The sequence below is a fragment of the Bacteroidota bacterium genome (assembly GCA_016699695.1).
Classification (GTDB): domain Bacteria; phylum Bacteroidota; class Bacteroidia; order Bacteroidales; family UBA10428; genus UBA10428.
The window spans coordinates 2,998,913-3,056,583 of the sequence record CP065006.1 but is presented as its reverse complement, the minus strand read 5'-3'; the positions used below and the strand labels follow the sequence as shown (position 1 = coordinate 3,056,583).

The following is a 57,671-nucleotide window of genomic DNA, read 5'->3' as shown; positions in this document are numbered from 1 at the left end:
TTTGGAGTAAGGTACCCAGTGAAAATGCAGCTGCACCCAAAAAGATTAACGACACAAGAATAATAAGTAAATAAACAGCAGAAAGGGCTAAACCCACAATAGCCATCACACGACCGGCTTTTAAGTTACTATATCCCTCGTATTCGTTGGGAGCCTGATTATAAATTTCGGTAGATTTTTTCGATACTACAAGCGCTATAATGGCGAGGGCAATACCAATTAATCCCCATACCCAGCAGGTTACAATCGATAAAATGCCTAATACCAGAACAAGAGTTGAATTAGGAAGAGTTTTCTTAAAAGTTTCCATAATTAATAGTTTATTGAATGAATTTAAGGATATAATTCGCGATAATAATACCCAGGTTGATGAAGAACATTACTAATAAAACACGAGCCCCTTTCGGAAAACGAAAAATCAGATGAAGCCCTAAAAAACATAACATCAGAATGGTTGGAATCAAAGCTGGATAGGCATGAAAGGAGTCGGACCATTCGCCCCTTAAAAGGTGCGCCAACGATCGCTGAAAACCACATCCAGGACACTCTATGCCACAATATTTCTTGTAAAAACAAGCCATCGAATGTTTCTCAAGAAAAAGTGCCAGCTTTTCCACTTTACTAAAAATGCTTATGAATTCAAGTTAACAATATTATTCGAATATCGTCTAGCATCATAAAGAATACGCCTTTAACAACGGGTTAAAAAACTTTAAAGAACTTTAATTTCTACAGACTTTTCTGTAGTTAAATCACTTATTTCAAGGATGTTATTTTGCCAATTAAAACTAACAACCTGTCCATTAACCAGTACCTCTAAAGGTGATTTTTTCAAGCCTACCAACTTCAATGCAATGAAACGGGTTTTGGGTGCCTCGGCATAACTACCTTCGAGTTGATATGAAACAACCAGTCCTTCATCCTGATTCTTGCATTGCAATTGTAACAATTGGTATTGACCCTTCTTGTATGCGTCTTTTAAATAGCCATTGTCAAAATAAACTTCGCCGGTGAAATCGTTCTTTTCTGCATTCAGGTAACAGTAAACGGTAAGCTGGTCTCCATTATATTGGTCGGTATTCAGCATGGCATCGGACAAAGTAATAAAACTACCTCCACGGGCAAATACCGGTATCGATTCCTCTTCGGCTTTTACTTTGATAAACTGACCTCCCTGCAGCCACTCCTGGGTATAAAAATTATACCAATCGCCATTTGGTAAAAATACCTCTCTTTCTGTGGCATCTTTGTACCAAATAGGTGCGACTAATAAGTCATCGCCCCACATGTGCTGATTGCTAAGGGTGTCGGAAATTTGTTGCTCTTCAAAAGCTAAAAACATTGGTTTCGCCATAAGTGCCCCTGTCTGTTCTGCTTTCCAGGCAAGGGTGTAGTTATAGGGCAACATGGCATAGCGCAGCTGAATTGATTTTTTTACAATATCCTGCACCTTTTGGTGATAAAATATTGGTTCGGGTGGTGCACCAGGATCGCCATGAGGCCTGAAAATAGGTGTGAATACAGCATATTGCAACCAGCGCATATAAAGTATAGAATCGCGTGGGTGCATGGCAAATCCACCTGCATCGGAATGCATATAAGGCAAACCAGACAAACTCATCCCAAGCATGACATTGTTCTGAGCCCTGAAACCAGACCAGTCGCGGGCTACATCGCCAGACCAGGGCATGAGTCCATAACGTTGCGATCCGGCATACCCAGCACGCCCCAATTTAAATAGCCTTTCGTCTGGATAATCTTTGGCATAATTTTCATAAAGCATGGCCACCCATTCGTGTCCGTAAACTCCATGCACTTCCCTGCCCAGTCCATTTACATGCACCATATCGTCCGGATGCACTTCGGGTTCGCCCAGGTCGCCCCACCAGCCGGCAATGCCACGTTCTTTTTCTTGTTTGTATTGTTGCCAGAACCATTGCCGGGCTTCGGGTTTGAAAATATCAATCAATCCGGCATCGCCAAAATAAAAATAAGGCATGGTCATGGTTTGCCCGGTGCTGTCGAGGCCTAAGAACTTATTTTCCGAGAGGAAATTAAAATGCTTCGATTTACGGGTAAAAAAGGGCTCGGAGACGGTAATGGTTTTTACTCCCTGTTCAGCAAAGTTCTTTATCATTCCATTCGGATCCGGCCAGTAGACGCTATCCCATGCAAGGTTTCCCATGTAACCATTTTGCAATTCCTGCCCAAACCAATAAATATCGATAATGATGGCATCCATCGGATAGCCAGCTTCGAGCATAGCTCTTACCACTTCTTCTGTTTCTGCCTGCGAACGGTACCCAAATCGCGACTGAAGGTTACCCAATGCCCAAATTGGTGGCATGGGTTGTGTGCCTGTAAGTTTGAAATAATTGGCAAGTACTTCTTCCTTATCTTTTCCGTTTATAAAATAATAGGTTTGATTGCCACCAGTGCTTGCAAAATCAAGCACATCGCTTTTTTCTTTTCCTATATCAAACCACGCCCTTGCCGGGTTGTCGATTAAAACCATGTATTCACCCGAAGAGAGAAAAGAAGGAACTGAATAGTTTAAAAACTCTGCCCCTACTCCGTAGCCATAATTAGCCTGGTTGAAGCACTGAAATTTGTAACCTCGCCTGTTCTGAGGTATGGCACGCGATCCGGTTCCATAAATGGCTTCTCCTGGGCTTAACTTAAAGCTAAAGGCAGTTAGATTATCTCGATAATGAAAGCCTTTGTCTTCTTCCAGTTTGATGCCGGTTTCCAAATCGTAAAATGTGAAATGCACCGGAGAAAAAGAAATTTCGACCTTTACCTTTCCCGTTGTGAAAACTAACAAGCTATCTGTGCGTTTCACCTTGGCTTTTATGGGCTCATGAAGTATCGGACCATATACCCGATTACCAGACATAAGGCTGTCGGAAAAGCTTATTCTTACAATCTGCTCATCCACGGCAAACACTTTGTAGTTTCCGGATTTAGTTGCAATCTCCAGTTGGTTGTTTTGGAAAATATAGGAAGTATCTTGATCAATCTGATGATTCGAGCTGCAGGCAGTCGATATCAAAATAAAAAAGATGGCAATCGAAAAAAAACGGCGCATTTCTATTCTGTTTAGATTATTTTGAAACTTAACTATTGGTTAATAAAGGCACTATATTACACAATTAAAAATAAATTGCTTATCACAAAAGAAATTACCCGATGGCCTCCAGGGTGGCTTTGAGAAAATCGTAAAACTTATCGACTGAGGCAATATGCACCTTCTCATCGGGCGAGTGAGGAGAGCGAATGGTAGGTCCGAATGAAATCATATCCAAACCATGGTACTTTCCGCCAATAATACCGCACTCCAAACCTGCATGAATGGCAAGTAAACCCGGAGTTTTGTTAAAAAGCTTCTGGTAAGTATCGGAACAAACTTTAAGCACATACGACTCGCGGTTTGGACTCCAGCCAGGGTAGTCGCCGGAAAAATTCAATTCGAAACCGGTAATACTGTGCAGCGCCGAAAGCTTTTCGCCCACAGCATATTTAGCTGTATCGATGGAACTGCGAACAAGGTAAGTAAACTCTGCCTCTTCATTTTCAATCCGAACAATAGAAAGGTTCAGAGAGGTTTCAACCAATCCGGGCATCACATCGCTCATGCGCATCGCTCCACTTGGCGCGGCATTTAGCACACCAATTAATCGCATAGCATCGGCGGGCGAAATAACTTTCGAAGGAACATCAACTGCCACCAATTCGATGCTTAAACCTGGTTCGGTGTGTTTGAGTTCTTCTTTCAGATTTTCGGTAAACCGGCTAATGAAAGATTTCAGGTCGTTCACAAAAATTTCAGGTATGATAACTATGGCATGGGCTTCGCGAGGAATGGCATTACGCAAATCGCCACCCTTTAAACTGGCTACCTGAACCGAAAGGTTGTTCAGCGCCGACCATAGCAAACGGCCCATTATTTTGTTGGAGTTACCACGCCCCAGGTTGATATCGAGCCCGGAATGACCCCCCTTCAGTCCTTTGATGATTATCTCAAAAGCCTTTCCTGACTCAGGTGCCACTGACTGATAGGAAGAATTAGCCTGTACATTTAACCCACCTGCACATCCTATAAACAATTCACCTTCGTCTTCCGAATCGAGGTTAATTAATACCTGGCCTTTTAAAACGCCTCCTTTTAAACCAAAAGCACCGTCCATACCGGCCTCTTCGTTGATGGTAAATAAAGCCTCCAAAGGACCATGTTTTGTTGAAGTTGATTCAAGAATGGCAAGCATGGCTGCACAGCCAATGCCATTGTCGGCACCAAGAGTAGTCTGGTTGGCTTTGAGCCACTCGCCATCGATAAGGGTTTCAATCGGATCGGTCTCGAAATTATGCACCTTATCGCTGTTCTTTTGTGGCACCATGTCCACATGCGATTGAAGAATAACCCCACGGTGATTTTCTTTGCCTTTGGTAGCAGGTTTCGACACTACTATATTTCCAACCTCATCGATATGGTATCCTAATCCCAATTGGATGGCAAAATCCTGAATATATTTTATCACTTTGCCTTCGTGCCTCGAAGGACGTGGAAGTTGAGTGAGTGCATAAAAATGTTTCCAGACATCCGTAGGCTTATAGTTTAATATTTCTTTCCCCATGGCAGCAGAAGTTAAATAATTAATACATTGTTTGGTTCATTCGGCACCCGGCATGGTAAAGATGATCGTGTTCACACCGGGTGGCTAAAGATACTATTTCCTGAGAAAAAAACAGATGTTTGATCAGGCAGGGTGTATAGAATGTTTTGGGTGCTGCTCAATATAGCTGCGGGAAAATGAAAGAGCTGCATCGAAAGTCTTAAAAATATTCGATTCTTCGACAAGCCGTGTTAGTTGATATTGGTTAAACTCCTTCATGACAGATTCGTGAACACCCGATAGAACAACCAATACACCCATATCTTTTAAGGATTTGATGGTAGTTTTTAAATTCTGTATACCCGTTTGATCCACAAAAGAAACATGGCGCATACGAATAATGATAACCCGCGCACTCAGCCCAAGGTTTTCGATAACCTCGGAATACTTGCGGGCAGAGCCAAAAAACAAGGGGCCGCTGATTTCATAGATAGCAATCTGCCTGGGAATTTTTGAGTAGTCCTCCAGCACATCCGAATCAATTACCTGATCAATGCGTTTTTCAGCCAGATCCGACATCCGCTTCATAAATAAAAGAGCCGATAGCACTACTCCAATCTGGATAGCCACTACCAAATCTACAAGCACAGTTAAGGTAAACGTTGTGAGTAAGATTAACACATCAAACAGGTTTCCTTTCAGAATGGAACGAAACGATCTCCATTCGCTCATGTTATAGGAGACTACAATTAAAATTCCCGCTAGACAAGACATAGGGATTAGTTTAGCCCACTTGCCCACGAACAGCATAATAAGCAACAGAGTTAAGGCATGGGCTATGCCAGCTATAGGGGTTCTTCCTCCGTTTTTCACATTGGTGGCGGTTCTTGCGATTGCTCCGGTAGCTGGTATTCCTCCAAAAATAGGAGTTACTATGTTGGCTATACCTTGGGCAACAAGTTCGGTATTGGAACGATGCTTTCCTCCAATCATCCCATCGGCCACCACAGCCGAGAGCAATGACTCGATACCACCAAGCAGGGCAATGGTAAGGGCTGGTGCCAGAAAATAAGGAATCTGTTGCAAGTCGATATGAGGAAGGTTAATGGTAAATTTTGAGGGAATATCGCCAAAGAATGATTCGATGGTCGAGACAGGAAGGTCAAATAGTTGAACAATCAAAGTAGTAAGCACAATGGCCACAAATGAACCAGGAATGCGGGTAATAAAATGTCGGGAGAGTATAGTCATACCAATAGTGGCTATCGTTATTAGCACAGCCCAAAAATTAACACTGCCAAGATTCTGTGCATAAACCAGCCATTTTTCAATAAACTCCGACGGAACTTTTTCGATGCTAAGCCCAAGGGCATCACGTACCTGAGTAGAAAATATCACCAGCGCTATGCCGCTGGTAAACCCCACAATCAGAGGATGAGGAAAATACTTCAGCAATACTCCCAATTTCAACACACCAAAAAGAACCAGCATAATACCGGCCAGAATAGTTGAAATAATAAGTCCGTCGATACCATATTGTTCAACAATACCAAAAACAATCACAATAAATGCACCTGTTGGACCTCCAATCTGCACCCGGCTTCCGCCTAACAAACTAATTATGAAGCCGGCAACAATAGCTGTAATAATACCTTTCTCAGGAGAAACACCTGAAGCCACGGCAAATGCAATGGCAAGAGGCAGAGCTACAATACCTACCACGAGGCCTGCCATCAAATCGTTCGAAAATTGTTTCCGGGTAATTCCCGCCTTTAAAAGGGTAAATAACTTGGGTCGGAACACATCGGACGCAATTTTATTCTTAGTCTTTGTCATACCAACATATTATGAGTAATCAAACTTTGTCAATAGGCGCTGATCTTTCAGAAAATGAAATCCGAAGTTAAGGGCTTTTAAACAACTGCCAAATAAAACTAATAAACAGGAAGCGGTTGAAAAAAAGTTCTTTTCGGCTTCGGAAATACCAGGAGATGTTTTAACCGGCCTTTAACATGAAGCGTTGCAACTTTTTAATTAGATTTGCGTTTTTTAAGTCATATTGATATTGTAGCATCATGAAAATCTTACTGATAACCATTGCCTTCGTGGCGTTTAATTTAACTTCCAATGCTCAGGGCGTAAAATGGGTTGGAATGGAAGAAGCCATTGCACTCAACCAAACTAGTCCGAAGAAGATTATGGTAGATGTATATACCGATTGGTGCGGATGGTGCAAGGTAATGGACAAGAACACGTTTATGCAGCCTTTAGTGTCTGAGCACCTCAACAATAATTTTTATCCGGTTAAATTCAATGCCGAACAAAAAGAAGATATTGTCATTCAGGGATCAACCTTTAAGTATGTAAGCAATGGTTCTCGTGGCTCTCACCAGCTAGCTGCTGCCCTGGGTGCTACAGGCTATCCTTATGTGGTTTTTCTGGACGAAAAGCTGAATATCATTACCTCCCTGCCTGGTTATACAAAAGCACAGCAATTCGACAAAGTCATTCATTTTATCTCTGGGGAACATTATAAAACCCAAACGTTTGAAGATTGGTCTGCCAACTATGTGTCTCCTGTACCAGCAGAATAATTCTATTTTTTAGGCGCCACATAATACGGTATTAAAGCACCTAGCTGAAATACCGGCAATTGGGCGTCGGCAATTTCATGACTGCCAAAAAAAATCTTAACCTGCGCCATTTCCGGAATACGATAAAAAAAGAGGTTAGTATTCACTGTACCTTCTGGAAGCTGCAACTGTGTGAGTGTTTGAATGGTTTCCATACCCGTAAGTTGAACAACCAGGTCATCGCCCATGTTGCCGGAAACCGGATGAAAACCCGATTCCGGGGAAAACTTAGTCAGCACAAAACGCTGAAAATTCTCTTCATCTGAAGGTATCAGGCGATAAGTCCTTGTTAAGCTTGTTGTTTCTTCCTTGCCTATAAATAAAGTCAGGTATTCTTTTTCCAGCTTGTCCAGTTCGGCTGCGCTTACTGCAAGCGATGCTCCTTCGGGAAATACCTCGTATTGACCGGAGATAAGTTTAAAACGACGCTTCCTTAGTTTGATAATAAATTGAGCGGCCTCAACGGCCTTTTCTTCAAGTGACTTGACAGTGCCCTGCCCTGACTTTGAGTTTGTAGTTGCAGCTTCTGTTAAAGCCAGCCTCGATTTGTCTTTCATATCCGATTCGGTAAGGTAAAAAGGTCTCACACTTAAATCGGTAAAATCAATACTCTCTTTTTCGAAAGGTGTTCCAAAAAAATTCCTTTGCTCAGCCGGTAGGGAATCCTGAAGAATAAGTCCTTTTTGCACGAAAGGAGAAAGTAACTCGGACAGGGAACCATAATTTACATTGCGCACCGAATACTGATGATCTGAATCCGGCAAAGAGCTACTGAAAAACTGAATGTCCTCAATTAGATAATGACTGGCAGAAATCGCCCTTGCACCTTCTATGCCAAGGTACTTCTTTGCATACATGTGATAAGGGCCAGGGGTAAAATCGGTTTTGGTAAAATTAATTTGTATGGCCAGTTGCGTTTTAGGGAGCATATATACCTGGCCATTATTTTCAAAGGCAGCCCTGTTCTTTAGGTTAGTAGTAACAATGTATCCGGGTGCGCACGAAAAAGTAATTGCAACGATAAGGATAATGAAAATCTTACTCATTTTATTCAATGGTTTTAAACGCTTTACCAAGCTTATTAATAATATCGCTGGCTGTAAGGGCATGGAAGCCCTTATCCATTAATGCCAGATCTCCAGCCATTCCATGGATATATACCCCTAATAAAGTGGCTTCCTTATTGGTATATCCCTGGGCTAATAACGCACAAATTACCCCCGTTAGTACATCACCACTTCCTCCTGTGGCCATTCCGGCATTTCCGGTGGTATTGAACCACAGACTCCTATCGCTAAACGATACAGAAGTATGCGCCCCTTTGAGCACTATCACTACCTGATACTTTTCTGAAAATTGCTGTTGACTTAGGATCCGATCATAATGACTTTTATGCTTTTGGGTTAGTCGATCGAACTCACCCGGATGGGGTGTAAGAATTGTGCCGGCAGGCAACTCCTCCAGCCAAGGTCTATTGTCTGCGAGTATATTCAGCCCATCGGCATCAATCACAAGAGGCACTTTCGTTTGCCCCAGCAGAACTTTCAAAGCTTTAGTGGTATTGTGCTTGGTATTGATGCCGGGTCCTATTGCAATGGCAGTATATCGGTCGAGACTTCCTGTGGAGGTAAATATCAGGTCCGACTCATCAATTTCGGTAAGGGCTTCAGGCACAGTAGTCTGAATGATTTCATAACCTAACCGGGGAATATGCGCTGTAACAAGCCCTGCCCCTGCCGACACGGCAGCGCGAGTAGACAAAACAGCAGCCCCCATCATTCCATAACTGCCTGCAACAATGAGTGCATGACCATAACTTCCCTTGTGTGAGAATTTACTTCGCTTTTTCAACATGGGAGCCATATCAGGCTGGGCAATAAAACGGTATAGGGTTGGAGTTTCTTCAATTGCTCTTGCATGCAGCCCAATATCAAGCACCTCCCAATGACCAACAATTGATTGATGGTCGCTCAGGAAGAAACTGAATTTCGGGAATTGAAAGCTCAGGGTATAATCGGCATGCACTATACATTCAGATATATTCGCATGGTTGCTGTCGCAAAACAAACCACTGGGTATGTCGATAGCAATGGTGCCAGCTTTTAAAGTTCGGTTAAGGTATTTTACAAGTTGGCATTCCACACCCTCAAGTGGTCGCTTTAATCCCGAACCAAAAAGTGCATCAATTATCCATTCCGTCGGGGCAATTTCAGGAAATTCAGCCTCTGAACCTATGCTATGAGGTTTCAGGTTTGTTTCGGCATCGAGTCGTCTGCGGTTAATTTCCGAATCAGGCGAAAGCTCTCCGGAGGTTTGTAACAAAAAAAACCGCAGCCTATGAAAATGCCTTTTGTGCAGAATTCTTGCAAGTGCCCAGGCATCGCCCCCATTGTTGCCCGGCCCTGCAAAAAAAACAAAGGCTGTGTGGGGTTCGAAGTGCTGGCAAATCCAATCGGCCAGAGCAGTTGCAGCTCTTTCCATAAGATCAACTGATTGAATGGGCTCGTGTTCGATGGTATAAGCATCGATGGCGCGTATCTGTTCAGCCGTAAAGACTTTGCCCATTTTTCAAATTGAATTGAGGTTTCTAAACTCAAATTTAGTAAGAGCAAAGCATTCTTTCTGCATTTTTCAATAAGAAATGGAGTTTTACTTACTTTATCTCATGTTTTGCTTATGGTTCCCATCTCATGGATGAGAAACACCTGGAAGAAGTAAAAATCATTTTCACGAATAAAAAATCCTCTATATTTGTCGACAAGGACTTTGATTTCGAAACAATTTAATTCTTACACCTATGTTAAAAGGTCACCCGAAGGGGCTACTAGTTGCGTTTTTCACCAACATGGGAGAGCGCTTTGGATTTTACACGATGATGGCTATTCTGGTTATGTTTCTGCAAGCCAGGTATGGCCTTGATGCCGATTCGGCTGGCAGCATCTATTCGTGGTTCTATTTTGCCATTTATGCCCTGGCTTTAATTGGGGGTATGCTTGCCGACTGGACAAAACGGTATAAGACGGTGATTCTCATCGGTCAGGTAATTATGTTCTCTGGTTACCTCATCATTGCAATACCAGGCCTGGAACTATGGGTTTCTGTGGCTGCCCTGCTCATTATTGCACTGGGCAACGGATTGTTCAAAGGAAACCTGCAGGCAGTTGTCGGACAGATGTACGACGACGAAAAGTACAAGAAATCCCGCGATGGTGCCTTCATGATTTTTTATATGGGTATCAACATTGGGGCCTTCTTTGCTCCCTTTGTGGCAAAAGGAATAAAAGAATTCTGGCTTAAACACAATGGCTATTTCGAAAATGCCAACCTGCCTTTGCTGAGCCACCAGTTTTTAAATGGCACTTTAAAAGATACCGAGCAATTCCAAACCCTTGCCAATGCAGCCATCATTCCCGATGGAGGAAAATCGGCTGCAGACCTTACCGCTTTTGCGAATGACTACATCAGTGTATTTTCGGCAGGTTTTAACTATGCCTTTGCCATAGCTGCCGGTGCCATGATTGTATCCTTGTTGGTGTATGTTATCTTCAACAAACTTCTTCCTTCGAAACATAAAATAATGAAAGAAGAGAAAAAGAATAATGTCGCTACCGAAACCAAGCCTGCACTCAACCTGGCCAATAACCTCAAATACATTCTGATTTCTCTGGGTTTGGTAATAGTGGTGGCAATTTTATTTCATATTGCCGATGGCTATACCACCATCAAAGACATTGATTATAAAATGGGTCTGGCAGTAGGTTTATTTGTTGGATTTATTACCCTGATTTTCCAGATATCGACGAAAGAAGAAAAGCCAAGAGTAAAGGCTCTCTTCCTGGTGTTTATTGTTGTTATTTTCTTTTGGATGTCTTTCCACCAGAATGGACTAACCCTTACCTTCTTTGCAAGAGACTATACAGCACAATACGTTGGTCCGTTTACCAACCTCTTTTTTAACATTTGGTCTATTCTGGCCGTAATTGGTGCAATTGCATCCAGCGCCATGATTTTCTTTGGAAAAAAAGGATCAAACAAGTTAATTGGAGCTGTGGGTTTTGTGGCATTTGGAGTACTATGTTATTATTTCGCACGTAATAACGACACCCTCAACCTGATTTCACCTGAAGTATTTCAGTCATTTAATCCCTTGTTCATTGTAGCCTTAACTCCCGTAGTGATGGGTATTTTTGCCTGGTTGGGCAAGCGTGGCCAGGAGCCTTCGTCTCCGCGTAAAATTGGTATCGGAATGATTATAGCTGCCCTTGGGTTTGTATTGGTATTAATCTCTTCGCTTGGCTTGGTTTCTCCCAAAGAAATGGCGGGCGTGGCAGTAGAAGAGATAAACAGAGTTTCGCCCTACTGGCTTATGAGTTCTTACCTCATTTTAACCATTGCCGAACTCTTTCTAAGTCCTATCGGTTTATCGTTTGTGGCCAAAGTTGCCCCAGCACGCTTCCAGGGTCTTATGCAAGGTGGCTGGTTGCTGGCAACTGCCATAGGTAACAAATTCCTTTTTGTAGGAAGCCTTTTGTGGGGTATGGTAGACCTTTATATACTTTGGGGAATATTTATTATCTGCTGCATTCTCGCTGCCATATTCATCTTCTCGATTATGAAAAGGCTCGAAAATGCTACCAAATAGTGTAGCTAAGCCTAAAAAGAGATAAAACTTCTTTAAAGCCGGTAAGCGTAAAGCCTGCCGGCTTTTTTATATAACCTAAGTGAATTTATCTTCTGGAAAATTGGATACAAAACATTTATTATCTGCTAATGCTTGAAATTGGTTTTAAAAATGAGTAATTTATATTACCCATTTAAAAACTAGTGTCATGTCAGAAAAAAACAGACAACTTGGCTATCAGATTACAATTGCAATACTGGTAGTAATTATATTGATATTAGTTATTTCTAACCAGATTAGGCATCAGAAGCAGATTCTGCATCAGGTGGCCGACACAGCAATGAGTACTATTTCCGACACGGTTTTTACAGAGCGTATCATCAACGATACTGTATATCTTACCCAAGTGCGTACCCGCACAAAAATTAGTTATGTCGATACCACACCGCTTGTATTAAGTAGCCGTCGGTCTTTTATTTATATCCGCGACACATTTAACATCGACGACCGTACCTATTACATCACTGAAACCGACGATACTGTCAAGGTTTTCTATTTCGATTACACTTATTACATTTTTAAGTACCATCTGAAAGACAGTCTGGTTGCAATCGATTCGGTACTGGGATGCGATTTATACACTCACTGTTTATGCAACGAGCGTGAGCGGATTGTAATCTTTCATACCTGCGAAGGCGAAAGCCGGATGATTATCAATATGCTCAACAAACAAAAAGACAAAAAGAATTAATTCGAATGTTCAGGTAAAATGCCTTTACACGAATCTAATGAGAACGTTTAAGGGCCAGATTAGCTATTGTTTCGCCAATAGCCAATGAGGCCGTAGCTGCAGGCGAAGGTGCATTCAGCACGTTGATGGCCCATTTGTTTTCGCGAATTAAAAAATCGTCTATTAAGCCTCCGCTTTTGTGGCAGGCCTGGGCTCGAACTCCTGCCCCCCCCTCCCTAAAATCTCCTGCCTGTATTGAAGGAACAAGTTTTTGCATTGACCTTACAAGTGCTTTGTGCGAAAATGATCTGTAATACTCACCCAAACCAGTTTTCCAATATTGTTTCATCACCCTGCGAAATCCAGGCCAGACAAGATCCCCAACAATATTCTTAATGTTAAAATCGGGGAAAGAATAACCTTCGCGCGCAAAAGCCCAAACTGCATTTGGCCCTGCTTCAATACCGCCTTCTATTAGCCTGGTAAAGTGTACACCTAAAAACGGAAAATCAGGATTTGGAACAGGATAAATGAGGTTGCGAACCAGGTATTGTTTTTCCTTGTTCAACTCCACATATTCTCCCCTGAAGGGAATGATACGCACATCGAGGTCATCCTCAGTCATGAGTGCAATCTGGTCGCTATAAAGTCCTGCGGTGTTAATAATAAAGCGTGCCTCGAAAGCCCCTTGATTAGTAATCACTTCAACTCCTGCATGTTTTTTTTCTATCTGTGTTACTTCATGGCTGTAATGAATAGAAACAGCATACTTTTCCTGCAGAATGGCAGCATATTTTCTGGCTAATTCGCCATAGTTTATAATGCCTGTGTAGGGTACGTGCAAGGCTGCCAAGCCTGAAGCATGAGGCTCGTATTGTTTAATTTCAGAGGCAGAAAGCTTTTTTACACGAACAAGCCCGTTCTGTTGAGCGCGCTCAAAAAGGCTTTCAAGCCTTGGAACCTCCTGGGCTTCTGTGGCCACAATTAGTTTTCCGCATAATTCGAATGGTACATTCGCTCGTGTACAGAAATCGATGAGCTTACGGTATCCTTCGAGGCAGTTGGTTGCTTTTAAGCTACCTGGTTTGTAATATACTCCTGCATGAATAACCCCGCTGTTATGGCCCGTCTGGTGCATAGCAGGCCCGGGTTCTTTTTCGAGAAATTTCACACGCAGATGTGGAGACTTTTCCAGAAGTTGCAAGCCAGTTGCCAGACCCACAATTCCGGTTCCGATGATTATCACATCAGTCATTTATTGTCCGGTTTGCTGGGCAAGTGGTGGTTGAAAATAGACGTGAATATATTGCTTCCAGATTTCGTTCGATATGGAGTCGGCAAATTCTGTTTTAAAATGAAATACATCTTTATAATTTTCGTCGATTTGGGTAAAATTGAAAAGAGAAGTAGGGTTGATTAAAGGACTGAGGCTTTTTAAGTCCTCGAAATAGGCCTGATACTCTTTTTCCTTATCGTATTCACGAATCTTGTCGATAAAACTACGATGATTGGGTATGTGAATAAAGTAGATCTCAATTCCATTTTCCTTGCAATAATTTACAATCTTTCTGTATTCGTTCAGGTAATTCGAAGGATAGACAAAATCGTTCATGCGCAAGTCAATGAGGTCGTATCCGCGCTGCCATAAATCAATAGATCGTTCGCGGAAATCGATATTCACAAAATCTTCGTTGTCTGTTGCCAGGTAGTAGAGTACTGAATAGGTATCGATGCACACATTCTGATTAGTGAAATAGGTAAGCAAATTACTGGAAAACTTCCAATAGGGTGCCACTATATCGTAATAAACTTTATCGTTGAAATTGATGAACCCAACCTGGAAGAACACCCTTTTAAGTGATGTTTTGGTGGTACAGAACCAGAAAAAATCGATAGAGGTTCGCAAATTACCCCCGGCAATGGCAAAATTAAAAAGTTCCTCGCCGGTATTTTGGGTAAAATAATCGCCATTCAGGTGTGTCATGCGTGAATCGCCAAACACTACATTAGGTATGGGATTTCGGTCGTACATAGCCATTTTCCAGGGAACCTGTCCACGTGGTATGGTGGCTGCAGTGCGGCGAATGCATTTATTTTTAGCCTCATCAGATATATATTTACCTTCATGAATAAGGTTATAGGGATCAACAATATAAACTATTGCGATATTCAGCAAGAAGGGTAATAAAAACAACAGAAGATGTACAAATACACGTTTCATTCAGTAAAAGCTTTTCTATGATCGTATGTGATTTCTTAATTTCATTTTTATCTAAAACTGCATGTATACAAACGACGATTCGGGGCCAGAATAAAACATGATCAGAAAAGTGAGCAGGTAATAGACTCCCCAACGAATAAGCTTAGGTGTTCGGGAAATTATATCGTAAGGCGACTCGTTCCAATATTCCTGACGAAACTCTAGTAAGAAAAAGAAAAGAATGCCAAAGGCAACAAACAAATAATTTTTCAAACCAAAAACACCAATGCCATCGGGCGACAAGCTGGCAAACAAATGTGAGATGAAGTATAAGGCATCTCTTATGGTACCGGAATTGAAGAATATCAGGGTAAAACAGAAGAACAAATAGGTTAACGATATGCTTATCAACCTATTAAGCCGAAGAGGGAGTTTACCTATTGTTCGGAGCCTCCATTTCTTGGTAAAAAACTCGTAATTAATGGCAATACCCTGGAGCAAACCTACTGCAATATAAGTCCAGTTGGGTCCATGCCAGATTCCAACCACAAAAAAAGTTATCATAAGGGCATACACCGAAGCCCATTTGCGCCATTTAAGACGTTTTATAATGATGTGATTGAAAATATAATCGTTGCACCAGGTGGACAATGAAATATGCCAACGTTTCCAGAATTCACCCACACTTCTGGCAAAGAATGGCCGATTGAAGTTGTCTGTGAGTGAAATTCCAAAGAGTTTTCCAATGCCCAAGGCAATACGCGTATAGCCCGAGAAATCGAAATAAAGATGCATAGGTTGCAACAGGAAAATGAGCATATACATACCTCCATGGATATGTGGCATATCGGAATGCAGGTAATTCACCATCATTGCCAGCCTGTCGCCTATCACCATTTTCATAAACGCGCCGAGAATAATCAGCTGAAAACCGTTAATCAGGTTGTACTCGCTAAACTCAATTTTTTGCTTTAGTTGCCTCAGAAACACTTTCGATCGCTCGATGGGGCCGGCAATAAATTTAGGAAAAAAGAGCATAAAAATGCTGAAATGAATGATATTCGTCTCAACCTTTTCTACTCCCCGCGAAACATTGAGCAGGTATCCGATACCCTGAAAAGTGTAGTACGAAATTCCAATTGGAATAATAAATTCTATCGAGGGTACAGACAAATCGGCTAACCCGAGCAATTGATTAAGGTTATCGATAAGAAAACCGAGGTACTTAAAAAATACCAATACGCCAATATTGATAAAAACGCCAAATCTGACAAGCCAGGTCTTTCGCAGGGGAGCCGCCAGGTTTTTATTTATAAGTATTCCTGCCAAATAATTGATTCCTACCAGCACCATAGAAATCACCAATACTTTAACTGAAATGATGCCTACAAAAAGCAAACTGGCTGAAAACAATAGCAGGTTTTGAATTTTCCGGTTTACATAGTAATAAGGGAGTAAAAAACTAAGAATGTAAATCAGAAATTTTACACTGTAAATATTCATTATTGAGACTATTTATTCTGAGCGATTAGAGGATATATTAGTATTTGCCACCTCAATAAGATATTTGGTGAATTCATGTGCAGCCAGTTCTCCAAAATCCGGGTCAAGGTGAGAGTCCCAGGCATTCTTTGCCTTTTCATCAGGCAGGTAAAGGCCCTCTCCTACCTGAAGTTTTCTGAAATCCCAAACAAAAATATTATCGCCGGGCTCATCCCATTCGTTTACTACCCAGTCGAAGAACTCACGCGCACGCAATGCAATTTCCTCTGTGGTAGATGCTTTGGTAAGTGCAGCTCCGGTCCAGATTATAAACTTTGTGTTGCCAAAAGAATGTAGCTTTTCTTTTAAAGCTTGGTATTGTAAAGTATAGTTTCCAATTGTTTTTTTGTCGGAGTTGATATCCGATACACTGTCGTTGGGTAGAATATTGCTTACAGGAAAACAGTGCTTAAAAACAATCACATCGTAATCGGCGGTAAGCATTTCGAGGGTAGGTTCTTCCATAAAGGGTTCTGTACCGCCATTTTTAACCCAGATGTTGTAGTAGTCGTAAGGGTAGTTACTCCATGGATAAGGTGACCCTTTGGGGAAAGCCTGCTCACGGATAGCTATTTTTGCTCCGTTTTGAATATTGTATTCTTCAATCAATGAAGGAACTGTGTATTTTTCGAAACGAGATAGTATTCCTGATAGAAAATCGCGCTTTCCTTTATACACATTCATTCCGGTACTGTGATGCAGGAACAGAATATTCACATCGGGATTTTCAACTTTCACTTCGGTACTTTGGTCGCATCCCATTAATAAAAAAATAAAAATGATCGAGTAGGCTATTGTTTTCATGGAAGTTGGTTTTAAAGTTTAGCCTTAACTTTTTTACCAGAACTGCTCAGTTCCATACGCTCTTTTAGTTCAATCAGTTTGGGTACTTTATACAAAGCTAATTTTTTACCGCAATGTTCCTTAATTTTGTCGGCATTTATTTGGGTTGTGCCAAGGTTATTTACTACCACCACAGCTTTAATGGCTTCGCCCTGAATATCGTCTTCGATAGCTTCGATGCTGCAATCGACCACTTCATGCAGACTGAGTATAACCTCTTCAATTTCTTTCGGGCTTACGCGCTTGCCGTTTATTTTCATAATTTCTTTCTTGCGCGCTGAATGATAAATATATCCATCCTCATCGATGGTAGCAAGGTCTCCGGTATGCAACCAGCCATCGCGAATAACCTGGGTAGTCGATTCTTCATCATGAAGGTATCCGATCATTACATTTCCGCCGCGTGCAATAATTTCTCCAGTATCACCAGTTTTCACCTGGTTTCCTTGTTCGTCAACTACTTTAAGTTCTACTCCGGGAATGCCTTTGCCAAGAGATCCTTTTCGTCTGGGGTATTCTTCGGGTGGAAGATAGGACAACCTGGCGGTTGCCTCGGTCTGGCCATACATGACATAAAACTTCACTTGCGGAAATGCATCCCTAAATTCGTCGATAAATACGGTTGAAAGTTTTCCGCCTGCCTGGGTTACATACTTTAATTCGGGTAAAGAAGTGGTTTTAAAAGATTCCGATTTTCGTAATAAAATTTGAAAATGACTGGGCACACCTGCAAACCCGGTGCAGGCATTGTTCTTTAAATCGTTTATCACTGCTCCCAGGAAGATAAAACTATTGTTGAGCACTAGGGAGCCTCCTACCCTGAGATGGGTGTGCAACAAGGACAATCCATAGCAATAGAAGAAGGGCATCACCACCAGAATGCGGTCGTGGCTGGTAAGATGAAGGTATTCGACAATAGAGTTGGTATTGGCGATAATGTTATTGTGCGAAAGCATAACTCCTTTGGGAGTGCCTGTAGAACCTGAAGTAAATATCACTTCTGCTACCGAGTGGCCATCGAATTCCATTTCAAACAGAACCTCTGATTTTTTCTCATATACTTCGGCAAGCCCGGCAGGAGAAATAACAGGAATGCCAGAAAGGTTAAGTCGCTTTTCCACATCGGGTGTTAAAAATGCCATCGCCGGGCTGGTTTGCTCTTGAATATAAAGCAGATTCTCTGTCTCAATACGCGGATCAAGCGGTACACAGGCATTTCCCGATTTCAGAATTGCCAGATAGGCCGTTACAAAAAAGGTGTTATTTGCTGAAAGCAGCAGAATATGCTTGCCACTGCCAACCCTGGTACGGACATAGTCTGCCAATTGCAGGGTACGGTCGTAGAGAGTAACATAATCGATTGGCTCTCTGCCTACCACAAATTCTTTTTGCAGGTGCTTCGATTGTTCAAAGAAAAAATCAACACAATTCATAAAACCTAAGGAATAATTTCCTGATAATTACTAAACGAAAGATAAACCAACCTACCGATTAAAGATCAATTTTCTGAGCCATTGAAATAGTCGCGGATAGGTGACATGCGCAAATATTCGGTGGTTTTGTATTTACGCTCAAAGTTTACAAACATGCTCTTCACATGCTCTTCTGTTTCGCCCATTACCTTACCCACCTCAGCAGGAGAATACCCATTTTCGTATCCATACCAGTAACGATCCATCAGATTATAGGGTAACTGATAGAAAAACTCCTCTTGTGTTTGTTCAGCAGTGTAAGTATCTGTAGTGGGTGTTCTTTCGATGATAGCCTTGGGTACTCCCAGGTATTCAGCAATCTGGTATACTTGAGTTTTATAAAGGTTGCCAATGGGCATGATATCAGCACCACCATCGCCATATTTAACAAAAAAACCTTGTTCTTTCTCATGCTTGTTAGGTGTACCTACCACCGCATAATGCAGTGCTTCGGCATGATAGTAGAGCATACTCATGCGTGCACGTTGTTTGAAGTTCGATGCTGCAACGATTTGAAGATAGTCTTTGGCCGGAAGGCGTTCTTCCTTCTCTGCTCCATTTTTGTCGATGATAGTGACTGAAAACAAGGGAGGAAGGTTGGAGAACAAACCACTCTGCTTGATCCCAATTTTCATTTTATGGGTAGCGGCACTGTATTCAGGAAAAACCCTTTTTACAGCCTCATCGCGACGCTCGTAACACTTAAAACCGGCCAGGGCACCTGTTAGGTCCTCTTTAATAGCTTTTACACCAAATTTGGCAGCAAGTTCCCTCGCAAGGTTTTCGCTTTCGGGACTCGAATCCTGCTCGGGCATCATTATACCCAGGCACTTTTCAGGCCCAAAGGCCTTTGCTGCCAAGGCCATGCACACCGATGAGTCGATACCTCCGCTGATACCAATCACACCACCCATGCGGTGCAATCGTTTAAAGACATCATTGCGCATTTGTTCGATCAATTGATCCACTATCTCTCCGACGTTTCCGAGAAGGATAATTTCTTTGGTAAAGGGCTTTTTAGGCTGGTTATTCATGGTAACTATTTTATTCGGTTATTATATTCGACTTTAGAATATTTTCAGGTGTAAGAGGTGCTGGTTTTTGACCTATAAACTGTTGGTATAGCAAATGAGTAGAAACCAGTGAGGTTAAAAGCATGTTTTCTACCTCTGAGGTGCGGGGTGTTTGGCGCATTTTTTCCAGCATAGGCAGCACACTGGAAGAATTAAAAATACCGACATGTTCGATGGATTCTGCATTTAAAAGCTCCTTGATGTAAGAAGGAGCTTGTTCGCCGAGGAAGGTGCTGGCAATGGGTGCACGATAGGCTTGTTTAGACCTGTTTAGAATGCTATCTGGAATTTTACCTTTTATCAATTTTTTCAGCAGGTACTTCTCGTTTAAACCATTCAGCTTGTATTTCGGAGGAAGGGAGGCACAAAATTCTATCACACGGTAATCCAGAAAAGGATAGCGACCTTCTACTGAATTACCCATAGCCATGCGGTCGCCTTGCGAAGAGAGCAGATAGCCCGACATAAACACACTGGTTTCGAGCCATTGGGCCTTAGCCAGTGAATGCCAGGTATTAAACCCATCGGGCAAATTCTTTTGCAAAGCTGCAAAAGGATCAAAACTATTCAAAGATGATTTAACGTTTGGATGAAAATGCTTTTTTATGTGCTCGGCATTGTTCCATCGCAACAGGTGTGAATAAAACGGATTGTCTGTATCTTCCAGTTTAAACCCAAAAAAGAGCTTCAGCATGGTTGGCGAAGCTGTTTTCATTTGAGGAAGATAAGGATATAATTTCCTCAGAAGCAATGGTCTGTATGCTGAATTTGGCTGTTTTGCCCAAAAACGCCGGATCTCAGATTCTTTAAATATATTATAACCAGCCAGCATCTCATCGGCTCCCTCGCCGGTAATCACTACCTTGATGTTGTTCGAGCGTACCAGCCTAGAAAGCAAATACATAGGAGTTGGAGCGGTCCTGATAACAGGGGTTTCGCAAAGATTGACCACACGCGGAAAGGCCTCGGCTATTTCCTTCGAACTGCATTTTATTGAATGATGATTGGTATTCAAATAGCGCGCTGCTTCGAGCTGATAGTTTGTTTCGTCAAATTCATCTTCCTGAAATCCAATGGAAAAAGTATTGAGCACATGTGGTTCTAACTTTTTAATATAAGCAGTTGTGATACTCGAATCGATCCCTCCACTCAAATAAGCAGCCACTTCAACATCAGCACGCAAACGGAGTTTTACTGCATCCTCGAACAATTCGCCAAATGCCTCTGCAGCCTCATCGATAGATTTTATGGATTGATTTGGCTGATCAAAGCGGAGCTCCCAGTATTTCTGCACACGAACTCCTGATGAATTCACTTTCATCCAATGTCCGGGCGAAAGTTCCAGAATATCGTTAAAGACAGTATGTGGAGTAATGGCGGTCCAGAAGGTATATACCTGACTAAGCGCTTCGTTGTTTAAGCTAGGTTTTATGCGAGGATTCTCGAAAAGGGTTTTAATTTCGGAACCAAAACTAAATTCGCCCTGGTTATAATGGTAAAAAAGCGGGCGTATCCCAACTCGGTCGCGGGCAATAAACATTTCCTTTTTATGGGTGTCCCAAATGGCAAAAACGTACTGTCCGTTCATCTTTGGCAAAGCTTGTTCGCCATAGCAGGCATAAAGCTGCATCACCACTTCGGTATCGCTATGGGTATGAAAACCATAACCTTTTGCCTCTAATTCGCGACGTAGTTCTATGTGGTTAAATAATTCGCCATTGTACACAATCCAATATCTTTTGTTTACATCGGTCATGGGTTGCTGGCCTGTCGATAAATCGATGATACTAAGGCGCACATTGCCGATTGCAGCCTGAGCCGAAGAATAAACTCCGCTCTCGTCTGGCCCCCGGTAGCTGATGCGCGATAGCATCCTGTTTACCATTTCGGCATCAGGACGTACCGAATAATTGACTATTCCTGCAATACCGCACATAATCAGGCTGCTTGTTTGCGAATTACAAACTCGGTAATGGCATTAATCGATTCAAAATTTTCTTCTACCAGATCGGCATCCACAGGTTTAACACTGAAAGTCTCTTCCAGAAAACCCAGAAGCATTACAAAACCCATTGAATCAAAGAAACCCTCTTTAAAAATCAGGGTTGAATCCTGAATCTTTTCTTTCTCGGCAAAAGTGGTATCTAAAATGTATCCGGTAATTCTTGATTTAATTTCTTGAGATTGCATATTGTTGATTGCTTAAAATTTTGCTACGAAAGTATATTATTCGTTTGGGAGTTCTTGACCCATTTTTACAGGTAAGCAATTTAATTTGATTAACGCAATGTTCAAATGATTCAATTAACTTTTTTCAGGTATGTAATTTTTTTCAATACTTAAATTTCAGGGTTTGATCGATAAGCAAATAAAATCAAAAGCCTCGATTTGTTTTAGAGTTTTATGCTATGAAGCTTTAGTGAGTTACTGAAAAAACGGATATAAATTTACCATTTAGGCATGCTTTTTTATACTTATGTCAAATGCTAAAAAAATTAGCAAAAAATTAGGATAACTTTGCAGCCATTAAGAATTAGCCTCAATTCGCGAGGTTGTTTTAACATAATGCTGTAGTGATAACTTATAAAAATCAGTAACCAACCCCTAAAATTCGAACGGTGAGTTTCAAAAAAACCTTTTTTAAAAATCTGATCACTTTCGGTGGATATAATTATGCAACCCAGGCATTAAGGTTTGTAGCCACAATAATTCTTTCACGATTACTGCTGCCCGATGAATATGGTTTTGTAGCATTAATTACCGTATTTACTGAATACATCAAGCTTTTTACCGACTCGGGTGTTTCCTATGCCATTATAAGAAGTGATTATAAGCACTCGTATTACAGGGCGGTGCATTCCATTGCTATTTTAATTGGCGTGGTTTTGTTTCTGCTGATGCTGGGTCTGGCCTTTCCGATTGCCTATTTTTATAACGATAAAGAGCTTATAGTTCCCACTATGGTGTTTGCCACTGTTTTTATTTTTCAGTCGTTGCAAGTGGTGCCCTATGCCATACATGCCAAAGAGCTTAATTTTAACCGCATTGGCCAGGTTAACCTTATTGGCCATGGATTTATGATGGGTGGCATGATATTGATGGCTTTTCTGGGTTTTTCATACTGGTCGCTCATTGTGCCGCAAATTCTGATGGTAGTAATCTACTACATACTTTTCAACCGAAAACTTAAAATACGCCCCTCTTACGATTGGCGACAAATAAAGGTAGCCTTTCGCAAAACAAGAAGCCTGATTGGGAACCTTTCGTTTTTCAATTCAATCAACTATTGGGCCCGAAATGCCGACAACCTGATTGTTGGGAAATTGTATGGCAAGAACGACCTGGGGATTTATAACCGCGGATACCAGTTTCTCACCCTTGCGCTTACTTTAATTACAGGCATCTTTGGTACGGTATTGTTTCCAAGCCTGCAGAAACTGAAAGAAGCCGGTGGAAATGTAAACAAGGAATATGCAAGTATTTTAGGGGTAATTAGTATGATAAGCCTTCCCGTAGCATTGCCACTGATACTGATACCAAACTGGTTTGTACTGGTGCTGTGGGGCAAAAACTGGATGCAGGTTGCCGAACTGTTGCCTTATTTTGGTGTATTGATCCTTGGCCAGACACTAATTTCGACCGGTGGACATATTTTTGTACTCTATAAAAAAGAGAAAAACCTTTCGTTGTTAGGCATTATCCAATCGGTAGCACTGGTGGGTGGTATTGTGATCGGAGCTTTTATTTCGCTAAAAATGGTGATCATCTGCTATTCCATTGCTTACCTGGCCATTGTGGTACCCTCTACCCTTTATCTCGGATTTTATAAATCTTTCGGATTTAAAACTAAGGAAATAATCATTTTCTGGACACCTAAATTATTTGCATACAGCGGGTTACTTATAAGCGTTTACCTTAATATCCCTTTGTTGACCTATGCCCTGTTGATATTTCTTACCCTCCACATTCTTTATTATCAACGTAACGATCTGGGGCAGCTGCTAAAAGTGGTAAAATCGAAACTAATTAAAAAATGATGACAAATCCTGTAATAGTTGTTGTAGCCTTTAACCGTATCGAATCACTGAAGCGAATTTGTAGATCGCTCGATCGCATGATCGAGCCACAGGGCGATGTTTCCCTGATTATCTCTATCGACAACAATGGAGGCAAAAATCAGGATGTGATTGACTATGCCCACCAATATAATTGGAAATTCGGCCCTAAGGAAGTTCGCGTAAAGGAGAAAAACACAGGCCTTAAGGCGCATATTATCAGTTGCGGCGACCTTACCGAAGAATTTGGCGATGTAATTATCCTCGAAGACGATTTGTTTGTTTCGCCTTACTTCCTCGATTATGTAAAGGAGGCACAACAGTTTTACCGCAACGAAGAAAAAATTGCCGGTATTTCGCTCTATAACTACCGGCTTACCGATATCATCTGGAACAATAAACTCCCCTTTATTCCTGTAACCAACCATTCGGATGTGTATTTTATGCAGATTGCCTCTTCCTGGGGCCAGTCTTGGAGCCGCGAACAATGGAAAGGCTTCAGGGAATGGTTTAATACCGATCCGGATTTGTCGAAAATTACTGGCATGCCTTACGAAGTAATTAACTGGCCAAAAAGTTCGTGGAAAAAGTTTTTTATCGGCTACCTGGTATACACTAACAAGTTTTTTGTCTATCCCAACAAATCGCTCTCGACCAATTTTAACGACCCCGGAACCCATTATTTCGACCGCGACCACGACGCCCAAAGTCCGCTTGCAACGGTTGATCCAAAGATTCGTTTTATTCCATTCTCAGAGGCCGAAAATGTCTACGATTCCTATTTCGAAATTACTCCTGCGACCATTAAAAAGCATAATAAAAAAATGAAGGACTTTGACTTCGAAGTAGACCTATACGGAACCAAAAGGCCTCAAACCATTGCTAAACCCTATGCGCTCACCACAAAGAAATGCGCAAATCCGCTGATGACTTTTGAGCGTTCACTTAAGCCGCACGAACTCAATGTGTTTTACAACATACCAGGAGAAGATATCTTTTTGTGCAAAACAGCAGACCTGCTGCAGGATACTTACCTCAACACCGACTTGCTCCGCGATTATTCCTACTTCTACCGGCAAACCTTTAATCGTCGAGAGCTGACAATGTTTATCAAACAATTGCTTAAAATGAAGTGGATACGGATAACAAGCAGGAAATAATTAACAGTAGAAATTTATTCCCACCCGATATTTTCCTTAAGCACGCGAGCCGGATTTCCACCAATCAGAGCATTTGGCTGGGTGAAAATGCCACGCACAACCGAATCGGCTGCTATCACACATCCATCTGCAATATGGGTTCCCTTATAAATTTTTACGCCACATCCAACCCATACTTTGTTACCCAATACAATTTCGGGGCGACCTTCTTTACGGCCTTCGTAGTGGATGGAATGAAAATCTTCGTCGAGAAACTGACAATTCCAGGAGATGACACAATCGTTGCCAATACTAAGTCCATGCATTATAATCAGGTTTGTATTGGCATTGATGTACCCGCCATGTCCAATGGAGACTTCGCCATCTTTTTCAATGTCAATCCGACAGCCACGGCCAATGGAATAAGGTCCGGCCAGTTTGAGTTTTCCTTTGATATTAAGGTAGGTAATATCCCTTCTATGTGTGAAACCCACATAGTCTGTACCAATTTCGAGTTTACCGCTGGCCGAAATATTTTTTACCCCACTAATACTTACCCGTTGATGCACCAGAATCGTTTTTCTGAACACAAGCTTAAAATGCATAGCACGTAATACCAATAGCAGGAAATTGGTCTTTGAACTGCGGCATTTCCTATAAAAAGCAATAATCTTTTTCATAAGGTTGATTGAGCATTATGGCGAGCAATTTAGCAACATTTTACCTATCCCTTATTTTTTGCATTGCCGAATTAAACAAACAGGCAAGAGTATTCAATGCACTTGTATTTTGAACCACAATGTTTTATGGGTATTTAATTTCTGAGCTTAAATCGAATCACCGTGGTTGACCACAAAATTCTTTTGAGTACAAAAAATAAATGTTCGTCAAAGTGTTGCGAACTAAGAAAAATAAATATAAAAAATATTCACCTAATAATCTATTGCATATCAATATGTTTAGCGTATTTTTTTACTTATTAACAAAGTCAGCACAGAAACCTTTCGTCAAAATAATCGTAACATTGGTCAAAATGATGTCGAGAAAAGAAGACCAGAATAATTTGAACGACCAGAAAAAAATAGCAATAACTTTTTGTAAATTATAGATTGCTTTAATTGAATCTTGTTGAAAAAATAACCAAGTTTGCAACAATAAAGAAGGGCAATCGCTGTTAGCAAATAACCACAAAAACCAAGGCGATAACACAAAACTACTAACCATGCGAATTAGATTTACCATTTTACTTGCAAGCCTTCTACCACTAATGGTTTCAGGGCAATCACTTACCAGCCAGATTCGGATTAATCAGCTGGGCTATTTTCCATCAGCCAAAAAAGTAGCCATTGTAAGGGGCACATCTGGCTCAACCTTCTCAGTGGTAGATGCCACTACCCAGACTGTTGTTTTCAACGGCAATTTAAATGCAGCTAAATACTGGTCCTACTCCGACGAGAATGTAAGGATAGCCGACTTTAGCAGCTATACTTCACCGGGCAACTATTATGTGGTAGTTTCGGATTTGGGTAAATCCTACGATTTTGTTATTAGTAGCGATTTGTACACTGACCTTGCCATTGTAAGCACCAAAGCATACTATTACCAACGGGCTTCTACCGATTTGCCCGAAACGTATGCTGGCATTTGGCACCGTGCTGCCGGACATCCCGACGACCAGGTTATTGTGCATGCCTCTGCTGCTACGCCTCAAAGACCTGCCAACACTCTTATTAACACTTCAAAAGGATGGTACGATGCAGCCGATTACAATAAATACATTGTGAATGCTGGCATTTCAACCTTTACCTTTTTGCACCTATACGAAACCATGCCGTATTATTTTACCAATATCGATTTGAATATTCCGGAAAGCGGCAACAGCATCCCTGATATACTCGACGAAGCGCTCTATAATATCGAGTGGATGATGTCCATGCAGGATCCTAACGATGGTGGCGTATACTTTAAAACAACTAACCAGGATATGGATGGTTGGGCCATGCCCGAAGATGCTACTACAGCAAGGTATGTTGTACAAAAATCAACAGCTTCCACCCTCGATTTTGCTGCCATTATGGCCATGTCGGCCCGTATTTTTGCCGATTTCGAAACTGAATTGCCTGGATTTTCAGCTACCTGTCTGGCAGCTGCCCGCAGTGCCTGGACCTGGGCCAATGCCAACCCCAACATCCATTTCGACCAGAATGAGATGAACCAAAACTTTAGCCCTTACATTGAAACCGGCGATTACCCCGACGATACCTTTACCGATGAATTCAAATGGGCGGCTGCAGAATTGTACATTACTACCGGCGAATCGCAGTTCTACGACCGTATTGGAATCAGACAGGGCGACTGGAATGACATTAGTGTACCAAACTGGCAAAAAACAAACACACTCGGTTTGCTATCGCTCATTACCAACAGCAGCCAACTATCGGCCTCTGACAAAACATTTTACGAATCGGAGTTAATCAATCTGTGTAACGATATCACTGCCGAATACAATCGGTCAGCCTACAATACCTCCATGGGGATGTACGATTGGGATTTTACCTGGGGTAGCAATGCCATAGTAGCAAATCAGGCCATGATGTTACTGGATGGACACCGTATCGATAGCACTTCAGGATATTTAGATGCAGCCATAGCGAATATGGATTATCTGTTAGGAAAAAACCCTCTTAATAAATCCTTTGTTTCAGGAATTGGCACAGACTACGCTCGAAACATACACCACCGTCAATCTGGTTCTGACAACATCGACGAACCAGTGCCAGGATTTCTGGTTGGAGGTCCCAATCCCTGGGCAAGTGACGGATTAAGCTATCCTTCGGAGCTTCCGGCTAAGAAATACATCGACGATAAAAGAAGCTGGGCAACCAACGAAATAACCATAAACTGGAATGCTCCACTGATGTATGCAGCCCACACAATTACTTCAATTATGGAAGGTGTAACCCCACCTCCGCCTCCGGCAAACAGTGCTCCAGTTATACTGATTAATTACAATGAAACAACTGAAAGTGGACAAACAGTAAACTTAGATGCATCTGGAACCTTTGACAACGACGGAGATAACCTTACTTATACCTGGTCCTCTGCCGATGGAATTGTGTTCAGCTCCACCTCAGCATCGCAAACAAGTTTTGTAGCACCTACAGTGAGCAGCGCAACAGCACTTAGCATTACCTTATCTGTAAGCGATGGCGAGGCTGTTTCGACAAGAAACATAACAATAACAGTAAATCCTACAACAGTTACACCCAACAATGCACCGGTTATTGTATTAGACTATATGAGCAGTGCACAAAGCGGTCAGACTGTAACACTCAATGCGGCAGGTAGTTTCGATGCCGATAGCGATGCGCTTACTTACAGCTGGCAGACTAACAGCCCATCAGTAAGCCTGAGCAGCACAAATGGAGCCTCCACTTCTTTTGTTGCTCCTGAAGTAACCGCAGCAACAGTTGTGAGTGTAAGCCTGGCATTGTCCGATGGTGAAGCCACTTCAAACAGAACGGTAAGCATCACTATAAATCCTGCTCAAACAAGTGGAGGAAATACTGCTCCGGTAGTAACCATTCAATACGACATCAATGCATACAGCGGTTATGTAACCTCCATAGATGCATCTGACTCTTACGATCCTGATGGCGATGCATTGAGTTTTAACTGGTCAACAGAAGAAAATGTATTTATCTCTTCGAATACAACACCGTCTATTTCTTTCCTGGCACCAGAAGTAACAGAGCCTACGCCATACAAATTCCAGATCGAAACAAATGACGGTAGCATAAGCAGCCTGAGAGAAGTTGAAATTACCATTTTGCCTTATAAACCCGAGTTAAGCGAAATACAAATTGTATCGGTGAATGCGAGTGGTTACGAAGGCAATAACTATCCGGAGAATGTAATAGACAACAACAAATCTACTGCATGGCAAATCAGAGGAAGCGAACAATGGCTCGTTGTAAAGACAGCCACCCCTGTTGAAATCAATCACTTCAAACTAAGTGTAAAAAACGGTATCGAGAACAATGCTTATTTCGAGGTATATGCTTCGCAAGATGGAATAGACTGGGAACTTGTAATGGGCCAGGAAGAATCATGTGGCCTATCGGAAGACTATCAGGTATTCGACCTTCCAAGCACCAAGGCAGAAACCACATTCAACTATTTTAAACTGGTTGGCCAGGGAACTTCAAACGACAATGTAAACTCTTATTCTGAATTGAAACTTTATGCCAACCAAAATACATCGGCTGGCAAAGAGATAAGTAAAGAAGATATCCTGGAAGTATTCCCCAATCCGGCTCAGGTAAGCTTCTTTGTAGACTTAAAAGAAGATTCGAATGTAAGGATAATAGGCATGAATGGCCAAATCGTTTACCAGCAGCAAATGGCTAAAGGAATTCAAACCATAGATGTTAGTTTCCCTGCTGGAAACTACCTGGTTCAGGTACTTTCTGAAAGTCAGATGATATCGCAATCGCTGGTAATAAAATAAGCATTCGAAGAAAAGACATACCTGTTCACCAGTTGAAACAGGTTGTATATAAAATCAATTCTGAAATCCTCTCTCCGAAATTTTCGGGGAGAGGATTTCTTGTATCTTTGCATCTGTACTAAACTCTTTCCTAAGTTTGCCAAGCAATCAAACCTCTACTATATCCTCTATGAAAAGCATTTCCATCATTATCCCATCTTATAATTCTATTGAAACCATTTCTTACACCCTCGAACATATTTTTGCATTAAGCAATTTCGAACGTATCAAAGAAGTCATTGTGGTCGATTCTTCTGATGATCAGCTTACCAAAGAGTACCTTGAAAACTTCAAGGGGAAAGGATACCGATTGATTACTTCCGGAATAAGGGTAATACCTGCCATACAACGTAACATTGGCGCAAAACAAGCTTCAGGCGATGTGTTGGCTTTTATCGATTCAGATGCTTACCCGGATAAGAATTGGATTTCGACTATTCTCGAGGCTTCGGAAAGAGGTATCCTGATTGGTGGCGGAAGTTACAAACTACCCGAATTTCAGCTTAACAATAAAATTGCCATTGCACAATATTACCTTCAGTTTAACGAATACCTTCCTGTTGGCGTATCCAATGAGCGAAGCTTTTTCCCCTCGTGTAACCTATTTTGCGACAAACAACTATTCGACAGTGCAGGAGGGTTTCCGGAGGTAAGAGCGTCGGAAGATACCCTCTTTTGTTTAAAGACAGGTAAATATGCCCGCCTGGAATTTCAGCCGCAAGCCATGGTGTATCATATTTTCCGCACCGACAAAAAGAAATTTTACCGCAACCAGGAACTTTTAGGAAGGTACGTTTTGGTATACAGACGACAATACTATAACAGCACGATGTATAAAGGAATATTTCCCTTACTTACTGCTCCTATGGTGTTTTTAATTAAACTTTTCAGAATAAGCCAACGGGTTTTTAAAGCAGGCCCTGAGCACCGGAAATTGTTCCTGAAAAGTATAGTCAACTTTAAAATTGGACTTATCTATTGGATAAAGGGATACATGTTTGCAGGCAGTAAAAATGTATAATTAAAACAATCCTTGTTCACATAACTTTTTTTAGGTAGATAACATCCATAAAGTAAAGCATGTAATTCGTCAAAAATACCTGTGCCTTCCAGTCAATTTTTCGATCTTTGCGCCAAAATCAAGTCATAGAAAGGCTTAAATAGAATCCTATTTCTACTTTATGCAAAAAACCAGCTTTTACAACCTTAGCCTTAATATACTGGACACGCCAAAATGTCTCGAAATTTGTTCGGATTTTTTGATGGGTAAACAATGCCGCACCCTTTTCTTTATCAATGCGCATTGTTTTAATATGGCTCAAAAAAATGAAGCCTACAAAATTTGTCTTGACAAAGCCGATTTAGTACTAAACGATGGCATTGGTATTGAACTCGCAGCAAGATATAGCGGTATCAGCCTACCTGAAAATATGAATGGCACCGACCTGATTCCGAAAATTATTGAAATGGCTTATAATCAGAATAAAAAGTTCTTTCTGTTAGGGGGACAACCGGGTGTGATTGAAAAAACCAAAGAGGTATTAGAAAAAAAACACCCCGGGATAAAAATTGTCGGTAGTCACAGTGGGTATTTCGATTCAGCTGAAAATGAAAAAATTATAACTGAAATCAATAACTCACAAGCGAACCTGTTAATTGTGGGCATGGGAGTGCCAAGACAGGAGATATGGATCATGGAAAACCTCGAAAGATTCAACCAACTCAAACTGGCTATTGGAGGTGGGGCCATTGTCGATTTTATTGCCGGCAAGGTAAAAAGGGCACCACTTTGGATTCAAAAAATAAAGATGGAATGGTTTTATCGTTTTATACACGAGCCCAAGCGCTTGTTCAAGCGCTATTTTGTAGGAAACTTTGTATTTTTCATGTACATAATACGCTTAAAATATTCTGTAAAAAATCAGTAATTCCCTAAAAAACAGCTACAAGCTATAACTACGAAATTCATATATTTACGGGCAATGATAGAAGAAAACCCTATGAAACATTCAAACCACCTGCTTCGCAATAGCTTTGTGCTTTTGCTCATCTTATGGGTCATGCAATCGTGCATACCTCATCAGAAACTAAAACTGGTGCACGAACCCCAACTTTACAACGATAGTTTACTCTATAATACCCTTTATAACGAGAAAGAAATACTTCCATATGATAACCTGTACATTAAAGTATACAGTACCGACGAGCGGACACAAGCTTTGTTTTCTGAAGGGTACAGTTCCATTGCCAATGTCGACCCTCGTTTAATCAGCTACACAGTCAATGATTCAGGATTTCTTAACCTTCCTTTTACAGGCCCGATTATGGTCAGCAATCTTACGTTAAAGGAGGCCCAAACCGAGATTCAAAGTCAGCTAAGCCGTTTTTTAAAGAATATTTCTGTTACAGTAAGGTTTGTTGGCAATACCATCACCATTTTAGGCGAAGTGAACCGACCCGGAGAATATGTGTATTACGACGATAAAATAAGTTGCTTTCAGGCACTTGGGCTTGCTGGCGGCGTGGCCAGTTATGGCAACCTTACCAATGTTACACTTTTGCGAGAGATGAACGACGAAATTAAATTTTATGTACTTGATTTAACACAAAAGGACATTGTAGAATCTGCAATGTATTACCTTCAGCCTAACGATGTGATAATGATAGAACCTATTAAAGCAAAGTATTCCAGTTTAAGAAGTTACAACAGTCTGTCCATAATCCTATCTTCTCTTACAACACTTGCCCTTATTATTACCACCTTTAACTTAATTCCGAATTAAATGGAAAAACGATCTGAAGATATTCTTAAAACCGGTACAGATTTTCAAAAAATAATTGACACCCTCTTAAATTATAAGAAAGTATACCTTGTTACAGTGGGTATCTTTTTGTTTTTTGCTGTGTTAATGAACATGCTTGCCAAACCGATATACCGCAACAGTACAACCATTTACTTCTCGGAGCAAGACCGAACTAATCTCCTTTCTGGCCCCGATGTATTGCAAGGTTTTAGTTTTATGGGCAACCAAACCGACATGGAAAACCAGCTTGAATTGTTCAATTCGTTTGGTTTAGTGCGCGAAGCCCTTATGCGCCTTAATTATCAGGTCTCGTATTATAGGAAATATTCCAGTTTTCCAAAAAAATACCTGGGTGGTAATACCAAATACCTCGAAGATGTTCACACGAACCTTCCATTTAAAGTAACTCTCGACAAGTCTCACCCTCAGGTAGTATACAGCCTGTTCGAAGTAAAAATTCTTGACGAAAAAAGATATGTCTTAACCAGCAAATCAGAAGCAAAACCATTATTCAATTACATCGATAACAAACAGCTTAATATCATCGAAGGCTATGTGATTCATGACACCCTAAAATTCAATGAACGCTTGCAGCATCCCTATTTTTCGTTCGAAATAAGCTCTACTCAGGCACTTACACCTCAATCCTATGGCAAGGTATTTTATTTTCAAATGAACAACCTTAACCACCTAACAGCGGAATACCAGCAAAAAATGCGGGCAGAATTGGTGAAGCCACAGGCCACTCTGATACGAATATCCCTTACAGGGGGCAATATTGAAAAGATCTCAGATTTTCTGAACGAACTGACCAATTTATACCTCGATGTAAATGTGGAAAAGAAAAATAAGGTAGCCCTGAGCACCATCGATTTTATCGATGGACAAATTGCTGATATATCTGACTCGCTCGTAAAAGCAGAAGCTAACCTTCGCAATTTCAGGTCATCGAACCAAGTGATGGATTTAAGTTTTCAAGGGCAGGAAGTATTGAGAATGCTGAATGAACTTGAATCACAAAAGGCACAAACCGAAGTGCAAATTCGCTATTACGAATACTTGAAAACATATGTGGTGAAGAGCCAGGATATTTCGCGGCTCAAAACCCCATCGACCATGAATATTGTCGACCCCGTTTTAACTGAACTCATCAGTAACTTACTCACCCTTAATGCCGAACGTACCCGTTTACTGGACGATAAAACCAACAACAATATTTTTCTCGAAGACATCGACAGGCAAATAAGGGGAACCCTCGAAAGTATTTCCGACAATGTCGAAAACAGCCTGAATACCCTAAAAATCAGTTTGAATGAAATCGAATACCGGATCAATAAACTTTCGGCACAAATATCGGGTATGCCAAGAACAGAACTCCAACTCAAAGGCATTGAACGCGAATTCGAGATAAACGACGAGATCTATACCTTTTTGCTACAGAAACGAGCCGAATCGCAAATTATCCGTGCTTCGAATTTTCCGGACTACGAAATTGTTGACCCAGCACGCGTATTAAGCTACAACCCTATTGGCCCCAAAAAGAAGATCAATCTGGTAATTGCCATCATCATGGGTATTTTCCTTCCATACACCTTCCTGACCCTGCGCGATATGCTCAATAACCGTATCAGCCGACACGAAGATATAGAATCGATAAGCGATATACCCATTCTTGGCAACATTTACCATAACGATACCGGCCTGCCCAATGTAATGCGCAACGCTGCCGATTCGGCCGTTGCCGAGTCGTTCCGCTCCTTGTACATGAACTTCGATTTTTTCATCAAAGGCCGCGATCAGAATATTATTGTAGTTACCTCCTCGCTAAGTGGCGAGGGAAAAACCTTTACTGCAATTAACCTTGCGGGTACCATTGCCTCTTTTGGTAAAAAAACAATTCTTATTGAATACGACCTTCGTCGCCCGAGCATCAGTAAATCCATGAAATTGAACAGTCAGATTGGCACTACTTCGTATCTAATTAATAAAAGCCTGATTGAAGACCTGATTATCAAAACCGATGATCCGAATCTTGATATCATCACAGCAGGTCCCGTACCGCCAAACCCAAGCGTGTTGATTGCCAGCGAAAAAACGAAGGAATTGATTCAGTTGCTGCTCAATTATTACGACAACGTGGTAATAGATTCGGCACCAGTAGGAATTGTACCCGAAACACTCTTCCTGATGAAAATGGCCAATATCAACATCCTTATAGCGCGTTACAATAAGTCGGTTAAAACAGTATTCCGAAATACCGTTAAAAACCTTAAAAGAAACGAGATAGAAAACCTTACCGCTGTAATAAACGACATTGATATTAATAGCCAATCGTATAAACACTATTACGATAAAAAGTATTATCATCCGGGAGCCAATGCAAAAAAGGCACTATTAAATGTTCGATTCTTAAAGAAAACTTCCAAATCCTAAAATCAAGCAATTTTGCAAACTTCTATGCGTGTAACAATTATTGCCAACGGATTTCAGGAAGATTATACTGTGAACCTGATCAATGCACTGGCCGATGAGGAAGGCTTAAAGGTCGATTTTATTGGTTCGGATATCTATTTAAACTATCCTATAAATAGGCGAATTCATTACCACAACTTAAGAGGATCTCATGACGAAAAAGCTGGGAGAATTGAGAAGGTAAAACGAATTTTCAGGTATTATCTCAGGCTATTGCATTTTATTCGACACACCGATTCGAAGGTATACCATATTCAATGGTTACGGTTCTATTTCATCGATGGAATTTTGCTGCCCACATTGCTAAAACTAATGGGCAAGATTGTGATTTATACTGTGCATGATGTATTGCCACACAGCCAGGAAACACCAAAAATGAGAAGGCTTTTCAAACGTATTTACCGTAAAATGGACCACCTGGTAGTTCATACCGGATACATCAAACTGCGCTTACAAAACGAGTTTAAAATACCTGAAAACAAAATTTCTGTTGTCAGGCATGGTGTGTATTCTTTACAGTTAAGCGAAGACCTCACAAAAGAGTCGTGCCGAAAAGCCATGGAATTGAAGGAGAAAGACATTGTGCTTCTTTTTTTTGGTTACATCACCCAATACAAAGGTCTGCCGCTACTGATTGAGGCTTTTAACACGCTAAAACCCAAACATTCCAACCTAAAGCTGCTGGTGGCCGGGAAAGTTAGCAAAGACTACCAGGATAGCTTTGAACAAATAAGAGCAGGAATCTCCTCCAACGACATTCAGATCACAACAAAATACCTCGAAGACACCGAAGTAGAACAACATTATAAGGCTGCCGACATGGTAGTGCTTCCCTACCTCGAAGCCTCACAAAGTGGGGTTATGTTTATTTCTTATGCCTATGGCAAGCCAGTAATAGCTCCAAATTTTGGAGGTTTTCCTTACGACATCGAACTCGGGAAAACCGGATTGCTTTTCGAAAAACAAAATACTGCCGACCTGGCTGCCCAGATCGAAAAAGCCATTGTGCTATTCTGTCCACCAGCGCCCTCACCACATGAATATATCACGCATTTTGCTAAGGAGAATTACAGCTGGCGTAATAGCGCAATGGCACTTCATAAAATTTATCAATCCTACTTAGCTAAAAACCAGCAACAATTAAATGTTTAAAACCCCCATAGTTTTAGCGGTAGTCCTTTGTTCGTTGGTATTTTTCAGGTTAATTTTCCTGGGAGAAAGCCTTTTTAACCTGATTCAGATTGGCGGTGTTTTGATCATTGTGGGAGTACTCTATGTTCAGTTTTTTTTTGATAAAAGTAAAAGGCTTGTTCAACATTTTCGAACCGAAATTCTCTTGTTGTTTATAGCGGTAATGCTTAGTACCATTACCCCATGGCGCGATTACAATCAATCATTTGCAACTACCCTACTGGCGCAAAGGCATTTATATTTTATTCTGTTTTATTTTATGCTGCATAGCATCAAACCGTCGGCGAAACAGATTGAGCAGGTCTTTCTCGCGGTAGGCTTGTTGTATTCAGTCTTCTCGTTCATTCAATATTTGGTCTTTCCCCAGATGTTATTCGATGTAAGGGCGAGTATCGATCGGGGTACTGTACGAATCTTTCTACCTGGTAATTCGTTTGCAATCATTGCACTTTTTTTATCCATGCACTACTTTTTTAAAACCTATAAAAAACGCTATTTGGTAATTATGCTTCTGATATTTAGTGTCTTTATTCAGCAAGGCACACGCCAGGTGCTTTTTAGCGTAGCATTTGGCACCATCATGTTTATTTTGTTTAACCGTATGATTAAGACTAAACTCTTAATATTTGTATTGGTAAGTCTTTCGCTTATCCCTCTCTACTTTGCCTTCGAAAGCATTTTTAGTGAAATGTTTGCTGTAACGGCTGAGCAAGGAGAGCGATTTGAAGACAACGTCCGCGTAAAAGCAGCATTGTTCTATTTAACCCATTTTAAACACGATATTTGGGGATACTTGCTTGGTAGCGGTATGGATAGTCAGAAGAACATTTATGGAGTTTTAATCTTGCACTACAAGCTCAATTTAGGCTTTTACCTCGAAGATATTGGCATTGTGGGTGAGTTTGTTCGTTTTGGTGTGCTTTTTATTGTAGCCGAGATAGCTATTATCGTAAAAATATTCCGGAGTAAAATCCCGAATAATATGCTATACATTAAAATATATACCCTTATTATGTGTATGACAATATTTACAGGGGCTGGTTTTTTTATTTTCAGCATATCGATGATTTCATTAATGCTATACCAGATCGATTTAGCCTATAACGAAAAACAAAATATGATCAACTATGAATAGAATTGCTATCATTATTCCCGTTCACAATGGCCTGGCGTACACTAAGAAGTGTTTGAAAAGCCTCGAAGAATCGTATGAACATGTAAACAAAGAAAACTTTTTTACCATACTGGTCGACGATGGATCCAGCGATGGTACTTCCGAATGGGTTTCGGACAATTATCCAAACGTGATCATCTGCAAAGGTGACGGCAACTTATGGTGGAGCGGTGCTATAAATGTAGGGTGTAAATATGCCCTGGAAGAGCTTAAGGCCGATTACATGGTATGGTGGAACAACGACATTGTCACCGAACCTTCGTATTTTCAGAACCTTGAAAAACTACTCGAAACAACCGAGAAAGACATCCTAATTGGTTCGAAGGTAATGGTACTCAACCCACCCAACCTTATTTGGACCATGGGATGCAAATTTGATCCTTACACCGGTGAGCGCAGAATGTATGGTTTCTTCGAGCCCGATTCGGAAGAATACAACCACGTGTGGGATGTTGATTGGCTTACAGGAATGGGCACAGTGCTTAGCAAGGAGATTTTGACCCAGGTAGGATGGTTGAATGAAAAAGATTTTCCGCATTATCACGGCGACAGCGACTACAGTTATCGGGTTAAACTGGCAGGTTTCCGGTTAAAAGTTTACCCGGAAATACGTATTTGGAACGATGTGGTCAATACAGGACTCATTCACAAAGGAAGCTTTAAAATGCTTTGGAAATCGTTGGTCGATATTAAATCGAATTTTAACATTAAAAAAGAACTGCTCTTTTATAAGTATTACGCGAAATCGATAAGAGCCTATTGGCCTGTGTTTAAAAGTTATGCCCGGTACATAGGAGGTTTTTTCAAATGGAAAATCCTTAACCTGCTAGGTTTAAAAAAGAAAGACTAGAGGTAACTCATTTCACCGGTGGTGCAGCTTTAGGGCTGTCTCCCGGTGAGATGAGCTATCACTGTCAACCCATGGTCAAAGCAACTTATTTCGACTCACTGAAAAGCTCCGATTTTTGCAAATACAAAGCATTCAAGTCAAAAATCAAGCGAAAAAAAACTCCTCAGAATCTCCTTTCTGAAATTACATTCGTCTAACGAATAAATCCATTCACTGGCAGTCGCTTTCTTTAATCAGGTTTATCGGTGCATTTGTCAAAATATTTTATCCAAATGCCCTATTCCACGTAGATTTACGTAGATTTTAAACCAAACTATGAAACCAATTAAGGCCCTCATCCGCAAATACGCAAAAGTAATACAAAGGAGCCTTGACCTTTTTATTACTGTAGTATCCTACTTCGGCGCACTCTACCTTATTTCAAAAGTAAATGGTGAAAAACTTACAATTAATGCCGATATCATTTACCTTTTGCTGCTTGTACTGCCTACCTGGGCAATTTTAATAAAGACAACCAACCTGGCCCAGATACCACGTTCAAGGACTTACTTATCGATTTTCTTCCGTATTCTCAATTTTAACCTGGTAGGTCTTCTGGTATTGCTGATCTACAAGCACTTGTTTAATCTCGAAATGCTGTCGCACCAGTTTGTACTTGCTTTTTCGTTTATTAACTGGATATCGCTGTTTACACTTCGCATGACCACATTCCGCATTGTGAAATCGTTCCGTGCCAATGGTCATAACATCCATAACATTGTAGTAATTGCCGACAAGGATTCCGAAGAACTCATCGACAGCATACTCGACCACAAAGAATGGGGTTATCGCATTGTAGCTATTTTTAGCGACTCAAGCCACATTCGTAGTACATATTCACCTCTAATCAGGGTTCTCCCGGAACGCTCGAATATTAAAAACATTTTAAAAGTCGATATTATTGACGAGGTGCTTTACTGTAAAAACACCATAGATCTTGAGAAAGTAGACAGACTGATTGAGGCTTGTAAAGAACTTGGAGTTACCTTTAAAGCAAAAAGCAAAGTGATGCCTGTAAATCACGCTAAAGTAAAACTAACGCATCTCGAAAAAACTCCTTTTCTTACTTTTATCAATACTCCGAATAACTCCCTGCGTTGGGCCTGGAAATCGATCAGCGATTTTATGATTTCAGCCATTTTAATGTTTTTCCTTTCTCCGCTTTTTCTAACTATCAGCTTGATTATCCGCGCCACATCGAAAGGGCCGGCTATGTTCAAACAAAAACGTGTAGGACTTCATGGTCGCCAGTTTTATATTTACAAGTTCAGAACCATGGTACAAAATGCGGAAGAGTTAAAAGCTAAATTGATGGCAATGAACGAAAGCGATGGTCCTACCTTTAAAATGAAACATGACCCACGCATAACTGCAATTGGAAGATTTCTTCGCAAAACCAGTATCGATGAGCTACCACAATTAATTAATGTGCTCCGGGGCGAAATGTCGCTTATAGGACCACGTCCGCCACTGCCCAGTGAAGTAGCACAATACGAAGACTGGCAATTGCGTCGCCTTTCTGTAAAACCTGGTATTACCTGTACCTGGCAGATCATTCCGAACCGCAATGAGGTTGTATTCGAAAAATGGATGAAACTCGATATGGAGTACATCGATAAATGGTCGTATAAATCAGATTGGCAACTTTTCTTCCGCACCATCAAATCGGTTCTTGTGAACCGGGGTTACTAAGAAAAATCCTCTAAAAAATACAAAAAGCTGCTCTGCGCAAACAGAACAGCTTTTTTTTGTTTTTACCTAAAACCAAATCCTCAAGCAAGTTTCTTTTTAGCTCAGGCGTGATTTATAGTCTTCATAACCAAAATGCTTTACCAGTCGAATTGTATTTTCTTTTGAATTATAGATATAGATCGAAGGCAGACTAACTCCGTTAAAGGTGGTGGTTTTCACCATCGAATAATGGGCCATATCGCCAAAAATAAGCCTGCTACCTGGCAACAGTGGTGCATCGAAAGAATAATCGCCAATTACGTCGCCAGCCAGGCAACTCTGTCCGCCCAGCCGATAGGTATATTTCTTCTCCCTGGCAGCCCCTGCTCCCACAATCTGAGGACGGTAAGGCATTTCGAGCACATCGGGCATATGACAGGTAGCACTGGTATCGAGCACCGCAATCTCCATCCCATTCGAAAGTAAATCGAGTACCTCCGAAACCAATACTCCGGCATTAAGGGCAACCGCCTCACCTGGTTCAAGGTAAACTTCCAGGTTATGTCGCTGTTTAAAGCCTTTTATTAAGCGAATAAGGTGATCAACATCGTAATCGCTGCGCGAAATGTGATGCCCGCCGCCAAAGTTAATCCAGCTGATTTTATCGAAAAAGAATCCGAAGTTTTTTTCCACAACTTCCATGGTGCGTTCCAGAGAATCGCTGTTGAGTTCACATAAATTGTGAACATGAAGACCAGAGATACCTTCCAGCAAATGAATCTGCGCTTTAAAATTTGTCAGGGTTGTACCCAAACGTGAAAAAGGAGCACAAGGATCATAAATGGCTGTTGACACCTCGGAATGTTCCGGATTTATTCGTAATCCGGCTTTTGTCCGGGTATTAGAGACAAACAAAGCACGATACTTATTCCATTGGGCCGGCGAATTAAATACAATATGGTCGGCAAGCTGCAAGTGGGTATCGATATCGGTTTGGTTGTAAGCAGGAGAATAAACGTGTAATTCACCACCAAATTCATGGTGTCCGAGCAGGGCTTCACTCACCGAGCTGGCTGATGTACCCGGAAGATATTTCCGCACCAGTGGGGCAAGGTTCCACATTGCAAAGCCTTTAAATGCCAGCAATACCTTGCAACCAGCTTCTTGTTGCACGCGGTCTATCACCCGAAGGTTTTCTTCGATGCGGGTCTCATTCACAACAAAGCAGGGCGTTTTTAGCCCTGCCAGTTGTTCTTTAGTGAGGTTTATTTTACCGAATGCTTCCAATCTTCTATTTGCCAGGGGAGTCCATACTTATTTAAATCTTCCATAAATGGATCCGGATTAAATTCTTCCATGTTGTAAACACCAGCCTTCATCCATTTTCCGGTAAGCATCATTTTAGCACCTATCATGGCAGGAACGCCTGTGGTGTATGAAACGGCCTGCGAACCTACTTCTTTATAGGTTTCGGCATGGTCGCAGATATTGTAAATGAATTTACGCACTGGCTTTCCATCCTTCACTCCTTCGATTAAGCAACCTATGGAAGTTTTTCCGCTATAGTTCTCGGCAAGAGAACCAGGGTCTGGTAAAACAGCCTTTAGAAACTGAAGTGGAATAATCTGGTGCCCTTCGTATTCGACCGGATCGATGCGGGTCATGCCCACATTTTGCAGCACGCGCAGGTGAGTCAGATAGGCTTCGCCAAAGGTCATCCAGAAGCGAATGCGCTTAACTCCTTTGATATTTTTGGCCAACGATTCCAATTCTTCGTGGTACATCAGGTACATATTACGTACGCCCACACCAGGAAAATCGAAAGGTTGATTTACAGATAAAGGATCTGTACTTTTCCACTCACCGTTCTCGAAATACCGGCCACGGGCAGTTACTTCGCGAATATTGATTTCGGGGTTAAAATTGGTTGCAAAAGCCTTTCCATGGTCACCACCATTACAGTCGACAATATCGACAGTATGTATTTCATCGAAAAGATGTTTTTGAGCATAGGCACAATACACATTCGTCACACCCGGATCGAATCCGCTACCCAACAAAGCCATGAGGTTAGATTTTTCGAAACGGCTTCGGTAATCCCACTGCCACTTGTATTCGAATTTAGCTTCGGTAGGAGGTTCGTAGTTGGCCGTATCGAGGTAGTTTACACCGGTTTCGAGACAGGCATCCATAATAGCCAGATCCTGGTAAGGCAAGGCTACATTTAAAACCAGATCGGGTTTATGCTTTTTTATCAGAGCAACTGTATTCGCCACAATGTCGGCATCGAGTTGTTCGGTAATAATTTGTTTGTGAAAACGTTTTTTTACCCCTTCGGCAATAGCATCGCATTTACTTTTTGTACGCGAAGCCAACACAATTTCGGTAAAAACTTCAGGCAGGGCGGCGCATTTGTTGACAACAACATTGCTCACTCCTCCTGCACCAATGATGAGTACTTTTCCCATTTTGATTTCAGAATGATTAAAGGTTAATGTGGCTGCTAAATAACAAAAAAACTAAAACAATCTAGGTGATTTTTTCTTAGCTTTTCATTAATATTTTCAGGTGCAGAGGAATGTTGCACAAATTGCACCCAGTATTTAGAATTCCATTTCCACTCCCTGTTCAGAGCCACCATTGGTGCGTCCCTCGCGCTGACGATCGTTGCTGGCATTGAATCGGTAATTCAACGAAAATACGAATACAGCACCTTTGCGCTGCCCTTTGCTATACACAGTAGTGTTTTCGGTATAGGTAAACCCTTCGCGCTTTTGAGTTGAAAAAATATCGTTGATACGAAAAGTAGCATTCAGTTTACGGTCGAAAAACTCCTGACGTACTGCTGCCGATACCTGAGATGAAGCTTCTCTTGTACCGTTTATCTCGGTACTTGGGCCATTGTAATTGGCCATAATCTGAAGCCTTGTTTTGGTAGGCAGAAAAAATGTATTGTTGATCGATGCTCTGGTTTCCATACCAGATACCTGAGTGTTAATATTCTGATAGGTTCCTTCGAGAAAATTTTGAGACAGCGTAACGGAAGGATTGATGGTCCACCATTTCGAAAGCTTAAAATTGGCTGCGATCTCTGCACCGGCATCGGTTTCGCTGCCCAGATTAATCATGGTGCGGATAATGGTATCGCCCGAAATTTCATCAATGCGTTCCATTACGTCCAGAGTTTTCCGGTAAAATGTCTCTATCAGCACAAAATTCTGTTGCCACGATTTCTGGTAGTTCAACTCAAACGAATTAGCCTGCTCCGGCTTCAATTCTGGGTTGGGCTTCCAGATCACATACCCATCGCTCAGACCAGGAAACGGATTGAGCTGAAAATCGGCCGGACGGTTAATACGTTTGCTATAGCTTCCCTGTAAAGTATGCCCTTCTTTCCAGTTTTTGGCCAACGAAAAACTCGGATACCAGCCAATAGCATTGTAGTTGTATCGGTAATTATCCTTCTGTAGAGCCAGGTTCTGGTCGGTATGTTCTACACGTAAACCGGCGCTGTATTGCAAGCCGTATAACTCACCTTTTACAAGTGCCCAACCTGCTTGAATCCAACGGCTAAAATCGGCCGTATCGAACAGGCTATAGTCTGGCTGCATACTCCCGTTTGACATGGTATCGCGTGCATAGTTCTGAACATAGGCATTGTAGCGCAAGGTGTATCCCGATTCGAAGTTGATTTTCTCATTTACAGGCCGAACATAGGTCAATTCTAAGCGTCCAGCCTTTGAATTCTCTGAAGTGGTAGCCAATTGGTCAGCCTGAAGCGGTTCGATGGCTTGCCAGTTTTCGTCGGACACATAACGTGTGAGTGAGTCGGTGCTTTTCTTATCGCCCCACTGATATTGTAAATCTGCTTGCAAATAGTGATTTGTATTGTTATTAAAAACATGCTTATCGCCTAAATTAAGTTGCCAAATCTTAGGGTTTACCCTAAAAAATGAAGAGGAGAGCTGGTAGTTTTCTTCATTGTAAATAGAGACTGTATTGATGCGCGAGTCAAAACTTCTTCCGAAAACAAAATTGGTAAAGTTGCCACCCAGGGTTAACTGATTCGCCTCACTGATTTTCATATCCACCGAGCCTTTCACAAAATAACTACCATGCTGATGCAAGCCATCGCGGAAAGTATTGATGTAAGAAGTCTGTTCATTTCCAAGAGAGTCATTTTCGAGGGTACTGCGCTCATCGAAATAATCCATGTGCATCTGGGTTCCATTAAAACCTGAATTTAGAGTATAGGTAAATCGATTGTGATGATAAGAATAAGTTACATCTGCCGAACGAGAGGGACTATTTCCGGCAGCAGCATTCAACACCAGGGTATGTCCGCTCAGTTTGCCTTTTTTGGTAATTATATTGATGATACCAGCTGTACCATCGGGGTCGTAACGAGCCGATGGATTGGTAATAATTTCAATCTGACTGATAGAACTTGCAGGAATTTGATTGAGTGCATCGGTTCCTGAAAGGGGGCTCTGCCTTCCATCGATCAATACGGTATAATCGCCACTTCCCCGAAGTAAAACATTCCCCTCGATGTCAATATTTACCGATGGAACATTTTCGAGAGCATCTACCGCAGTACCACCTTGGGCAAGAGGGTTACGGCTCACATCCACTATCTTTCGGTCAATCTGGTAGCTTACAAAGGGTCTTTCGCCCAATACCTCCACTTCGCCAATACCAATGGTGGCTAGTTTCAAAGAAACAGGTTTTACATTAAAAACTTCACTACCTGGAACAAAGCTTATGTCGCTAATTATCTGCTTCTGGTATCCTATGAAATCGGCCGATAGATAATAATTACCTCCACGATTGACCTGAATGCTGTAATATCCTTTTTCGTTGGTGATGGTTCCGGTCACCAAAACTGAATCGGGTAAACGGTAAACAGCAACATTAACAAATTCAAGCCCATGACTGGTTTCATCCTCCACAACCTTTCCGTTAATAAAAAATTGAGCCTGAGGAGCCTGGGCAATTAGTAAAGCATACCCTACAAATAAAAGAGCTACAAAGAGAAGAATGATTTTGTTTAAATGCATCATAAATAGTATCAGAAATTTTAACTTAGACACAGCGTAGTAACAAATCTTGCACGCCAAGGTTTAAATTGTTGTGTTAAATACAAACCTGCAATTTTTAACATATTGCGATAAAGATCATATTCGGGTTGAATGGGTGTAATTACTTTCGCGCCATGGATCAAATAATCAATTACATTAGTGTAGCCGGTGCCTTTGCTTTTGCTATTTCTGGAGCCCTAACTGCCATGAACAAGCAATTTGATGCCTTTGGTGTATTTATCATTGCTTTTGCAACCTCGGTTGGAGGTGGCTCATTGCGCGACGTGTTTGTTAATGAAAGCGCTGTGTTCTGGCTAATACACCCCGAATATGTGTATATCATTATCGGCGGAACTGTTTTTGCTATCGTGTTTCGAAAATATCTTTCGTATCTGCGAAAAACCCTGTTTCTCTTCGATACCCTGGGTCTTGCACTTTATACCATCATTGGCGTTGAAATTGGCATTCAAAACAACCTGAATGGAGTAAGCTGTGTAGCCTTAGGAACCATTACCGGGTCTTTCGGAGGAGTAGTACGCGATATACTTGTAAACGATGTCCCTCTCATTTTCCGTAAAGAAATCTATGCCACCATTAGTATACTCGGAGGTACTATTTTTTACTTTATGCACCGATATCAGATTGGTTCGGAATTTATTCAACTAATTCCTATTCTTTTAATAATCGTGCTGCGGATTCTAGTGGTCTATTTCAAAATCTCGTTCCCACTTATTAAGATTAGCGAAAACAATCAGCAATTGAAGGATTGATAAATAACTTGCTATTTCTGTATTTGAAGCAAAGACTGAATGTCCTTTTCCATTTTTTCAGGTTTCACGGTTGGTGCATAGCGTTTGAAAGTTTTTCCATAGGGACCTATTAGAAATTTGGTAAAATTCCATTTTATACGTTTACCCCAGAGCGAAGGAACAGACTTTTTCAGATGAAAAAACACAGGGTGTGTTTCCGGTCCGTTCACATTCACCTTTTCGGTAAGTTGGAAAGTCACACCAAAATTTATCTCGCAAGCCTCCTCGATAGAATCATTGGTTTCGGGTTTCTGATTTCCAAACTGATTGCACGGAAAACCAATTACTACCAGTCCCATATCGCGGTATTTCTGATGCAATGTTTCCAAAGCTTTAAACTGAGGGGCAAATCCACAGCGTGTAGCCGTATTCACAATTAAAAGTGTTTTACCTTTAAACTTATCCATCGAAATACTTGCTCCCTTTGGACTCTGGACGCTTAAGGCATATAAAGTATCTTCTTTCATCGAAAAAAATGTTTTTTTTCTTATATTCTGAATGAATATAACGCTCATGCACACCGAATTGTTTTCAGGTTTGAGTATCTGCTAATAATTATCATTTGAGCACATTGCAGGGAGTAGTAACTTTTCGCAGCATCACACAGAATAAACCCCCGGATAAATAAACCGATTTCTTGACGCAAAAAACAAAACCTCAGGCATAAGAAACAACATGAAAAATACAAAATTTCACTATGGACAGGATAAGCTAACCGTAGGCATTGCACTCGATATTGCAAGAGGAAGAACCAAGGGTATACTTTCCGAAAAAACGCTTACTGAAGTTAGTCGTAGCAGAAAGATAGTTGAGAACATCGTACACCATGGAAAGACGGTGTATGGCATCAACACAGGTTTTGGCCCACTCTGCACCACTTTAATAAACGAAGCCGATACCCGAACCCTGCAACACAACCTATTAATGAGCCACAGCGTGGGAGTTGGTAATACCATTCCAAACGAAATAGCCAGGTTGATGCTCATTTTTAAAGTTCATTCGTTGGCTAAAGCCTATTCTGGAGTGGGAGTAAAAACTCTCCAACGTATCCTCTGGCATATCGAAGAGGATATTATACCCTGTGTACCCGAACAAGGTTCGGTTGGTGCCTCTGGCGACCTTGCTCCATTGGCGCACCTTTTTTTACCCCTTATTGGACTGGGGTCGGTAAATTATCAGGGCGAAATCTTCCCTACCCACAAGCTCTTCGAAATATTAAACGTTAAGGCCCTGGAACTTGGTCCGAAAGAAGGTTTGGCACTTATCAACGGCACACAATTTATGTGTGCCTTTGGTGCCTCTGTGCTCGAGCGCATGCAGCACTGCCTCGATGTGGCAGATATCATTGCAGCCATGAACCTCGAGGCGATGATGGGGTCGGTAAAAAGCTTCGATGAAGAACTACACACCCTTCGACCCTACGTAGGCACCCAATACGTAGCAAAACGTATGCGCACTTTGCTTCAAAACTCCGAAATAGTGGAATCGCACCGCAACTGTACCCGGGTTCAAGATCCTTATTCACTAAGGTGTATACCCCAGGTACATGGCGCATCGCGCAATGCCTGGCTTCATTTAAAAGAAATACTTTTTACCGAAATCAACTCGGTAACCGACAACCCGATAATATTTAGTGAAGAAAAAACCATCAGCGGAGGGCATTTTCACGGCCAACCCATTGCCCTTCCTCTCGATTATGCAGCCCTTGCCGCTTCGGAATTAGGCAACATTGCCGACCGGCGCATTTACCTTTCGTTAATGGAAAAGGTCGAAGGACTACCAAAACTTCTGATGACCCATACAGGTCTGAATTCGGGTTTTATGATCCCTCAGTACACCACTGCTGCATTGGTTAGTGAGAATAAAAGCCTTTGTTTTCCTGCAAGCGCAGACAGTATTCCTACCTCACTCGGACAGGAAGACCATGTGAGTATGGGATCCATCAGTGCACGAAAGGCACTTCAGATTGTCGGTAATGTTGAAAAGATATTCGCCATTGAGCTGCTTTGTGCTGCTCAGGGATTCGATTTCAGAAAACCATTGAAATCGGGGATACTTATCGACAAGGTACACGATCATGTGAGAAGTAAAATTGACTTTGCCGAAAAAGACAGGGTATTTGCCCTCGATATTGAAAAGGCCATTCAAATTATACAAAATAAAGAGCTAACTTTTATTACCAATAAGGTTGCTCATGACCACCATATTGAATTCAAAAACGAAGACCATGAAATATTCGGAATTTATTGAAAAATATGCTTCACACCCTCATTATATGGCTCCCACTGGTGATCAGTTAAATGCACTTAGCTGGCAAACCGAGGCACCTCTGCGCATGTTGCTCAATAATCTCGACCCCGGGGTTGCAGAAGATCCTGCCAATCTCATTGTATATGGTGGAACGGGCCAGGCAGCGCGCAATCCGGAAGCATTAAGAAAAATTGTGGAGATTCTGCTCAAACTCGAAAAAAACCAAAGTCTTCTTGTTCAGTCGGGTAAAGCTGTGGGTGTGGTTCGCTCACATGCCGAGGCTCCAAGAGTACTTATTGCCAACAGCAACCTGGTGCCAGCATGGGCTACCTGGGAGCATTTCCAGAACCTAAAAGAACGTGGGTTGATCATGTATGGTCAGATGACAGCGGGCAGCTGGATTTATATTGGTTCGCAAGGTATTCTTCAGGGTACCTATGAAACCTTTGCCGAATGCGGACGGAAATATTTCCGGGGAAGCCTGAAGCATAAATTACTGGTTTCCGGGGGACTTGGCGGAATGGGTGGTGCCCAGCCTTTGGCTGCCACCATGGCCGGCGCAGTATTTCTTGGTGCCGATGTGGACCCCGAGCGCATCCGCAAAAGACTCGATACAAAGTACATCGACAAGATGACAGACAATTACGAGCAGGCTAAACAATGGGCTTTGGAAGCCTGCAAAAAGGGTGAAGCCATTTCCATAGGCCTTGTCTCGGATATAGGAAATCTGTTGGAAAAACTTTTAAAAGACAATATCATCCCCGATATTCTCACCGACCAAACCTCGGCCCACGATCCGGTATATGGATATGTTCCAAACGAAATAACTCTTCAGGAGGCTCAACTTTTGCGTAAAGATAATCCGGAGCACTATAAACATCTGTCGCTTAAAAGTATGGCACGCCATGTTGGACTTATGTTAGAAATGAAAAAAAGAGGCAGCATAACCTTCGATTATGGAAATAACCTGCGCGAATTTGCCCGACAAGGTGGTGAAAATAATGCCTTTGACTACCCTGGATTTGTTCCCGAGTTTATCCGGCCTCTCTTCTGCGATGGGAAGGGACCATTCCGCTGGGTAGCTCTTTCTGGTGATCCCGAAGATATTTACAAAACCGATAAAGCCCTCATCGAAGCTTTTCCAAACAACCAGCACCTTATAAAATGGCTTACTGAGGCCCAGAAGAAAATAGCCTTTCAGGGTTTACCAAGCCGTATCTGCTGGTTAGGGATGGGAGAACGCGAAAAAGCAGGGCTGTTGTTCAACGATATGGTAAAAAAAGGCGTACTGAAAGCCCCCATTGTAATTGGACGCGACCATCTCGATTGCGGTTCTGTAGCATCTCCTAACCGCGAAACAGAAGGAATGGCCGATGGTAGTGATGCCATTTCCGATTGGCCCCTGCTTAATCTTATGGCCAATGCCAGTGGTGGTGCTACCTGGATCTCCTTTCATCATGGAGGAGGCGTAGGTATCGGATACTCGCAACATGCCGGAATGGTGGTATTGGCCGATGGCAGCGAGCGCGCCGAAAAGTGTCTTAGCCGTGTATTGCATAACGATCCGGCCATGGGTATCTTCAGGCATCACGATGCAGGATACCAACAAGCCACCGCCAACCTGAAAAGGTGTGGCCTGGATTTCTGATATTAAACCAATACCATGCAAGTAACCGAAAAAAAAATTATCGGACCATTCAAACAGCTACTCACCATGAACCACCTACCCTTAAAAGGTGCTTTGGCCGATGAGCAACTAGAAACAATACCCCTTGCCGGTATTCTAATTGAGAATGGATTGGTAAGGGAGACTGGCAATTTCGAGACGCTGATTAAACAACATAAAAAAACTGCAGAAGTAGAACATATCAATGGAACTTGGATTGCCACACCCGGTTTCATCGATCCGCACACCCATATATGCTGGGCAGGTAATCGCGCCCATGATTATGCCATGAGGCTTGAAGGAAAATCGTACATCGAAATCGCCAAGTCGGGAGGAGGCATCTGGGATACAGTGACAAAAACCCGACAGGCAAGCCTGGAAGAGCTGGTGCGCCTGATACTTGAAAGAGCCGAACGACACCTATCCGATGGCATTACTACCATTGAAGTCAAGAGCGGATATGGACTTACCGTCGATCAGGAATTAAAGATTTTGCATGCAATTGCTCTTGCAAATAAATCAACTGCTGCCGACCTGGTACCTACTTGCCTTGCGGCTCATATATGCCCTAAAGATTTTTGGGGTAAGTCGTCTGATTATCTGAACATGATGCTGGAGCAGCTTCTTCCAGAGGTGATGGCTAAAAAGCTCTCGAAAAGAGTGGATATTTACCTCGAAGATTCCGCATTTTCACCTGAGGAAGGACACAATTACTTGCTTGAAGCCCGTCGGCTGGGCTTCGATTTAACAGTTCACGCCGACCAGTTTACTGCTGGTGGAAGCAAAATTGCTACACAGCTTATGGCTATGAGTGCCGACCACCTGGAAGCTTCCGAAGAAGAAGAAATCAGAATGTTGGCAGAGAGCAACACCATTGCCATTGCTTTGCCAGGAGCATCGATTGGTTTGGCTGATCCCTTTGCTCCAGCCCGACGTTTGCTCGATGCCGGGGCTGGTTTGGCTATTGGCTCGGATTGGAATCCCGGCTCAGCCCCCATGGGTGATTTGCTGGTACAAGCCTCTTTACTTGGCATGTACGAAAAATTAAATACTGCCGAAACACTTTCGGCAATTACATTCCGGGCTGCAGCGGCCCTGGGATTAACAGACCGAGGCATTTTAAAAACAGGAAGCCTTGCTGACATCGCTGCCTTTCAACTCGGCGATTACAAAGATATTCTATACAACCAAGGGCGAATTAAACCTCAAATGGTATGGAAGAAAGGAAATCTTATTACACGAATAAATACCTGACAATAATACAGATACAAATTATAGAACATGAACCAGCAACTTATAGAATGTGTTCCCAATTTCAGTGAGGGGAACGACATGCAGATCATAAAACAAATTACCGATCAAATAGAATCAGTGGAAGGTGTGAGACTTATCGATGTAGATCCGGGAAAGGCCACTAACCGCACTGTTGTTACCTTTGTAGGTCAACCTGAGGTAGTAATTGAAGCGGCTTTTTTGGCTATTAAAAAAGCAGGCGAACTGATTCAAATGGCCAAGCACAAAGGTGCTCACCCGCGCTTTGGAGCTACCGATGTATGCCCTCTAGTGCCGGTAGCCAATATCAGCATGGAAGAAACAGTGAAATATGCGCACAAACTGGCAGAAAGGGTTGGTCGCGAATTGGGCATCCCTGTGTATTGCTATGAATTTGCAGCCAGCGAAGAAAAAAGAAAAAACCTGGCCAATTGTCGGGCAGGTGAATACGAGGGTCTTACCCGCAAACTTGCCGACCCTGCCTGGAAACCAGATTATGGTCCTGCCGAATTCAACAACCAGGTATCTCGAACAGGAGCCTCAGCCATTGGCGCCAGAAACTTCCTGATTGCCTATAACATCAACCTCAATACCACCTCTACCCGAAGAGCCAATTCTATTGCCTTCGATATCAGAGAAAAAGGCCGGATTAAACGAGAAGGCGGAGGTATTACCGGAACTATTGTAAAGGATGAATATGGTAACCCTGTTTATGAGCCTGGCATGCTAAAATGTGTAAAAGGAATTGGATGGTACATCGAAGAATATGGCATTGCCCAGTTATCGTTTAACCTAACGGACATCACTGTCACCACCATGCACCAGGTATTTGAGGCTGCCTGCCAGCGGGCAGAGGCCCGCGGATTAAGGGTTACAGGTTCGGAACTCATTGGAGTAATTCCACTGCAAGCCATGCTCGATGCAGGAAAATACTTCCTGAAAAAGCAACAACGCTCGACAGGAATTGCCGACAGTGAAATAATAAAAATTGCCGTGAAATCGCTCGGATTGTCGGAGTTAAGCCCTTTTAACCCGCAAAAAAAAATTATCGAATACCTTCTTTCGGAGCAAAACCATCAATTGGTTGACAAAAGTTTAAAAGACTTTTTAAATGAAACAGCTTCTGAATCGCCTGCTCCGGGAGGAGGATCTATTTCGGCAAGTATGGCTGCCATGGCCGCGGCTCTTGGCAGCATGGTGGCAAATTTATCAGCACATAAACGCGGATGGGACCACCGTTGGGTAGAGTTTAGTGCCGAAGCCGAGAAGGGAAAATATTACATGGACAAACTCACAAAACTTGTTGATGAAGATACAGAGGCATTTAATAAGATAATGGATGCTTTTAGCTTGCCAAAAAAGACAGAACAAGAAATTGCCTTGCGAAAAGAATCCATTAAGCTGGCCACTAAATATGCCATCGAAGTACCCTTGCAAGTGATGCATCTGGCTTTCGAAACTATGCAGGTAATAAAATCTATGGCCGAAAAGGGAAACCCTAATTCGGTAACCGATGCTGGAGTCGCTGCCCTGGCCGCACGCTCCGGAGTATTAGGTGCCTTTTTAAATGTGAAAATAAATGCAAAAGATTACCCCGACAAGGATTTTGTGGAGAAAGTGATGGCAGAAGGTAAACAACTCGAATCCAAAACAATACAATTAGAAAAGGAAATACTAGAGTTGGTAGAATCGAAAATAAAAAATTAACAATCTCAAGGCTGAAATCCTCATTATTGAGGTATTGCAATTCTCCATAAGAAATAGTTGCCTCTTATTTTTTTTCGATGGTGGAAAAGTAAGCATCAAGAATGATTTATTTACCTTTTCGAAAGAATATACTTGCATACCAGTAACCCAACAGAAAGCTGGCCGTATAAAAACCAAACCACAAATTATACCATATGAAATCAGTAAAAAACCTGCTGATACTCTGGCTTCTTATTCAACTTATGCCCTCTTGCAGTAGTGCAGAAAAAGCATCACACGAGCGTCGCAACCTCATGATGCCCGAGCGATCGGAACTTAAACGAAACGACAAATACAAACCTGCCAAGTCAAAGCAAACCTACAAACCTGCGAAGCAGAAGAACAATAAGAGGTAAACTATATTTTTAGCGTTTGTGGATGTTCACTTCGGTTTGTTGTTCCATGGCCACGGCTTTTCCGCCCTGGTAGGCTGGAGTCCACGTTGGAGATGACTTTACAAACTCTATTATTTGCTTATTGAGGCTGTCGGAAGAAGTTCCTGAAATAAGTTTCACCTTGTTCACACTGCCGTCGGCTTCTACTACAAAACTTACAATAATGGACCGTACCAGGCTTGTATCGGGCATTATCATCCGAATGCTATCGGCAAGAAATTGACTGAAACTATCCAGATTTCCGCCCTGAAAAACCGGCATCACCTCGGCTACATAGTATGCACGGTCTGAAGCTTTGAATTCGGATTGTTCGCTTCGGCGCGAAGGTTCTTTCTCCTTTTTCGCCGCCGGGGTCATGTCAGAAGTTGGCACCTGGCTTTGTTCCATAGACTTGACAGCTTCACACTCTTCCGTTTTGCTATTTGAAACATTTTGTGTGCCAAAACCCACTACCACCATTTCCTCATCCTCCAATACTATTTCTTCACTTTCGTTGCTATTGCTGGCGAATGTTTCAGAATTTTCCTCCTCTTCCTGCATAAGAATGTCTGCTGCGGTAGCAACAACGATTTCTTTCTTCTCACTTTTCGCTTTTACCAATGGAGAAGGTGCTTTCTCGCTTGCTGGTCGAATATTTTCTGCTACCGCTGCAGATCCAATCGTATCAGCCAACATCACTTCAGCCAAAACAACCGGAGGCGAAGTCTGACGTGTGGTATTCATCAGTTTATCGTAACGAAGAATAAAATAAATTCCAAAAATAATTACCAGGGATGCAGCTACAGTGGAAACTCCATAATACAAACTGCGGGATCGACTAGGTTTCAGGCGGCTCTTTCGCCAGGCAAAATGCATCTTGTCAAGTCTTTGACCATATACCTTAGAGGAAGAAAACTGGCCAGCACCTTCGATGGCATCGGCGCATAGCGGACAAGTGGACGCATGCTTTTGCAGAGTCAACAATTGCTCCTGTGTTAGCCTCTTATCAATCAGAGCCGATAATGCTACCCGACTGATACAACCATTCGGGTCAAATAATATCGCGGGTGCGGTTTGCATTTTCGTAATAAGTTTCGAGCTTCTGTTTTAAGTTTCTTTTTCCATTCTGTATGTAACTCTTTACCTGATTGAGCTCATAACCTGTTTTTTCGGAAATGGCTTTATAACTCAAACCTTCGAGGTACATCAATTCAATACATAAACGTTGTTCCTCATTCAGTTCGTGCAAGTACTTTTTGAGAACCATTTCATCGGTTTCGTCCTCTTCTAGATGCAGCACCGGCATGTTTTCCACAGAAAAATCGGCAATTTTTTCAAAGTTATCAATCCTATCCAATAAGTTTTTCTTACGCAACTGCATTAAACAGTGGTTTTTGGTAAGTGTAAAAAGCCATGATTTGAAATGTTGCACTTCAAATTTAGTGAGTTTTTCGGGCAGACTTTCAAAAATTTCCATAGCTGCATCCTGCGCATTGTCTTCGTTGCGAAGATATTTCATGCAACTTGCAAATACCAAATGAATGTATCGGTCGAACAAAATACTGATACAGGACTCTTCCTGATTCTGCCTGTAACCCAAAATAATTTCCTCGTCGGTTCCTGAGCAACTGGTGACGGAAATAGATTTATTCGATGACCGGCTTTTTATAAACAAGGCGAAAGGAATTATTCCCTGAACCAAATCATATATTGTGCCATAAAGAATCAAATCCGGAAGCATTGGGTGAATATCGCCTGCAATATAAGTATTCCTATTAACTACAGTGCAATTCGGCTGGCTACTTTAAAAAAGTTCACTGCTTTTATGGAATAATTTCTGTTCGTGCATCATAAGGTAAAATCATGTTTCACACTTAATACTTACCGTTATGAAAAGCAAGAAAAACATTCAATCCAACCTGGAGAAAAAACGATTTCTATATTTCGAAATCGGAATCCTAGTAAGTCTATCGCTATTGCTTCTGGCCTTCGAAACTGGAAGCAGGAACCTCACAGCTGAGAGCCTGGAAATTGCAAACTACAACGAAAAAATTATTGAAGAAATAATGCCTGTTACACGGCCAGAGCAACCCAAGCTACTTCCGCCAATCATGCCAAAGGAAATTATTATTATAAAAGATACTGAGGCTGAGCTTGATGACCCAAATATTGATTGGAACCCGGAAATTGATCCGAATGCTGCCTTGCTCGACTATAAATTCCCTGATGAAACAAAGGAAATTGACGATATCCCATTCGTAAATGTGCAAAAAATGCCACGCTATCACAAAGGCGATCAATCGGCTTTTCAGAAGCATCTGCAAAAACTGGTTATTTATCCCGAAGAAGCGCAGAATGCAAACATTAAGGGGCGTGTATACCTCGAATTTGTGGTAGATGAAAATGGCCGAATTATCATGGAAAAGGTGATAAAAAGCCCTCACCCCTCTTTGTCTGAGGCTGTGCTTGAAGCCCTCAAAAAAACAGACCCCTGGCAACCAGGTGAGCAAAGGGATAAAAAAGTGAAAGTCCGGTTCACCATACCCATCAACTTTACCTTAAACAACTAATCTCAACTTACTCTCAAAAACAAAGCAATGAAAAACTTAATTTCAAAAATACTCAGCTTATCTGGCTGGTTCTTGCCAATATTAATTCTATGCAGCCAATCGACAAGCGCACAGGTAGACCTTCCTATATCCGACGAATCCTCCACCGACAAATGCCTGTCACCCTATTTCCAGGTACTAAACAATGAAGATGGTTTGGAATCCATGCCCTTGAAATCGACCCGGGTAGAGGTAAATATAGCTGGTGTAATAGCCAACATAGAGGTTACACAGGTATACACCAACACAGGAACTGCACCAATCGAAGCCATCTATGTTTTCCCGGCCTCGACCAGGGCTGCGGTACATGGCATGGTGATGAGAATTGGCGAAAGAGAGATTGTGGCCTTGGTAGAAGACAAAACGAAAGCCCGTCAACTCTATAACCAGGCACAGCAGGAAGGAAAAGTAGCCTCCCTACTCGAAGAGCACCGGCCTAATGTATTTCAGATGAACGTGGCCAACATCATGCCCGGGGCTATTGTGGAAGTCATTCTATCCTATACCGAACTGCTTGTTCCGACCGAAAAAATCTACGAGTTTGTTTATCCCACGGTGGTAGGACCCAGATACGTAAATGCAAGCCTGGCTGAAAACAATTCATCCGAAAACTGGACTGCAAACCCATATCTGCCCGAAGGTCAGAAAACAGCTTCAACCCTGGATATAGAAGTAAATCTCTCAGCCGGAATGCCAGTGAAAGAAGCCTTTTGCAACACTCACCAGCATAAGCTTACATTTAAAGACAAAACAAGTGCCTTATTGAAACTTGAAGACCCGCTGGGTGGAAATCGTGATTTTGTTTTCAAGTATCGCCTGGCAGGGAATACAATTGAATCGGGAATAATGGTTTTCAGCGACCCTCAGGGCGAAAATTACTTTTTAGCCATGGTTCAGCCGCCCAAAGCAATAGAAAGCGCCCAAATTCCGTCAAGAGAATATGTGTTTATAGTAGATGTATCCGGTTCCATGTCAGGCTTTCCGTTAGAAGTATCCAAAACCCTCATAAAAAACCTTCTTAACGGATTAAAAGAAAGCGACAAGTTTAACATTGTATTCTTTGCAGGAAGTTCAAGTGTTTACTCCCAAAAATCGTTAGAGGCAAATAGCGAAAATATCAGCAAAGCCATATCATTTATGGAAAAGCAGCAAGGAGGTGGTGGCACAGAATTGCTTTCAGCCTTACAAACTGCTATGGGCTTGAACTACGAAGAAAATTTTTCAAGATCCTTTGTAATTCTTACCGATGGATATATATCCGTAGAAAAGGAATCGTTTGAGTACATCCGGCAAAATCTTGGTAAAGCCAACTTTTTTGCCTTTGGCATTGGTTCTTCTGTAAACCGCTACCTGATGGAAGGCATGGCACATGTGGGTTATGGAGAGGCTTTTATTGCTCAGAACGAGGAAGAAGCCAAAAAAGTGGCCCGGAAGTTTGAAAAATACATCAGCCAGCCGGTGCTTACCAACATCGAATTTCAATTTAAAGGATTCGAGGCCTATGATATTCTTCCCGAGAAAATGCCTGATTTGTTCTCAGAAAGGCCATTGATAATAATAGGAAAATACAAAGGAACCACAGCAGGAACACTTCATATTAAAGGCATCACTGGGGGACAGTCCTATGCACAAACACTATCCCTCGAAAACATGAATAAATCAGAGAATCATGCCCTGAAGTACCTTTGGGCGCGGGAAAAAGTTCGTCTGCTGGCCGATTACTCCCAGGTTTCGAACGAACCTGAATTGCAGGCAAACATTACCGAACTGGGGCTTAAATACAATCTGCTTACAGCCTATACTTCCTTTATTGCCATCGACAGCGAAGTCTCCAACGCTTCGCTGCAGTATAGTACCGTTAAACAGCCACTTCCCTTACCAGAAGGCGTTAGTAACCTGGCGGTGGTTGGTTATGGCACAGCTTCAGCACCAAGTCGCAGTATGGGTGTTGCCAGGAAGGAGAGTAAAACCTACAATTATTATAGCGAAGAGCTTGCCGAAGAGAATTCGTTTGATTTTGTGGTGGTTGAAAAAATGCCCGAGTTTGAAGGGGGGGATTTAAGCCATTTTGTAGAATACATTCAAAAACAGATACAAATTCCGGCAATGATGCCAAAAGACAGCCTTCCGGCCACTGTATACCTACGATTCGAAGTAGACGAAACCGGAACCGTTTCTAAGGTTGAAGTAATC

The 57,671-nt window shown here is 41.9% G+C and carries 44 protein-coding genes (2 of these 44 running past the window's edge); 22 read left to right on the top strand and 22 right to left on the bottom strand.

Annotated elements, in window-relative coordinates; translation table 11 throughout:
- From IPM71_12800 to IPM71_12780, 5 genes are all read right to left on the bottom strand, one after another.
- A protein-coding gene (locus tag IPM71_12800) for a DUF4190 domain-containing protein (GenBank protein ID QQS50452.1) crosses the window boundary here: on the bottom strand, positions 1-310 show its 5' portion. The gene continues 8 nt to the left of window position 1, outside the view; 310 of the gene's 318 nt are visible here — the first part of the coding sequence; the start codon lies at positions 308-310; the stop codon falls past the left edge of the window.
- A 10-nt stretch (positions 311-320) separates the two neighbouring features.
- On the bottom strand, positions 321-617 hold the full coding sequence (locus tag IPM71_12795) for a DUF2752 domain-containing protein (GenBank protein ID QQS50451.1): 297 nt from the start codon (positions 615-617) through the stop codon (positions 321-323).
- A gap of 95 nt (positions 618-712) precedes the next feature.
- Entirely contained in the window at positions 713-3,088 is a 2,376-nt protein-coding gene (locus IPM71_12790) for a DUF5110 domain-containing protein (GenBank protein QQS50450.1), read from the bottom strand.
- A gap of 94 nt (positions 3,089-3,182) precedes the next feature.
- Positions 3,183-4,634, bottom strand: coding sequence for an aminoacyl-histidine dipeptidase (locus IPM71_12785; GenBank protein ID QQS50449.1), 1,452 nt, complete (start codon positions 4,632-4,634; stop codon positions 3,183-3,185).
- Positions 4,635-4,757: 123 nt separating this feature from the next.
- Positions 4,758-6,449, bottom strand: a complete 1,692-nt coding sequence (locus IPM71_12780; protein QQS50448.1) for an STAS domain-containing protein — start codon at positions 6,447-6,449, stop codon at positions 4,758-4,760.
- A 239-nt stretch (positions 6,450-6,688) separates the two neighbouring features.
- Between IPM71_12780 and IPM71_12775 the strand changes: the two genes are divergently transcribed.
- A complete protein-coding gene (locus IPM71_12775) occupies positions 6,689-7,207 on the top strand; it encodes a DUF255 domain-containing protein (GenBank protein QQS50447.1) in 519 nt (172 codons plus the stop codon).
- Between the two features lie 2 nt (positions 7,208-7,209).
- Here the strand turns inward: IPM71_12775 and IPM71_12770 are convergent, their stop codons facing one another.
- Positions 7,210-8,292, bottom strand: coding sequence for a DUF4831 family protein (locus tag IPM71_12770; protein QQS50446.1), 1,083 nt, complete (start codon positions 8,290-8,292; stop codon positions 7,210-7,212).
- A gap of 1 nt (position 8,293) precedes the next feature.
- Positions 8,294-9,811 carry an NAD(P)H-hydrate dehydratase gene (locus tag IPM71_12765; GenBank protein QQS50445.1) on the bottom strand — a complete coding sequence of 506 codons (1,518 nt, stop codon included), beginning with the start codon at positions 9,809-9,811 and terminating at the stop codon, positions 8,294-8,296.
- 232 nt (positions 9,812-10,043) lie between these two features.
- On the opposite strand from IPM71_12765, the gene IPM71_12760 reads away from it, so the two are divergent.
- Both IPM71_12760 and IPM71_12755 read left to right on the top strand, forming a co-directional pair.
- On the top strand, positions 10,044-11,888 hold the full coding sequence (locus tag IPM71_12760) for an MFS transporter (GenBank protein ID QQS50444.1): 1,845 nt from the start codon (positions 10,044-10,046) through the stop codon (positions 11,886-11,888).
- A 187-nt stretch (positions 11,889-12,075) separates the two neighbouring features.
- Positions 12,076-12,618, top strand: coding sequence for a hypothetical protein (locus tag IPM71_12755; protein QQS50443.1), 543 nt, complete (start codon positions 12,076-12,078; stop codon positions 12,616-12,618).
- Between the two features lie 34 nt (positions 12,619-12,652).
- Here IPM71_12755 and lhgO read toward each other — a convergent pair whose 3' ends face one another.
- From lhgO to IPM71_12715, 8 genes are all read right to left on the bottom strand, one after another.
- Positions 12,653-13,852 carry an L-2-hydroxyglutarate oxidase gene (gene lhgO / locus IPM71_12750; GenBank protein ID QQS50442.1) on the bottom strand — a complete coding sequence of 400 codons (1,200 nt, stop codon included), beginning with the start codon at positions 13,850-13,852 and terminating at the stop codon, positions 12,653-12,655.
- A complete protein-coding gene (locus tag IPM71_12745) occupies positions 13,853-14,818 on the bottom strand; it encodes a hypothetical protein (protein ID QQS50441.1) in 966 nt (321 codons plus the stop codon). It abuts the gene before it with no gap.
- A 51-nt stretch (positions 14,819-14,869) separates the two neighbouring features.
- Positions 14,870-16,300, bottom strand: coding sequence for an MBOAT family protein (locus IPM71_12740; protein QQS50440.1), 1,431 nt, complete (start codon positions 16,298-16,300; stop codon positions 14,870-14,872).
- A 12-nt stretch (positions 16,301-16,312) separates the two neighbouring features.
- Positions 16,313-17,143 carry a hypothetical protein gene (locus IPM71_12735; protein QQS50439.1) on the bottom strand — a complete coding sequence of 277 codons (831 nt, stop codon included), beginning with the start codon at positions 17,141-17,143 and terminating at the stop codon, positions 16,313-16,315.
- Positions 17,144-17,154: 11 nt separating this feature from the next.
- Positions 17,155-18,615, bottom strand: coding sequence for an AMP-binding protein (locus IPM71_12730; protein ID QQS50438.1), 1,461 nt, complete (start codon positions 18,613-18,615; stop codon positions 17,155-17,157).
- A 65-nt stretch (positions 18,616-18,680) separates the two neighbouring features.
- The gene (gene nadE / locus IPM71_12725; GenBank protein ID QQS50437.1) at positions 18,681-19,688 is read right to left on the bottom strand and encodes an NAD(+) synthase; all 1,008 of its coding nucleotides are present in this window, start codon (positions 19,686-19,688) and stop codon (positions 18,681-18,683) included.
- 10 nt (positions 19,689-19,698) lie between these two features.
- Positions 19,699-21,663, bottom strand: a complete 1,965-nt coding sequence (gene asnB, locus IPM71_12720; GenBank protein ID QQS50436.1) for an asparagine synthase (glutamine-hydrolyzing) — start codon at positions 21,661-21,663, stop codon at positions 19,699-19,701.
- A 2-nt stretch (positions 21,664-21,665) separates the two neighbouring features.
- The gene (locus tag IPM71_12715) at positions 21,666-21,917 is read right to left on the bottom strand and encodes an acyl carrier protein (GenBank protein QQS50435.1); all 252 of its coding nucleotides are present in this window, start codon (positions 21,915-21,917) and stop codon (positions 21,666-21,668) included.
- A 428-nt stretch (positions 21,918-22,345) separates the two neighbouring features.
- On the opposite strand from IPM71_12715, the gene IPM71_12710 reads away from it, so the two are divergent.
- A complete protein-coding gene (locus IPM71_12710; GenBank protein ID QQS50434.1) occupies positions 22,346-23,764 on the top strand; it encodes an oligosaccharide flippase family protein in 1,419 nt (472 codons plus the stop codon).
- Complete coding sequence (locus tag IPM71_12705) at positions 23,761-24,942, top strand: glycosyltransferase family 2 protein (GenBank protein QQS50433.1); 1,182 nt, start codon at positions 23,761-23,763, stop codon at positions 24,940-24,942. The genes IPM71_12710 and IPM71_12705 overlap by 4 nt, the downstream gene beginning before the upstream one ends.
- Positions 24,943-24,956: 14 nt before the next feature.
- Here IPM71_12705 and IPM71_12700 read toward each other — a convergent pair whose 3' ends face one another.
- Positions 24,957-25,601, bottom strand: coding sequence for an acyltransferase (locus tag IPM71_12700; protein QQS50432.1), 645 nt, complete (start codon positions 25,599-25,601; stop codon positions 24,957-24,959).
- A gap of 542 nt (positions 25,602-26,143) precedes the next feature.
- Here IPM71_12700 and IPM71_12695 point away from each other — a divergent pair.
- The 9 genes from IPM71_12695 to IPM71_12655 all read left to right on the top strand — a co-directional run bounded on the left by IPM71_12695 (position 26,144) and on the right by IPM71_12655 (position 39,692).
- Positions 26,144-29,431: a glycoside hydrolase family 9 protein gene (locus IPM71_12695; GenBank protein QQS50431.1), complete on the top strand. Its 3,288-nt coding sequence runs from the start codon at positions 26,144-26,146 to the stop codon at positions 29,429-29,431.
- Positions 29,432-29,600: 169 nt separating this feature from the next.
- Positions 29,601-30,491 (top strand): glycosyltransferase, encoded by an 891-nt coding sequence (locus tag IPM71_12690; GenBank protein ID QQS50430.1) that lies wholly within the window; start codon positions 29,601-29,603, stop codon positions 30,489-30,491.
- Between the two features lie 160 nt (positions 30,492-30,651).
- A complete protein-coding gene (locus IPM71_12685; protein QQS50429.1) occupies positions 30,652-31,398 on the top strand; it encodes a WecB/TagA/CpsF family glycosyltransferase in 747 nt (248 codons plus the stop codon).
- A 72-nt stretch (positions 31,399-31,470) separates the two neighbouring features.
- Positions 31,471-32,253, top strand: coding sequence for a polysaccharide export protein (locus IPM71_12680; protein QQS50428.1), 783 nt, complete (start codon positions 31,471-31,473; stop codon positions 32,251-32,253).
- Positions 32,254-34,707: a polysaccharide biosynthesis tyrosine autokinase gene (locus IPM71_12675; protein ID QQS50427.1), complete on the top strand. Its 2,454-nt coding sequence runs from the start codon at positions 32,254-32,256 to the stop codon at positions 34,705-34,707. It abuts the gene before it with no gap.
- Between the two features lie 24 nt (positions 34,708-34,731).
- Complete coding sequence (locus tag IPM71_12670) at positions 34,732-35,898, top strand: glycosyltransferase family 4 protein (GenBank protein ID QQS50426.1); 1,167 nt, start codon at positions 34,732-34,734, stop codon at positions 35,896-35,898.
- Positions 35,891-37,072 (top strand): hypothetical protein, encoded by a 1,182-nt coding sequence (locus tag IPM71_12665; protein ID QQS50425.1) that lies wholly within the window; start codon positions 35,891-35,893, stop codon positions 37,070-37,072. Before IPM71_12670 ends, IPM71_12665 begins: the two co-directional genes overlap by 8 nt.
- The gene (locus IPM71_12660) at positions 37,065-37,961 is read left to right on the top strand and encodes a glycosyltransferase family 2 protein (GenBank protein QQS50424.1); all 897 of its coding nucleotides are present in this window, start codon (positions 37,065-37,067) and stop codon (positions 37,959-37,961) included. Before IPM71_12665 ends, IPM71_12660 begins: the two co-directional genes overlap by 8 nt.
- 315 nt (positions 37,962-38,276) lie before the next feature.
- Complete coding sequence (locus tag IPM71_12655) at positions 38,277-39,692, top strand: sugar transferase (GenBank protein QQS50423.1); 1,416 nt, start codon at positions 38,277-38,279, stop codon at positions 39,690-39,692.
- A 96-nt stretch (positions 39,693-39,788) separates the two neighbouring features.
- Here the strand turns inward: IPM71_12655 and nspC are convergent, their stop codons facing one another.
- The 3 genes from nspC to IPM71_12640 form a co-directional block, all read right to left on the bottom strand.
- Positions 39,789-40,940 (bottom strand): carboxynorspermidine decarboxylase, encoded by a 1,152-nt coding sequence (gene nspC / locus IPM71_12650; GenBank protein ID QQS52838.1) that lies wholly within the window; start codon positions 40,938-40,940, stop codon positions 39,789-39,791.
- Positions 40,937-42,139, bottom strand: a complete 1,203-nt coding sequence (locus tag IPM71_12645) for a saccharopine dehydrogenase family protein (protein QQS50422.1) — start codon at positions 42,137-42,139, stop codon at positions 40,937-40,939. The genes nspC and IPM71_12645 overlap by 4 nt, the downstream gene beginning before the upstream one ends.
- 135 nt (positions 42,140-42,274) lie before the next feature.
- The gene (locus IPM71_12640) at positions 42,275-44,734 is read right to left on the bottom strand and encodes a TonB-dependent receptor (GenBank protein ID QQS50421.1); all 2,460 of its coding nucleotides are present in this window, start codon (positions 44,732-44,734) and stop codon (positions 42,275-42,277) included.
- A gap of 152 nt (positions 44,735-44,886) precedes the next feature.
- Here IPM71_12640 and IPM71_12635 point away from each other — a divergent pair, with 152 nt between their 5' ends.
- Positions 44,887-45,522 (top strand): trimeric intracellular cation channel family protein, encoded by a 636-nt coding sequence (locus IPM71_12635; GenBank protein QQS50420.1) that lies wholly within the window; start codon positions 44,887-44,889, stop codon positions 45,520-45,522.
- Positions 45,523-45,533: 11 nt separating this feature from the next.
- Here IPM71_12635 and IPM71_12630 read toward each other — a convergent pair whose 3' ends face one another.
- Positions 45,534-46,028 carry a glutathione peroxidase gene (locus IPM71_12630; GenBank protein QQS50419.1) on the bottom strand — a complete coding sequence of 165 codons (495 nt, stop codon included), beginning with the start codon at positions 46,026-46,028 and terminating at the stop codon, positions 45,534-45,536.
- A 208-nt stretch (positions 46,029-46,236) separates the two neighbouring features.
- Between IPM71_12630 and hutH the strand changes: the two genes are divergently transcribed.
- From hutH to IPM71_12605, 5 genes are all read left to right on the top strand, one after another.
- Positions 46,237-47,811: a histidine ammonia-lyase gene (gene hutH / locus IPM71_12625; GenBank protein QQS50418.1), complete on the top strand. Its 1,575-nt coding sequence runs from the start codon at positions 46,237-46,239 to the stop codon at positions 47,809-47,811.
- Positions 47,789-49,459 carry a urocanate hydratase gene (locus IPM71_12620; GenBank protein QQS50417.1) on the top strand — a complete coding sequence of 557 codons (1,671 nt, stop codon included), beginning with the start codon at positions 47,789-47,791 and terminating at the stop codon, positions 49,457-49,459. Before hutH ends, IPM71_12620 begins: the two co-directional genes overlap by 23 nt.
- A 15-nt stretch (positions 49,460-49,474) precedes the next feature.
- Positions 49,475-50,731: an imidazolonepropionase gene (locus tag IPM71_12615; protein ID QQS50416.1), complete on the top strand. Its 1,257-nt coding sequence runs from the start codon at positions 49,475-49,477 to the stop codon at positions 50,729-50,731.
- A 27-nt stretch (positions 50,732-50,758) separates the two neighbouring features.
- A complete protein-coding gene (gene ftcD / locus IPM71_12610) occupies positions 50,759-52,456 on the top strand; it encodes a glutamate formimidoyltransferase (protein ID QQS50415.1) in 1,698 nt (565 codons plus the stop codon).
- 194 nt (positions 52,457-52,650) lie between these two features.
- Positions 52,651-52,851, top strand: coding sequence for a hypothetical protein (locus IPM71_12605; protein QQS50414.1), 201 nt, complete (start codon positions 52,651-52,653; stop codon positions 52,849-52,851).
- Positions 52,852-52,860: 9 nt separating this feature from the next.
- Here the strand turns inward: IPM71_12605 and IPM71_12600 are convergent, their stop codons facing one another.
- Both IPM71_12600 and IPM71_12595 read right to left on the bottom strand, forming a co-directional pair.
- On the bottom strand, positions 52,861-53,949 hold the full coding sequence (locus IPM71_12600; protein ID QQS50413.1) for an energy transducer TonB: 1,089 nt from the start codon (positions 53,947-53,949) through the stop codon (positions 52,861-52,863).
- On the bottom strand, positions 53,921-54,610 hold the full coding sequence (locus IPM71_12595) for a sigma-70 family RNA polymerase sigma factor (protein QQS50412.1): 690 nt from the start codon (positions 54,608-54,610) through the stop codon (positions 53,921-53,923). The genes IPM71_12600 and IPM71_12595 overlap by 29 nt, the downstream gene beginning before the upstream one ends.
- Positions 54,611-54,758: 148 nt before the next feature.
- Between IPM71_12595 and IPM71_12590 the strand changes: the two genes are divergently transcribed.
- Both IPM71_12590 and IPM71_12585 read left to right on the top strand, forming a co-directional pair.
- Entirely contained in the window at positions 54,759-55,439 is a 681-nt protein-coding gene (locus IPM71_12590; protein ID QQS50411.1) for an energy transducer TonB, read from the top strand.
- A gap of 27 nt (positions 55,440-55,466) precedes the next feature.
- Positions 55,467-57,671: the 5' portion of a TonB family protein gene (locus IPM71_12585; GenBank protein QQS50410.1), read on the top strand. 132 nt of this gene lie beyond the right edge of the window; the window shows 2,205 of its 2,337 coding nt (coding positions 1-2,205); it begins with the start codon at positions 55,467-55,469; its stop codon lies beyond the right edge, outside the window.

What these genes read in the sequence shown, in the direction of transcription:
- IPM71_12660 (QQS50424.1), top strand. Translation starts at nt 37,065, where the DNA reads ATGAATAGAATTGCTATCATTATTCCCGTTCACAATGGCCTGGCGTAC.
- IPM71_12790 (QQS50450.1), bottom strand. Translation starts at nt 3,088, where the DNA reads ATGCGCCGTTTTTTTTCGATTGCCATCTTTTTTATTTTGATATCGACT.
- IPM71_12685 (QQS50429.1), top strand. Translation starts at nt 30,652, where the DNA reads ATGCAAAAAACCAGCTTTTACAACCTTAGCCTTAATATACTGGACACG.
- IPM71_12705 (QQS50433.1), top strand. Translation starts at nt 23,761, where the DNA reads ATGATGACAAATCCTGTAATAGTTGTTGTAGCCTTTAACCGTATCGAA.
- IPM71_12670 (QQS50426.1), top strand. Translation starts at nt 34,732, where the DNA reads ATGCGTGTAACAATTATTGCCAACGGATTTCAGGAAGATTATACTGTG.
- hutH (QQS50418.1), top strand. Translation starts at nt 46,237, where the DNA reads ATGAAAAATACAAAATTTCACTATGGACAGGATAAGCTAACCGTAGGC.
- IPM71_12615 (QQS50416.1), top strand. Translation starts at nt 49,475, where the DNA reads ATGCAAGTAACCGAAAAAAAAATTATCGGACCATTCAAACAGCTACTC.
- IPM71_12645 (QQS50422.1), bottom strand. Translation starts at nt 42,139, where the DNA reads ATGGGAAAAGTACTCATCATTGGTGCAGGAGGAGTGAGCAATGTTGTT.
- IPM71_12740 (QQS50440.1), bottom strand. Translation starts at nt 16,300, where the DNA reads ATGAATATTTACAGTGTAAAATTTCTGATTTACATTCTTAGTTTTTTA.
- IPM71_12780 (QQS50448.1), bottom strand. Translation starts at nt 6,449, where the DNA reads ATGACAAAGACTAAGAATAAAATTGCGTCCGATGTGTTCCGACCCAAG.
- IPM71_12700 (QQS50432.1), bottom strand. Translation starts at nt 25,601, where the DNA reads ATGAAAAAGATTATTGCTTTTTATAGGAAATGCCGCAGTTCAAAGACC.
- asnB (QQS50436.1), bottom strand. Translation starts at nt 21,663, where the DNA reads ATGTGCGGTATTGCAGGAATAGTCAATTATTCGGTACGTCCTGATGCC.
- IPM71_12630 (QQS50419.1), bottom strand. Translation starts at nt 46,028, where the DNA reads ATGAAAGAAGATACTTTATATGCCTTAAGCGTCCAGAGTCCAAAGGGA.
- IPM71_12595 (QQS50412.1), bottom strand. Translation starts at nt 54,610, where the DNA reads ATGCTTCCGGATTTGATTCTTTATGGCACAATATATGATTTGGTTCAG.
- IPM71_12785 (QQS50449.1), bottom strand. Translation starts at nt 4,634, where the DNA reads ATGGGGAAAGAAATATTAAACTATAAGCCTACGGATGTCTGGAAACAT.
- IPM71_12760 (QQS50444.1), top strand. Translation starts at nt 10,044, where the DNA reads ATGTTAAAAGGTCACCCGAAGGGGCTACTAGTTGCGTTTTTCACCAAC.
- IPM71_12745 (QQS50441.1), bottom strand. Translation starts at nt 14,818, where the DNA reads ATGAAACGTGTATTTGTACATCTTCTGTTGTTTTTATTACCCTTCTTG.
- IPM71_12600 (QQS50413.1), bottom strand. Translation starts at nt 53,949, where the DNA reads ATGCAAACCGCACCCGCGATATTATTTGACCCGAATGGTTGTATCAGT.
- IPM71_12770 (QQS50446.1), bottom strand. Translation starts at nt 8,292, where the DNA reads ATGAGTAAGATTTTCATTATCCTTATCGTTGCAATTACTTTTTCGTGC.
- IPM71_12765 (QQS50445.1), bottom strand. Translation starts at nt 9,811, where the DNA reads ATGGGCAAAGTCTTTACGGCTGAACAGATACGCGCCATCGATGCTTAT.
- IPM71_12665 (QQS50425.1), top strand. Translation starts at nt 35,891, where the DNA reads ATGTTTAAAACCCCCATAGTTTTAGCGGTAGTCCTTTGTTCGTTGGTA.
- IPM71_12640 (QQS50421.1), bottom strand. Translation starts at nt 44,734, where the DNA reads ATGATGCATTTAAACAAAATCATTCTTCTCTTTGTAGCTCTTTTATTT.
- IPM71_12715 (QQS50435.1), bottom strand. Translation starts at nt 21,917, where the DNA reads ATGCAATCTCAAGAAATTAAATCAAGAATTACCGGATACATTTTAGAT.
- lhgO (QQS50442.1), bottom strand. Translation starts at nt 13,852, where the DNA reads ATGACTGATGTGATAATCATCGGAACCGGAATTGTGGGTCTGGCAACT.
- IPM71_12775 (QQS50447.1), top strand. Translation starts at nt 6,689, where the DNA reads ATGAAAATCTTACTGATAACCATTGCCTTCGTGGCGTTTAATTTAACT.
- IPM71_12755 (QQS50443.1), top strand. Translation starts at nt 12,076, where the DNA reads ATGTCAGAAAAAAACAGACAACTTGGCTATCAGATTACAATTGCAATA.
- IPM71_12730 (QQS50438.1), bottom strand. Translation starts at nt 18,615, where the DNA reads ATGAATTGTGTTGATTTTTTCTTTGAACAATCGAAGCACCTGCAAAAA.
- IPM71_12690 (QQS50430.1), top strand. Translation starts at nt 29,601, where the DNA reads ATGAAAAGCATTTCCATCATTATCCCATCTTATAATTCTATTGAAACC.
- IPM71_12680 (QQS50428.1), top strand. Translation starts at nt 31,471, where the DNA reads ATGAAACATTCAAACCACCTGCTTCGCAATAGCTTTGTGCTTTTGCTC.
- IPM71_12675 (QQS50427.1), top strand. Translation starts at nt 32,254, where the DNA reads ATGGAAAAACGATCTGAAGATATTCTTAAAACCGGTACAGATTTTCAA.
- IPM71_12635 (QQS50420.1), top strand. Translation starts at nt 44,887, where the DNA reads ATGGATCAAATAATCAATTACATTAGTGTAGCCGGTGCCTTTGCTTTT.
- ftcD (QQS50415.1), top strand. Translation starts at nt 50,759, where the DNA reads ATGAACCAGCAACTTATAGAATGTGTTCCCAATTTCAGTGAGGGGAAC.
- IPM71_12605 (QQS50414.1), top strand. Translation starts at nt 52,651, where the DNA reads ATGAAATCAGTAAAAAACCTGCTGATACTCTGGCTTCTTATTCAACTT.
- IPM71_12590 (QQS50411.1), top strand. Translation starts at nt 54,759, where the DNA reads ATGAAAAGCAAGAAAAACATTCAATCCAACCTGGAGAAAAAACGATTT.
- nadE (QQS50437.1), bottom strand. Translation starts at nt 19,688, where the DNA reads ATGAATAACCAGCCTAAAAAGCCCTTTACCAAAGAAATTATCCTTCTC.
- IPM71_12735 (QQS50439.1), bottom strand. Translation starts at nt 17,143, where the DNA reads ATGAAAACAATAGCCTACTCGATCATTTTTATTTTTTTATTAATGGGA.
- IPM71_12620 (QQS50417.1), top strand. Translation starts at nt 47,789, where the DNA reads ATGAAATATTCGGAATTTATTGAAAAATATGCTTCACACCCTCATTAT.
- IPM71_12655 (QQS50423.1), top strand. Translation starts at nt 38,277, where the DNA reads ATGAAACCAATTAAGGCCCTCATCCGCAAATACGCAAAAGTAATACAA.
- IPM71_12695 (QQS50431.1), top strand. Translation starts at nt 26,144, where the DNA reads ATGCGAATTAGATTTACCATTTTACTTGCAAGCCTTCTACCACTAATG.